Raw genomic sequence first — 57,671 nt, 5'->3', positions numbered from 1 at the left:
TCAGAAATGTTGTCACCGGCCATGATGCAGCCGTTTTGCGCGCCTTTCTCACGCAAAATACGGGTCAGACGGCGCGTGTCGATACCGGCGATTGCCACAACATTGTTGGCTTTCAGGTAGTCAGACAGCGACATTGTGTTACGCCAGTTGCTTGCAACCAGCGGCAGATCACGGATTACCAAACCTGCGGACCAAACACGATCAGACTCGGCATCTTCCGGTGTAGTGCCGGTATTGCCAACATGCGGGTAAGTCAGGGTCACGATTTGCTGAGCGTAGGAAGGATCCGTCAGGATCTCCTGGTAGCCAGTCATTGCGGTGTTAAACACCACCTCACCAACGGTCTGACCGTCGGCCCCAATGGCTTCGCCGCGAAAAATGCTGCCATCAGCGAGGGCGAGTATGGCTTGCTTAGTCAAGAAGACCTCCCGTAAATAAAGCCTGAAAGGGCGATCGCAGGTTGTAAAAAAGCGGAGTGACGTATGGACACGTCACCCCGCTTCTTCATCGAATTATCTGCGCGCTTTTAGTGGACACACTAAAGCTGTAGCTTACAGAAAAAGGCTTTTTTGGTCTACCGCTAAAAGAGCCCAAAAGGCAGAGGAATGCGACAGATCATCGCTTAGCGGTTAAAAATCGGGCTGTTGCGGCTGCAACAGCCCGATTTTACAAAGATGACTCAACGCAGGTCGAGTACATCCTGCATGTCGTACAGGCCGGGCTCGCGCCCGTCGAGCCACTGAGCAGCGCGAACGGCGCCCTTGGCGAAGGTCATACGGCTGGATGCCTTGTGGGTGATTTCCAAACGCTCACCTTCGGCCGCAAACAGCACCGTATGGTCACCCACCACATCACCGCCACGAACGGTCGCAAAACCGATCGTCTCGTGCTCACGCGCACCGGTATGGCCTTCTCGACCATAAACGGCAACCTTCTGCAGATCACGCCCCAACGCATCAGCGATCACTTCGCCCATGCGCATGGCCGTGCCCGACGGCGCATCAACTTTATGACGATGGTGCGCTTCGATGATTTCAATGTCTGCATCATCACCCATCACCCGCGCTGCAATATCCAGCAGCTTGAACGACAGGTTAACGCCGACACTGAAGTTCGAAGCAAAGACAATCGGGATATCTTTGGCAGCGTCAACCAACAACTGCTTTTGCGCAGCATTCAAGCCCGTGGTGCCAATGACCATGGCCTTGCCCGCCTGACGGCAGAACGCCAGATTGCCGAGCATCACCTCAGGCAGGGTGAAATCGATCAACACATCGAATTCATCCGCCACGTCTTCAAGGCTTGCAGACAACGGCACGCCAATCCGCCCGAGCGACACCAACTCACCTGCATCAGCACCCACCAGCGAACTGCCCGGACGAACAACCGCCGCCGTCAGCCCGCACACCGGCGAGCGCTGCTGGACCGCGTCAATCAGGGTTTTGCCCATGCGCCCGGCAGCGCCCATCACAGCTATACGTCGCATGCCCCGCTCCTTATAAGTCGCCGAAGAAGCGCTTCACGCCTTCGAACCAACCGGTCGCGTTTGGCGAATGGCAGCTGTCGCCTTCCAGTGTCGAGCGGAACTCTTCCATCAGCTCGCGCTGACGACGGCTCAACTTCACCGGGGTCTCAACCACAACACGGCACATCAAGTCGCCGACGCCACCGCCACGCACCGGGGATACACCCTTGCCACGCAGACGGAACTGCTTACCGGTTTGTGTCCCTTCAGGCACTTTGAGCTTGACCCGACCATCCAGCGTCGGCACTTCCAGCTCTGCACCCAGCGCCGCATCAGCAAAGCTGATAGGCACTTCGCAGAACAGATGCTTACCATCGCGCTGGAAAATCGCGTGCTCACGCACTTCGATCACCACATACAGGTCGCCCGCCGGACCACCCTGCACACCCGCCTCGCCTTCACCCGACAGACGGATACGGTCGCCCGTATCAACACCCGCAGGCACTTTCACGGACAGGGTTTTGTATTCTTCTACGCGACCGTCGCCATTGCAGCTTTCGCACGGATCGGAAATGATCTTGCCCTGACCATGGCAACGTGGGCAGGTCTGCTGCACAGAGAAGAAACCCTGCTGCATGCGTACCTGGCCAATACCGCCACAAGTGGTACAGGTCACAGGCGATGAACCCTTCTTCGCGCCCGAACCGTCACATGGCTTGCAGTTGACCAGCGTCGGTACACGAATATTGACCGTAGTCCCGCGCACCGCTTCTTCCAGGTTCAGCTCCAGCGTGTAGCGCAAATCGCTACCGCGCTGAGCGCCGCCCCGGGAGCCGCCACGGCCACCGCCAAAGAAATCACTGAACACATCGCCGAAAATATCGGAGAAGTTCTGGCCGCCGAACCCTGCACCGCCGCCGCCCATTTGCGGATCAACACCCGCATGACCGTATTGGTCATAAGCAGCACGCTTGCTGGCATCGGACAGCACTTCATACGCTTCGTTAGCCTCTTTAAACAGCTCTTCAGAGGCTTTGTCGCCCGGGTTACGGTCCGGGTGGTGTTTCATTGCGAGACGACGATAAGCTTTTTTCAGCTCGACCACAGTGGTGGTCCGTTCGACACCCAATACTTCGTAATAGTCGCGCTTTGCCATAATTCTTTGCACTCTCAAGGACGTTTGGAAGAACCCTCCCGAGCCTCACCAAACCCGCTGAGCCTGAACGTACAAGGCTCAACTCACGTCTTTTCAACGATATTGGTTTCTGATTAATAGCCAATGCATTGGCCGACAGGAGCGGTTACCTCGGGCAGAAACACAAAGAAGTCCCTACCTCAACCGCCAGCATCCGAGCTTGTCGCATGCTGTAAAAATTCCCTTGCTCCAGACACGCCAACGCGGGAGCAAGCTCCCGCGCGGCGACATCCTACCAGTCACCGCTTATGCACGGTTAACCGGCCGACCAACAAGCTGATTACTTGTTGTCTTTAACTTCTTCGAACTCAGCGTCGACAACGTCGTCCGCTTTTTCAGCCGAATCAGCTGGCTTGGCCGCTGCGTCTGCCGGGTTCGCTTGCTCAGCGTACATTTTCTGTGCGACTGGAGCAGACACCTTGGACAGCTCTTCAACCTTGGCTTCGATAGCGGCTTTGTCGTCGCCTTTAACAGCGGCTTCCAATGCGACTACTGCAGCTTCGATTGCAGTTTTCTCTTCCTCGGTCACTTTATCGCCAGCATCGACGATCATTTTACGAGTCGAGTGAACCAGTGCGTCGCCTTGGTTACGCGCAGCTGCCAGCTCTTCGAACTTACGGTCTTCTTCAGCGTTGACTTCAGCGTCACGAACCATCTGAGCAATTTCGTCCTCGGACAGACCCGAGTTCGCCTTGATCACGATGGACTGGGACTTGCCAGTCGCCTTGTCTTTCGCGCTGACGTTCAAGATACCGTTAGCGTCGATATCGAAGGTTACTTCGATCTGAGGCACGCCACGTGGAGCGGGTGGAATGTCCGCTAGGTCGAACTTGCCCAACGACTTGTTCTGAGCCGCTTGCTTACGCTCACCTTGCAGGACGTGAATAGTCACAGCGCCCTGATTGTCGTCAGCCGTCGAGAACACTTGCGATTTCTTGGTAGGAATCGTGGTGTTTTTCTCGATCAGAGCAGTCATCACGCCGCCCATGGTTTCGATACCCAGAGTCAGCGGGCTCACGTCCAGCAGCAGAACGTCTTTAACGTCACCGGCCAATACCGCGCCCTGGATAGCAGCACCCATGGCAACCGCTTCGTCCGGGTTCACGTCTTTACGTGCTTCTTTACCGAAGAACTCAGTCACCAGCTTCTGAACCAGTGGCATACGGGTCTGACCACCGACCAGAATCACGTCGTTGATCGAGCCAACGTCGATACCTGCGTCTTTCAGCGCAATACGGCAAGGTTCGATAGTGCGTTGAACCAGGTCTTCAACCAGCGATTCCAGCTTGGCCCGCGAGATTTTCACGTTCAAGTGTTTAGGACCGGTCGCGTCTGCAGTGATGTACGGCAGGTTCACGTCAGTCGACTGGCTCGAAGACAGCTCGATTTTTGCTTTTTCTGCAGCTTCTTTCAGACGCTGCATCGCCAGCGGGTCACCTTTAAGGTTCATGCCGGTTTCTTTCTTGAACTCGTCAACCAGGTAGTCGATCAGACGAATGTCAAAGTCTTCACCACCCAGGAACGTGTCACCGTTGGTCGCCAACACTTCAAACTGGTGTTCGCCATCAACTTCAGCAATTTCGATCACCGACACGTCGAAAGTACCGCCACCCAAGTCATAAACGATGACAGTGTGGTCGCCTTTCGCTTTGTCCATACCGTAAGCCAGAGCAGCTGCGGTTGGTTCGTTGATGATGCGTTTTACGTCCAGACCCGCGATACGGCCGGCGTCTTTGGTCGCCTGGCGCTGGCTGTCGTTGAAGTAAGCAGGCACGGTGATAACCGCTTCAGTCACTGCTTCGCCGAGGTAGTCTTCGGCGGTTTTCTTCATTTTCTTCAGAATTTCGGCCGAGATTTGTGGCGGAGCCATTTTCTGGCCGTTCACTTCAACCCACGCATCGCCATTGTCTGCCTTGACGATTTTGTAAGGGACCATCTGAATGTCTTTCTGTACAACTTCTTCGTCAAAACGACGACCGATCAGACGCTTCACCGCGTACAGGGTGTTATGCGGATTGGTCACTGCCTGACGCTTGGCCGACTGGCCAACCAGAATTTCGCCATCGTTGGCGTACGCAATGATCGACGGCGTGGTACGCGCGCCTTCAGCGTTTTCGATAACTTTTGCTTTACCGTTTTCAAGAACCGACACGCACGAGTTGGTGGTCCCGAGGTCGATACCAATAATTTTGCCCATCTTCACTCTCCCTAAATTTGAATTTTTTTGCCGTAGCAGTAATGACCAACTACGGCATTTCTAAACGCATGACATCTAAATGGGGGCCTTGCGGCCGATTTCAAGCCTGCTCGTCAATCGATGGCGAAACCGGCGCTGGCGCCTTGCTGACTACGACCATAGCCGGGCGCAGTAAGCGACCATTGAGCTGATACCCTTTTTGAAACACCTTGAGCACACTGTTTGGCTCCAGGTCAGCGCTTTCCTGCATGGCCATTGCCTGATGGTGCTCGGCATTGAAGGGTTCGCCGTGCGGATCGATCGCTTCCAGGTGATAACGCTTCAGGGTGTCCTGGAACATTTTCAGCGTCAGCTCGATCCCTTCACGCATTGGGCGAATGCTTTCGTCGTCCGGACTGGACAGCTCAAGGCCGCGTTCCAGACTGTCGATCACCGGCAACAGGTCGCCAGCAAATTTTTCCAATGCAAATTTGTGTGCTTTTTCAACGTCCTGTTCGGCACGACGGCGAACGTTCTGCACATCAGCAGCCACTCGCAAAGCTTGATCGTTAGCTGCCGCCAGTTGCTCTTCGAGCTCCTGCACACGTGCCACCAGATCTACGCCTGCAACATCAGCAGCCTGATTAGCGTCTTGGTTCTGCGTATCCATAGTCTGTTCGTCTGCCATAGATTTCTCCTTTCAAACTTCGTCCGCGAGCTCGACTCGCGCTTCTGTCTCGGTATATGGGGCCGCAATTTTCAGGTTCAAGAGTCAAAAAGCACTAACAATCGCCTTTTAATGCCCTGGTGCACCCCACACCTCCATTCAAAACAGCCTAAAAAAGCCTTGATGCCAAGCAAATAGAACTAAGCACAGCCATTGTCAGCACGAAACAAAACACTGTATAAATAACCAGACATTACGTTTTGGAGCCGCTCCCATGCTGGTGCACCTGTCCGTTCATAACTACGCCATCGTTGAACATCTCGATCTAGAGCTGGATCGCGGTATGAGTGTAATCACTGGTGAGACCGGCGCAGGCAAATCGATCATGCTCGATGCACTGGGCCTGACCTTAGGTGACCGCGCAGACAACGGGGTGGTTCGCCCCGGCGCTGAAAAAGCCGACATTCTGGCCACCTTCGATCTGCAGGACATTCCTGAAGCGCGGGCCTGGCTGGCCGAACGCGACCTTGAGTGCGATGGCCCGTGCATCTTGCGCCGCGTCATCACTGCCGAAGGCCGATCGCGCGGCTACATCAATGGCACGCCATGCCCCCAAGGCGACCTCAAGGCTTTGGGCGAGCTGCTGATCGACATTCACAGCCAGCATGAACACCAATCGCTGCTCAAGCCCGACACCCACCGCCGCCTGCTCGACGAATACGCAGGCGCCACCGACCTCGCTCGTCAGGTGCAACTGGCCGCACAACGCTGGCGCCAAACCCGCCAGGAGCTGGAACACCTGTCCAATTCGGGTGATGAACAGCGCGCACGCCATCAGCTACTGAGCTACCAGATCGAAGAACTCGAAACCTTGTCGCTCGGTGAACACGAGCTGGAAGAACTGGAGCAGGAACACAAAAACCTGACCAACGCCGAAAACTTGCTGACTATTTGCCGCCAGGTGGTTGAACAGTGCAGCGAAAACGACTCCGGCAACGTGCTCAATGCTCTGACCGTCAGCCTGAACCGTCTGGCGAGCATCCATAACAATACCGGCTCATTGAACGAAGCCACCGACCTGCTGGCCAGCGCACAAATTCAGGTCGAAGAAGCCGTGGGCGAACTCAATCGCTTCATTGATCACTTTGATGCCGACCCGGGTCGCCTGCAGTACCTCGAAGAACGGCTCGACACCATTTACTCGCTGGCGCGCAAACACCGCGTGCAGCCAACCGAAGTCGCCGCACTGCAACAGCGCCTGCTCGATGAGCTCGAAACCCTGAACGCCAACGATGAAAACATTGAACGCTTGACCCATGAACTGGCGTCTTACGCACGCCACTATCAAGAGTGCGCCCGCGAGTTGAGCGATCTGCGCAGCCATGCCGCCACCCGCCTGGGCAGCGCGGTAGAAGAAGAAATCCAGCGTTTGGGCATGCCGGGCGGTCGTTTTGTGATCGAACTGCGCCCAATGAGCAGCAGCGACCCCATGCCTCACGGCCTTGAACACGTAGAGCTGCTGGTCAGTGCAAACCCCGGCCAACCCCTCAAAGCGCTAGCCAAAGTGGCGTCGGGCGGTGAACTGTCGCGTATCAGCCTGGCCATCCAGGTCATCACCGCGCAGACCTCACGCGTCCCCACCTTGGTATTCGACGAAGTGGACGTGGGCATTGGTGGCCCAACCGCCGAGATCGTGGGCCAGCTTTTGCGCCGCCTTGGCGAGCGCGGTCAAGTGCTGACGGTTACTCACCTGCCGCAAGTGGCAGCGCAGTGCCATCAACATCTATTTGTGCACAAGGTGCGCGAAAGCGAGACAACCCGTACCGCCGTCTCAAAATTGAGCAAAAAAGAGCGCGTAGAAGAAGTGGCGCGCATGCTCGGCGGCATCGACCTGACCAAAGAATCGTTGGCTCACGCCAAGAAAATGGTCGTCACTGCGAAGAATTTGGCCGCTTAGCGACGAACGGTCATAAAAAATTACATTTCAGACAGCACGAAGGCGACTCAGAGGTCGCCTTCGATCGTTTCGCGAACCGAAATTCGCGCGACATGCTTATTTACCTGACTTGCGTACGTACAGCACCAGGTTGTGATCCACCAACTCAAAGCCATGTTTAGTGGCAATGGCGTGCTGCAGCTTTTCGATCTCTTCGTCGAAAAACTCAATCACTTCACCGCTGTCCACGTTGACCATATGGTCGTGGTGGCCACCGTCGGCATCAGCCAGTTCAAAGACCGCATGACCACCATCAAAATTGTGGCGGATCACCAGCCCTGCTGACTCAAACTGGGTCAACACACGGTAAACCGTGGCCAGACCGACGTCCTCGCCCGCGTTCATAAGTGCCTTGTAAACATCCTCGGCGCTCATGTGACGCTGATCAGCAGAGTCAAGCATTTGTAGAATTTTGACTCGTGGCAGAGTCACCTTAAGTCCGGCCTTACGTAGTTCGCTATTTTCAACCATGGTTAGCTTTCTCGCGGAAGCGGCTTCGCAGCTTCTCTTAATACGGGTATGATCGGCGTTTACGTTGTCCCAGCCAAGATAGTGGAAGTCGCCCACCGATGCAAAACACCAAGCTCTTGCTAACCAGTTTCACCTTTGTGGGACTGCTCGCACTCGCCGGTTGTTCATTCCCCGGGGTTTACAAAATCGACATCCAACAGGGCAATGTCGTCACGCAGGACATGATAAACCAGTTGCGCCCGGGAATGACCCGTCGGCAAGTGAAGTTTATTATGGGTAACGCCCTGCTGACCGATACATTCCACCCTGATCGCTGGGATTATTTGTATAGCCTGCAGCCAGGCGGCGGTGAACGCCAACAAGAACGCATCAGTGTGTTCTTCAACCAGAACGATCAGCTCGTCAGCCTGTCAGGCGATTTCAAGCCGGGCGTGAGCCGCGACGAGGCGATTCTGGGCAAAGAAGGGTCGACCGAGGTGATCTCACCGACGGATCCGGCACCAGAACCTGCCGAGAAGAGCGAAGTGCCGGCCAAGCCGGGCTCGTTGCTTGATCAAATCCAGAAAGACGTCGACGGCGTTAAAACTGTACCCGTCCCGACGCCTACACCGCTGGACACCCGCGACCAATAATCGCGCGTTGCAAAAAAGCCCGGCATGCCGGGCTTTTTGTTGTCTGCGCTAAAAAATCGACTTACAGCCCGCTCAATCGCTTGGCCTCGGCCGCTTTGGCAGCACGCTGGCGGCGGATCTCTTTGGGGTCAGCCAACAGCGGTCGGTATATTTCGATCCGCTCACCGGCCTGCACCACGCGCACCTGCGGGTCCATGACCTGCTTGCCAAAGATCCCCACAGGGCAATGCTCCAGGTCCAGCTCAGGAAACGCCCGGCCAATCCCTGACGCCAGCACCGCCGCGCGCAACGTTGTGCCCTCAGGAACCGTCAGCACCAGCAATTGCTGACGCTCAACCGCCGCGTAAACCACTTCAATCGCTATCACAGACTCAGCCATACAGCTGCTTGGCGCGCTGGCAAAACGCATCGACCAAGGTATTGGCTGCCTGATTAAACAGGGGCCCCAAGGTCGCCTTAACGATTGCACCGGCGTAATCAAAGGTCATGTCCAGGCTGATTTTGCAGGCTTTCTCGCCCAACGGCTTGAACACCCAGAGACCGTGCAGCTTGGTGAACGGGCCTTCTTCCAGGTTCATCTCAATCGACTGCCCCGGCGTCAACGTGTTGCGTGTAACAAAGTGCTGGCTCAAGCCGCCTTTGGCCACGCCCAGACTGGCGCGCATTAGCGACTCGGTGCTTTCGATAATCTCGGCCGATGAACACCACGGCAAAAACTCCGGATAACGCGCCACGTCGTTAACCAGGTCATACAAAGCCTGCGCCGGATACGGCAGCAAGGCGGAACGTTGGATATGGGTAGTCATGTCAGCGTTAATTCCACAGCTGGGCGGCAAACACCCTCAGGGTGCCAAGTGGCGCCGCATAAGCGCATCAAGAAAACAATCAGGACGAACAAGGGCAGCATGATACGCGAGGTAAGAAAATTACGCCCAAGCACTCAAAAATGAGGGCGTATTGTCCGGGAATCAAACTACGTGCTCAAGCACACAGGTTGACCGTAGCCGACTTGCTCGCAACTGCCTATAATGCCGCCCCTATGGCTAAACAGAAGAAGCACCCCACAGGGACCATCGCGCAGAATAAAAAAGCGCGACACGATTACTTCATCGAACATCGGTTCGAGGCTGGTCTGGTCCTGGCCGGCTGGGAAGTAAAAAGTCTGCGTGCAGGCAAGGCACAGCTGGTCGACAGCTACGTGCTCCTCAAAGACGGCGAAGCCTGGTTGCTCGGCAGCCACATCTCGCCGCTGACGACCGCCAGCACGCACGTTATCGCCGACCCGGTGCGCAGCCGCAAACTGCTGCTTAACAAGCGCGAGCTTGAAAAGCTGGCCGCCGCTGTGCAGCAAAAGGGTTACGCGTGCGTCTGCCTCTCGCTTTACTGGAGCAAGCACTTGATCAAGTGCGAAATTGCCCTGGGTAAAGGCAAGAAGGAATACGACAAGCGCCATACCGAGCGTGAGCGCGACTCTGATCGCGAGCTGCAACGCGCGGTGCGCAACAAGGGCAAGGACGACTAGTTCCAGGCCTTGTACCTGTAGGAGCGAGCTTGCCTCGCGATCGTTTGATGTTTAAAAGATCGCGAGGCAAGCTCGCTCCTACAGGTCATTCACAACCCATTACGTCGCTCTGCCCGCGCCACGCGCTGAACTTCCTGACGTACCTCCTCCAACACTTCCTGCACGTACATGAGATGGCGGCTCGCAACGCCCCGCGCATCCTCAGCCCGACCTTCCACAATCGCCAGATACAACTCGCGGTGCTGATCAATCAGCATGTCGCGCGTTTCGCTGCGCTGTTTGTACATGCCGCCAATGTTGGTCACCACGTTGCGCTTGAGCAAATCGAATAACCCGCGAATCGTGTGCAACAACACCGCGTTGTGGCTCGCCTCGGCAATCGCCAGGTGAAAGTTGGCATCGGCCTCCCCTTCCTCGGCCCGGCTCACCTCATCCACCCGCGTATAGCAATCTTGCAACCGCTCAAAGGCAAACCTCAGCCGCTCACGGTCCATCTCGGTCGCACGCAATGCTGCGTAATACGCGCAGGACGCCTCCAGGGTATGGCGAAACTCCAGCAAATCGCGCTGTGCCTCCGGGTTGCTTTCGAGCAATTGCAGCAACGGATCACTGAAGGTCGAGCCCAGCGACGTCGCCACATAGTTGCCACCGCCCTGGCGGCTGATCAGCAAACCTTTGGCCACCAACTTTTGAATCGCTTCACGCAACGACGGGCGCGACACCCCAAACTGCTCCGCCAGCGCACGCTCGGCCGGTAAGCGCTCACCGGCCTTCAACGTGCCCTCAAGGATCATGCCCTCAAGCTGCTCGACAATATCGTCCGACAAACGGCGCTGACGGATTTGACCAAACCCCATAACTGCTCTCCACGCACCCGACCACGCGCCGGGCCCACTATTCTCGCCGATTGGCGCTCGCCAAACACCTATCAGAAAAACCGCCTTTTACCCCATCAGTTGCCCAGGCAACGAACAACGCGACGAAAGATTAAGTAGCGGCAAATTGACACACGCCATACAAGGCTTTTAACCTAGCCCACAGCGATTGTAAATTGGTATTACCAATTACCCAAATGCAGTCAGCAGCATCGACCAATAACAATTAGGGGCCACCCCATATGCAAACCTGGCAACAGCTTTACAGCCCGCTCGGCAGCCTCGGCTTGTCCGCACTCGCGGCCGTTATCCCGATTGTGTTTTTCTTCCTGGCCTTGGCTGTGTTCCGTCTCAAAGGGCACGTGGCTGGCAGCATTACCCTTGCCCTGTCGATTCTGGTGGCGATCTTCGCCTTCCAGATGCCGGTCGACATGGCGATTGCCGCCGCAGGGTATGGATTTGCTTATGGCCTCTGGCCGATTGCCTGGATCATCGTTGCCGCGGTGTTCCTCTACAAACTGACCGTCAAAAGCGGCCAGTTCGAAATCATCCGCAGCTCCGTCCTGTCGATTACCGATGACCAGCGCCTGCAAGTGCTGCTGATCGGCTTCTGCTTCGGTGCGTTTCTGGAAGGCGCAGCCGGTTTCGGTGCTCCGGTAGCGATTACCGCGGCCCTGCTCGTAGGCCTCGGCTTCAACCCGCTGTACGCTGCTGGCCTGTGCCTGATCGCCAACACCGCCCCGGTTGCCTTCGGCGCCCTCGGCATCCCGATCATCGTGGCGGGCCAGGTCACAGGCATCGATGCGTTCAAGATCGGCGCCATGGCCGGTCGCCAACTGCCGCTGCTGTCGCTGTTCGTACCGTTCTGGCTGGTCTTCATGATGGACGGCCTGCGCGGCGTGCGTGAAACCTGGCCCGCAGCACTGGTGGCCGGCTTGAGCTTCGCCGTCACTCAGTACTTCACCTCCAACTACATTGGCCCAGAACTGCCGGACATCACCTCGGCACTGGCCAGCCTGATCAGCCTGACCCTGTTCCTGAAAGTGTGGCAGCCAAAACGCACCGCCGGCGCGCAGATTCCGGGCGTGAGCTCTGACGTTGTTGTTACCGCCAGCGCAGGCGGCTTTGGCAAACCAAGCAACTTGATGGTTTCGCCTTACAGCCTGATGCAAATCCTCAAGGCCTGGTCGCCGTTCCTGATCCTGACTGTGCTGGTCACCATCTGGACCCTCAAACCGTTCAAGGCCCTGTTCTCGCCAGGCGGTTCGATGTACGGCTGGGTGTTCAACTTCGCGATCCCGCACCTTGATCAACTGGTGATCAAAACCGCGCCGATCGTCAACGCGCCAACCGCCATTGCCGCCGTGTTCAAACTGGACCCGATTTCAGCCACCGGCACCGCGATTTTCTTCTCGGCGCTGATCTCGATGCTGATCCTGAAAATCGACATCAAAACCGGTCTGACCACTTTCAAAGAGACCCTCTACGAGCTGCGCTGGCCGATCCTGTCCATCGGCATGGTGCTGGCCTTTGCCTTCGTGACCAACTACTCGGGCATGTCCTCCACCATGGCCCTGGTACTGGCGGGTACGGGCGCTGCGTTCCCGTTCTTCTCGCCGTTCCTCGGCTGGCTGGGCGTGTTCCTGACCGGCTCCGACACCTCGTCGAACGCCCTGTTCAGCTCGTTGCAAGCCACCACCGCGCACCAGATCGGCGTCAGCGACACCCTTATGGTGGCCGCCAACACCAGCGGTGGCGTGACCGGCAAAATGATCTCGCCACAATCCATCGCCGTCGCCTGTGCGGCAACCGGCCTGGTGGGCAAAGAGTCCGACCTGTTCCGCTTCACCCTCAAACACAGCCTGTTTTTCGCCACCATCGTTGGCCTGATCACGCTCGCCCAGGCGTACTGGTTCACCGGCATGCTGGTGCATTAAGCAATAGGGCTATGGTGACACCACGTTAAAAGCGCCGGGGCACGTCCCCGGCGCCCACACTTTATTACCCGGTCTGCCTCGCGGCTGAAGAGGGTTTTCAGCCGCTACCGTGGATCTATAACCGGGACCACCCGGAGACGCCTGATGAGCGAGCTTTTTTACAACGCCGTGCCCAACGCGACCCGTGTCGCCCCACCCCTTCCGACCCCGCGCCATTACCCTGCGCACAAACCCCGCAAGGTCTACCTGTTCGGCACCTGCGTCGTCGACCTGTTCTTCCCCGAAGCCGGGATGGACGCGATCCACCTGATCGAACGCGAAGGCATCGACGTGGACTACCCGCAAGGCCAAAGCTGCTGCGGGCAACCGGCCTACACCTCGGGTTACACCGACCAGGCCCGCAAAGTTGCCCGCGCACAATTGGCGCTGTTTGCCGAAGATTACCCCGTGGTCGTGCCCTCCGGCTCCTGCGCCGGCATGCTGCGCGAACACTACGAAGACCTGTTCAAAGACGAGCCAGACACCTTGAAAAAGGTCCACGCCCTGGCCGAACGCACCTTTGAACTCACCGAATTTTTGCTGTTCGTGTGCAAAGTGCAGTTCAAGGACAGCGGCGCTCCGATCAAAGTCGCGCTGCACACCTCTTGCTCTGCCCGCCGAGAAATGAACACCCACCTGCACGGCCGCGAAATGCTCGCGCAACTGGGCAATGTTGAGCGCATCGACCACAGCCATGAAAGTGAATGCTGCGGCTTTGGTGGGACATTCAGCGTGCGCCTGCCTGATATTTCCGGGGCCATGGTCGCCGACAAGACCCGCGCCCTGATTGAAACCGGCGCACACCAAGTACTGGCCGCCGACTGCGGCTGCCTGATGAACATCAACGGCTCCCTCGAAAAGCAGCAAAAAGCCCTGCGCGGTCAGCATCTGGCCAGCTTCCTGTGGCAGCGCACCGGGGGTGCACAATGAGTGCGTTGATCCCTGCTGTTGTCATCGAAGACTTCCGCGAGCGCGCCCACGAGGCATTGGCCGACAAACAATTGCGAAATAACTTTCGCAACGCCATGGACTCGCTGATGACCAAACGCGCGGTGTCCTTCAGCGATGCCCACGAACGCGAGCATTTGCGTGCGCTGGGCAATGCCGTCCGGGCCCGTGCCCTGTCCAAACTGCCTGACCTGCTGGAACGCCTCGAAACCAACCTGACCCGCAACGGTGTGCACGTGCACTGGGCTGAAACCGTCGAGCAGGCCAATGACATCGTGCTCTCGATTGCCCGCCGCCGTGCCGCCAAGCAAGTCATCAAAGGCAAGTCGATGGTCAGCGAAGAGATGGAAATGAACCACGTGCTCGGCGCTCAAGGCATCGAATGCCTTGAGTCCGACATGGGCGAGTACATTGTTCAGCTCGACAACGAGAAACCGTCCCACATCATCATGCCCGCGATCCACAAGAACGCCGGGCAAGTGGCCGACCTGTTCCACAACAAGCTCGGCGTTGAATACACCAAAGACGTCGACCAACTGATCCAGATCGGTCGTCGCGTGCTGCGCCAAAAGTTTTTCGAAGCCGACATCGGCGTGTCCGGCGTCAACTTCGCCGTGGCCGAAACCGGCACCCTGCTGCTGGTCGAAAACGAAGGCAACGGGCGCATGTCGACCACCGTGCCGCCGGTACACATTGCCGTCACCGGCATCGAGAAAGTGGTCGAAAACCTGCGTGACGTTGTACCGCTGGTGTCATTGCTGACCCGCTCGGCACTCGGCCAACCGATCACCACCTACGTCAACATGATCTCCGGCCCACGCAAACCCGGCGAACTCGACGGCCCCGAAGAAGTCCACCTGGTGCTGCTCGACAACGGTCGCAGCCAGGCGTTTGCTGACAGCGAACTGCGCCAAACCCTCAACTGCATTCGCTGCGGTGCCTGCATGAACCACTGCCCGGTGTACACCCGCATCGGCGGTCATGCCTACGGCGAGGTGTACCCCGGCCCGATTGGCGCAATCATCACCCCGCACATGGTCGGCCTGGGCAAAGTCCCGGATCACCCCAGCGCTTCGTCGTTGTGCGGCGCCTGTGGCGAAGTGTGCCCGGTAAAAATTCCGATCCCGGCGTTGTTGCGTCGCCTACGCGAAGAGAACGTTAAATCGCCCGATGCCGTACCACGCATCATGCGCGGCCAAGGCAGCAAGTACTCTCGCAAAGAGCGCCTCATGTGGAACCTGTGGGCCAAGCTCAACAGCTCGCCCGCGCTCTACCGCGTGTTCGTCAAAGCCGCCACCCGCCTGCGCGGGCTAACACCCAACAACGTAGGCCCGTGGACCCAGAACCACAGCGCCCCTAAACCCGCCGCCCGCTCGCTGCACGACATGGCCCGCGAACACATGGCGAAAAAGTCGGGAGCCTCGCGATGAGCGCCAAGCAAAACATCCTCAACAAACTGCGTAAAAGCCTCACAGGCACCACACCCGTGCCTGACAACTTCGACGAAGTATTAGTGACAGAACCGTGGACCTACACCCCGGAGCAGCGCATCCCGCAACTGCGTAAGTTGATGGAAGCCGTGCACACCGAAATCCACCTCACCACCGAAGCCGACTGGCCCGCCCTGCTGGCGCAATTGGTCTGTGACCGTCAATTGCCAAGCCTGCTGATCGCCCCAACCACCGCGCACGGGCAGAAAGTGACGGCACATTGGGCACAAAACCCTGCGCTGCCGCCACTCAAAGCCTACGACCGCCCCGTGGAAGAATGGAAAGCCGAGCTGTTCAATGACACCCCGGCCAGCTTCACCACCACCTTGGGCGCGATTGCCGCCACCGGCAGCTTGATCCTCTGGCCAACGCCAGAAGAACCGCGCCTGATGAGCCTGGTACCGCCGGTGCATTTTGCGTTGCTCAAGGCCAGCCAAATCCGCGACAACTTTTATTCAGTGCAGCGTGAAATGAACTGGACCGCCGGCATGCCGACTAACGCATTGCTGGTGTCTGGCCCGTCAAAAACCGCTGACATCGAACAAGTACTGGCCTACGGCGCCCACGGCCCGAAAGACCTGGTGGTATTAATTCTGGAGGACGCATGAGCCTGCCTGCGACGTTTACCCGTGATGCCGAGCGGCTGATCCCCGACGACCGCCGCTTCACCGACCCGCTTTCCACCCTGGCTTTCGGCACCGACGCGAGCTTTTACCGGCTGATCCCGCAACTGGTGATCCGCGTCGAATCTGAAGACGAAGTGGTTGAACTGCTCAACCTCGCCCGTCGCGACCAGGTACCCGTCACCTTCCGCGCCGCAGGCACCAGCCTGTCAGGCCAGGCCATCAGCGATTCAGTGCTGATCGTACTCGGCGACAACTGGAACGGCAAAGTCATTCGCGAGCAAGGCGCGCAAATCCGCCTGCAACCGGGGGTCATCGGCGCGCAAGCCAACGCCTGGCTAGCCCCGTTCGGCCGCAAAATCGGCCCCGACCCGGCCTCGATCAACGCCTGCAAAATCGGCGGCATCGTCGCCAACAACGCCAGCGGCATGTGCTGCGGCACTGCGCAAAACACCTACCACACCCTGGCCGGTATCCGCGTGGTACTGGCAGACGGCACCCGGGTAGACACCGAAGACGCGGCCAACATCGCCGCCTTTCGTCAAAGCCACAGCGCCCTGCTCGACCAATTGGCGACATTGGCCCGCGAGACCCGCGCCAATGCTGAATTGGCTGCAAAAATCCGCCACAAATACCGTCTGAAAAACACCACGGGCCTGTCACTCAACGCCCTGGTCGACTTCGATGACCCGCTGGATATCCTCAGCCACTTGCTGGTCGGCAGCGAAGGCACCCTAGGCTTTATCAGCTCGGTGACCTACGACACCGTCATCGACCACCCGAACAAAGCCTCGGCGCTGATCGTCTTCCCCGACGTCGAGACCTGCTGCAACGCGGTCACCGTGCTGAAAAGCCAGCCCGTGTCAGCCGTCGAACTGCTCGACCGCCGCAGCCTGCGCTCGGTGCAAGACAAACCCGGCATGCCCGCGTTCGTTAAAGAACTGTCGGCCAATGCCTGCGCCCTGCTGATTGAGTCCCGCGCGGCCAGCCAAACCTTACTGCACGAACAACTGGCGCAGATCATGGCGTCGCTGGCCGACTTTGCGGTCGAGAAACAAGTCGACTTCACCGAAAACCCCGGCGAAAACGCCAAGCTCTGGGCGATTCGCAAAGACACCTTCCCGGCTGTCGGCGCGGTGCGCAAAACCGGCACCACGGTGATCATCGAAGACGTGACCTTCCCGGTCGAGCAACTGGCCATCGGCGTCAACCGCCTCATCGAGCTGTTCGACAAACACCACTACGACGAAGCGATCCTGTTCGGCCACGCCCTGGAAGGCAACCTGCACTTTGTATTCACACAGGGCTTTAACAACCCCGAAGAAGTCGCCCGTTACCAAGCATTTATGGACGACGTGGCGCAGCTCATCGCCGTGGAGTTTGGCGGCTCGCTCAAGGCCGAACACGGCACCGGGCGCAACATGGCGCCGTTTGTTGAGCTGGAATGGGGCAGCGACGCCTATCAATTGATGTGGGCACTCAAGCGTTTGCTCGACCCGCAAGGCATCCTCAACCCCGACGTGGTGCTCAGCGAAGACCCGCACATCCATCTTAAAAACCTCAAGCCGATGCCGGCCGCCGACGAGATTGTGGATAAGTGCATCGAGTGCGGTTTTTGTGAGCCGGTGTGTCCTTCTAAAGGCCTGACCCTCAGCCCACGGCAACGGATTGTGATCTGGCGTGACATTCAGGCCAAAAAGCGCGCCGGGGTCGACACCCGCGAGCTGGAAAAAGCCTACGCCTACCAAGGCATCGACACCTGCGCCGCCACCGGTTTGTGCGCCCAGCGTTGCCCGGTGGGCATCAACACCGGCGAACTGGTGAAAAAACTGCGCGCGCGCAGCGCCAACCACCTCAAAGCCGCCGACCTGCTGGGCAACCACTTTGCAACCACGCTGCAAGGCGCGCGCTTCACCCTGCACGTGGCCAATGGCGCACGCATCCTGCTGGGCGCGCCGCGCCTGGGCAAAATCTCGGCAGCCCTGACCAAAGCCAGCAAAGGCCGCGTGCCGCTCTGGACCAACGCCATGCCGCAACCCGAGCGGGCGATACGCTTCAGCCCGCCGGTTAAAGATGCCCGCCCGCGGGTGGTGTATTTGGCGGCCTGCGTGTCCCGCGTCATGGGCCCGGCGGCGGGCGACAAAGAGCAAACCTCGTTGCTCGACAAAACCCGCAGCCTGCTGGAAAAAGCCGGTTACCAAGTGGTCTTTCCCGAGAACATGGACAGCCTGTGCTGCGGCCAGCCGTTTGCCTCCAAGGGCTACAACGAACAGGCCGAACACAAACGCCAGGAACTCATCGGCGCCTTGCTGCACGCCAGCCGTGGCGGGGTCGACCCCATTTACTGCGACACCAGCCCCTGCACCCTGCGCCTGGTCCAGGACCTGGGCGAAACCCGCCTCGACCTCTACGACCCGGTGCGCTTCATCCGCACCCACCTTGTGGATAAGTTGAACTTCACCCCACAAACCGCCCCCATCGCCGTGCATGTCACCTGCAGCACCCAGCACCTGGGCGAAAGCCAGGCGCTGATCGACATCGCACGGCTGTGCAGCACCGACGTGGTGATACCGGAGGGGATACATTGCTGCGGCTTTGCGGGCGACAAAGGCTTTACCACCCCCGAGCTGAACGCCCACTCACTGCGCACCTTAAAAGACGCCGTGCAGCATTGCAGCGAAGGGATATCGACCAGCCGCACGTGTGAAATAGGCCTGAGCCAACATGGCGGCATCGACTACCACGGCCTGGTCTACCTGGTAGACCGCGTCAGCACCGCTCGTAATCTTTGACCTACAAAAACCGCGATTAATCTTTACACCTGAAAACGCGCCTGCTTGCACTCAGGCGCGTGCTGCTCTAGTGCGTCGTCAACCCATCCAGCGACTTATCCACATACGCTTTGGCCAACTCCACCAAATGCATGCTCGACAACACCAAGCTGTGCGCATGCCCGCTCAAACCATTCCCCGCCTCACACGCCGAAGCACCCGCGCAGCGCAACAAGTCTGACGCTTGGGCCAAAGCCGCTTCTACATTGACGTTGTCGGGTATGGCATACGTGGCCTGATCCACGTGCCGTGGAGGCTTATGGTCGTGCAGGTAGTAATTGAGGGCGCGCTCGGTGGCCGCGCGGTCTAACGACAGTGCATCGCACTGAACAGCCTCTTGCGAGGGTAAGGCAGGTGGATCGGGGACAATCTTTTTCATAGTGCTCTCCAAGTTTAGGGAGCTGCCTTAAATCGCGACTAACGATGGGGAGGCAGCCGTACGCAGGTTAGTCGACCGGCAAACTTGGAAACCGGCGCACTCGAAAGTGCCCTGCGCACGGCCACCATAAAACGCAGGCCCTAGAAAAGGGCCTCGTAGAGGTAGCGCCTTGCGCCAAGTTTACAAGCCGGGCGACTAAACCCGACCGCTGATGTGCAGCGATGGGCCGAGACTATCCCCCGAACTGGACAGGCGCAAGCGAACGAGAGTGTCTAGGAAGTTTCATAAGAAGGAAAGGGATCGGGCCTACGAACCGCCTGAAAACGCCCCCTTTTTGGGCACAAAAAAATTCATCAAATACTGGCCAAACGCAGGCAGAACTCCAGAGCGTGGCTATAGTCAATTAGCTTGAACCCTAATGATTGGGGCCTATAACCGAGCCCGGAGCCACCGGGCCTTACTGTGCAAAAGGAGCTTGACCCTATGAAACGTACCGCATTGGCTGGTCTGTTTGTATCCGCTGCAATGTTGGCCTCTCCGGTGTTTGCGGCAGATGACCTCTGCCAGATCAACCTGATAAAAATCGCCGATGCCCAAGCCACCCTTCTTGCCACCAGCGAAAACACCAAAGGCGACATCGACGCCATGGTCGAAAAAGCCAAAGGTGAACAAGCGGCGGGTAAAACAGAAGATTGCATCGCGACCACCACCCAAGCCCTGCAGAAACTGCAAAACCTCACCAAAGGCGGCGACGATAAGTAAGCCCTTGAGGTTGGCCTTCTGCGCCGAATTGGCGTAGACTGCGCAGCTTGCTGGTTACGGCCAGCAAGCATCGGGGCCGTTTAGGATTCGACGCCGGTTGCGAAACTCTAGGTGCATGCCGAGTTGGTAACAGAACTCGTAAATCCACTGTTGCAACTTCTTATAGTTGCCAATGACGAAACCTACGAGGGTCAAGCTCTCGCAGCGTAAGCTGCCTTAGCCATCCTCCTGGTACCTTCGGGTCCAGCAATCACTAGGGGATGCCTGTAAACCTGAAGTGATTGTCATATAGAACAGGATCGCCGTGCAGTACGTTGTGGACGAAGCGGCTAAAACTTACACAACTCGCCCAAAGCACCCTGCCCTTCGGGTCGCTGAGGGTTAACTTAATAGAAACGGCTAAGCATGTAGTACCGACAGCGGAGTACTGGCGGACGGGGGTTCAAATCCCCCCGGCTCCACCACTTGATCATCTAAAGACGTCCACGGACGTCTTTTTTTGTGCCTGAAACCCAGTAAATACAGGACTTTAGCGGCTATTGATGTCTCTCTAGCTTTTGGGAGTTCCAGAAGTTCTGGTATTCCAAACGGTATTCCAGCCCATCCGGTGGTAACCTCTGGAATACCAAATCAGTGTCTGAGGTAAATCTCATGCCTGCTCAAACCCTACGTCTCTCCGATCGACAGCTTAAGGGAGTCAAACCCGCGTCCAAGGACTACGTCCTCACCGACGGGGACGGTTTGCAACTCCGAGTACGCAGCAACGGCTCTCTGCTGTGGAATTTCAACTACCGTGAACCGGTGACTAAAAACCGAATTAACATGGGCTTGGGTACCTACCCAGAGCTTTCGCTGGCGAACGCCCGAAAGATGGCAGTGCAAGCCCGCGAGCTGCTCGCCCAAGGCATCGATCCGAAAGTGCAGCGCGATACGCTAAATGAGGCCAAGCGCGCAGAAACGGAACACACTTTCGAGAACGTAGCCACTGCCTGGTTCGAGCTTAAGAAAGACTCGGTCACGCCGGCCTACGCCGAGGATATTTGGCGGTCGCTCACGCTGCATGTGTTCCCCGATTTGAGGACGACGCCACTCACGAAAATCACCGCGCCGATGGTGATCGAGCTGCTTCGTCCAATCGAAGCGAAAGGCAGCCTAGAGACGGTTAAGCGCCTTAGTCAGCGGCTTAACGAGATCATGACCTACGGCGTAAACTCCGGCCTGATCTTCGCCAACCCACTCAGTGGCATCCGGGCGGTATTCAAGAAACCCAAGAAAGAGAACATGGCTGCGCTCTCGCCCGAAGAGCTACCCGAGCTCATGCTGGAACTCGCAAACGCCAGTATCAAACGCACGACCCGCTGCCTGATCGAATGGCAGTTGCATACCATGACTCGCCCTGCAGAAGCAGCGACCACTCGCTGGGCAGACATAGATTTTGAAAGACGTGTCTGGACCATCCCTCCGGAGCGGATGAAAAAGCGCCGCCCGCACAGCATCCCGTTAAGCGATCAAGCCATGGCATTGCTGGAGATACTCAAGTCCCATAGCGGTCATCGAGAGTATGTCTTCCCGGCAGACCGAAACCCACGCACTCACGCCAATAGCCAGACCGCCAACATGGCGTTGAAGCGCATGGGCTTTCAGGACCGCTTGGTCAGCCACGGCATGCGCTCAATGGCCAGCACCATCCTAAACGAGCATGGGTGGGATCCGGAACTGATCGAAGTCGCGCTGGCGCATGTCGATAAAGACGAGGTTCGAAGTGCCTACAACCGGGCAGATTACATCGAACGCCGGCGTCCGATGATGGCCTGGTGGAGTGAACATATCCAGAAGGCGGCCACCGGCAGCCTGTCGGCAGCCGCGATCAATCACACCAGAGACCTCAACGTCGTGCCGATACGCTGAGCATCCAGGGACTGGTGGTGCTGGCGAAAAACCCTGTAACCGAGTCGTGCAGCATGGCGACAGACTTCACGACTATCACCAGATTTCTCGCAAGCCTGCGCTCCTAAGTCAAAGTCCCTGAGTATGGGAAGGCTCTGCATTCCCATACTCAGGGACTCACGCTTAAATGATCTATCAGCCAGCCACGATTTGCGCCTTTCTGCGACGGATCAATTCTGCCGTTAACTCGTAGTAGTAGACGGTCGCAGGCGCTGAACAACGCAGAGAGTGTTCCAAAAACCATCTCACGTGCTTTTCCTTCCAGGACCAAGGAGTCGCGCAACCCCAGCGCTCACGAATCGCCTCTTGCATCTTTTCCGCTTGCCTGATGTGCCGCTGCCGAGTGGAATGCGCGCCTTTGAGCACCGGAGTCAGAAACAACGCCATATCGAACTCGGACCTCATCGCCGACCACCGATGTAGGCATTCACCACATCGATGCGACTATGTCCCAACTCATGGCTGATTTGCTGGCGGGCTCGTCGATCAAGCTCTCGATCTTCTCGATGGCCACGACCACCATTGACGGGGGCAGGGAAACCGGTCAGTTGCTCATAGCGCTCACAGGCGTACGCAGCCCGCAGTTCATGAAAGCCTTTCAATCCATGCTCATGCAGAATGTCCCGCGCAGGACGCACAACTGTCTGTAAGAAAACCTTGTAGCTTTCGTCGAGCGCTAATAGATTGCGGCTGCCCTTGGGTGAGGCCTCGTTCGCTCTATAGAGAGCATCGCGAACTTGATCCGTGATCTCGATCCAACGCGGCGCGGATGCGCCTGCTCGGCCGCCCTTGGTGCCGTCCTGGATGTTGATTTTGCCCAGTTTACGGGCCTCGCGTTGCAGTCGAGGCAGGTCCGCCAGGATCGCCTCACGCAGGCGCATACCGGTCTCCCGGGCCAGATGCACAATTGCGCTTACTCGCTGCTGGCCGTGCTCTGACAGCTTCTGTGCGATCTGCTCGACCTGTACACGGTCTTGGCCTTGCGGTGCCTCATTACACGCGCTTGAACGCTGCAGGCCCAGCACCTTACTCGGGCTTGGGATTTTGACGTAGTGATCACCGCGCAGCGCGGCCATCGTTCGGTTGACGCTGGACAGGCGGTTCTGCGCGGTGGCAACACCGACGTAGCCCTGATCCACCTGCTCACGCACGTGGGCGGCGTACCGCATGAGGATCTCGCGATCAATCTGTCGCGCATCATTGAGAATCGGACCTTCCTCCGATCGACACCAACGCACGAATGCCTGCCAGCGATCGCTATGGGCTTTGACGGTCGCAAAATGGCCGTCACCAAATAGATCTTTCAGGGCTTGCGGGCCGGCATAGCTGAGCTGGCGACCGAAGCCGAAATTACGCCCAGCTCGCTTACCGACCCGAGCCATTTTTCTGCTTCTGATCGACTGCAGCAAGCTCATACAAAAGGGCTCTCCAGTTCGCACTCACAACGTCTAGCTGGCCCCAATCAGTTGGGCGAAAGCACAGCGTGTTGTCGGTGACGTAGAGATACGCGCCCTCCTCTTTCAACCATTGGATAATGGCCGTGGTCGTGGTGATGGTTTTACGGAGGGTGGCGACTTCGGCGACAGCGGCGACAACCCTTGTTCTGCCAGGCTTTGAGCCTGGCGACAAAGTGGCGACACTGGCGGCGACAAACCGCGCTTTGGGCTCTTTTTGGCGTTGAGCCAGGTGATTGCGCAGTGCTTCATCAAGGTTGAACATGGCGCACCTCGAAGGTCTGGCCGTCAGTGATCAGCCATTGATGATCAATCAACTCGACCAACAGCTTGGTGGCATGACGGCTGCTCTTACGGGCAAAGCGGGGGCCGTTGCGATTTAGCTCTCGAACACTGAAACGCTTCCAACCCTTGAACTGTAGCCAGCGCAGCAACCGATCCGCCTCTTCCCTTACCCGGCACACTGGCTCCTGTTCGGTCAGCCGCTGAATCTCGGTGAGGTAGTACCCGATCAAGGTCGAGGCCCGCTGGATATGGTCGACCTCCACGGCACTGCTCTCCTCCACCACGGCCAAAATGCCAGCGACACGCAGCAGGTTATCGGCGGCCTTTGATCCGCTCGGCCGCACATTGGCCAGCTCCCCAAACTCACCCAACTGAGCCTCGATGGCATCATGCAAATCAATCCACCGACGGCGAGCCAGCGGACTGAGGCTCAGCGTTGAAAGCAACAAAGCGCCGTCAGGGGACAACGACCACGGCTGATGAAACAGGGCTGAAAGTCGGTGGTGATAGCGCTTCAGGGCAGCGTCTTTGGACAAGTCCACAGCCTGGTAGCTGCGTTGCCCGGCAAGGCTGGTGGGCCAGGTCATCAGGCAGCGACCAAGGATGCCTTGTCCCTGCAGCAAAGGATCGCTGAGCAACTGCATCGCCAAGTACGGTTGCAGCATCAAGTGCAGACTCAAGCGCCGGTCGTAAGCCCGCAAGCTTTCACCGGCCATAGAGCGAGCGCGATCTATCGGGCTGCCATCCCAGAGTGACGACAGGGTCGTGACCGCTTTCAAACGGTTATCCCGACTCATGGTGCTGCTGCCGAGGAATTGCCCACCTTCATCGCAGAACAGGCCCATGCTGGGCAGGTCATTGCAGAGACCCTTGATCAGAGCCTCGATAGTCGGATCCGTGGTAATCAACCTAGGGACCGAGGGCTCCTCCTCTACGAAGGCGCGGTTTGCGGAGTCAGGATCGCCAGGATTAATACGCTGAGCCTGTTTTTGTACGGCACGGTATCGAGCAAGTTGTTCGCGATAGCGTTGCCACTGCTCACGCTCCCATTGCCGTGCGGGCAGCAATGCACATCGATCTGCTGCCGTTTTACGATCACCGGACGCAGCCACCGTGATCAGGTACAGCGACAGAGGGTAATTTCTCCCGTCGAGCTGTAGACCCACATGACCTTGGGTGGCCAGCGCCGAAGCAGCCAAGACTGATTGTGCAGCCAGTGCCTGGGGTACGCCGATCACCTCGGCCATGCGCTCGACCGCAGGCCCAAGAATCCCACCCAGTGCTTGCACCGGATAAGGCTGGGCCACGGGATTCGACTCGATCAGCGGTCGAGGTGGTCGTGGTAGTTCAAGCTTCGGATCTAACTGCTGCATGGGCCCTCTCCTCGTTCATTGCTGGTTGTCCTCACGTAGTCCCGCCACGTCTGTTGAGTGTTATCAGGGATCAAGGCCCCTGCGGCCTGTGAGGTGTTCACTGACGCGGAACGAACGGCTCCTTAAGACCGGAAGCCAGGGCATAGGCCCATGAATCTGGCCTCCTTAGACGCATTCAAAGATGCGGGCGGGTGGAGGCTGCGCCGACTGACGAGTTCGGCACCTGGAGATTCTGGGTGGGAGAAGGCAACAACATCGACACCTGGGGCATGCCTGACTGTCAGTCAGGTGCAGCCTTTCCATAGGCTGCGGCACCGGGGCCTGTGTCGTTGCGGATGGCGACGAATCGGATTTGTCAGGCCGATTGTCACGAGGAGAGTTGCGGCAATGCCCTGTACGACGTGGCTTGCAGCAGTGGTACGAGCGCCCGTCTCTTTCCGGTAGAAAGAGACGGGCGCGGTCTGGCGCAGCGACGTGTGCCGAGAGGTGAGATTGCTCCAGTGCAGCGAGGAAGGTCCATCGTCTGCCGCAACGGGCAGATAAGTCGAGTAGGCATCCATCACCCTTGGAGAGTGACCGTGCGAGCCGCCGGACGCTTTATCGCACTTCGGGAGAACCACCACGCAAGTGGCGTAGCCTTGAAGGTTCTGGCTACCTGGGCAGGTGCTGTCAACGACAGCGATCCGTGCGCCAATTGTTATACCCGCTCGAAAAGGCGGTCAAGCGTCACAGCCAATGCGCTGAGAAAGTGGCGACTGTCGCCACTTCTGTCGCCATGCTCCAGACCACGTTATACGTGGGTTGTCGCCGGCGTCGCCGCTGTCGCCACACCTACATCCATGCCCAACGAAAAGACTCGGACACACACTGAATAACGTTGCGCTCGATGGAAATCGCGGAGAATTACTGATGGTGAAAGCAGGCGTGGTGGGAATTAAATTTGAGCATGGAGAGTGGAACGCGGCGGCTTCGAGAAAAGCGAGTTAACCCTCCGATCGGCGCGATCAAAGATCGCTTGATCGGAGGGTTTGGCCGGAAAAGCAAATCTCAAACGTCAATTACAGACTCAGGCATCAAAGCGGGTTGATTGGGAAGTGACCGCCTCACGTCGCATGATCAGCGTCTGCTGCAACCGCAGCAGAAAACCTGCTTCAAATGCCTCTTGTGGATCACCTTGACGATGACGTTTTCGGTTCTGAGACAGCGCCCACCATAACGGTAATGATGAGCCTTCAAGCCAAGCCTCTGCGCAACGAACACCCGCCTTTATTACCGGAGCGAACTCATCGCCCCACGGAGTTTGGATCGCGGGAGCCCCTTCAGCGGATGGGACAGAGACATACTCGTGGATCTGTTGATGAACGCTTTGAGCTGGAATACCAGTCAAATTTCGGAATGCCTTGTCGTACAAAACGGCGGCGTCATCCAACAGCTCTACTGCCAGCTCAACGTCTTGCGGAAAATGAAGCAGAATACTCTGGGCTCCATTCAGCCGAAGCGTGGCAGCCTGCCGCAGTTTAATCGCTGCATCTTCAGGGGTAAGCGATGACGTGTCGATGCTGTTGGGTTTGGGGAGGCCGATTAGAAGCGAAAGATCAAACATCACGGAATCCTCCGAGATAGTTTGCAGCTTGAACCATTGGGCCAGGGTGGCGCACGAGCTTAAAAGGTGGGCATGCCATTTTCCTTATCTCCTTGGTTTGATTAAGGATTGCCATCCACCGTTCTGACGCGGCATAGGGTGGCAAACCGTACGGGGGTCAGAAACCGGAAACCAAGGAACCGGCCAGGCCGAAGCCTGCCCCGCACGGTCCGCCATAGAAAAGCAGCAGCTAGCGCACGAAGCACTGGCTGTGCGGAATGGAAGAAACCGCGCCTTGGTTTTGATTCAGGTTCTGACGCCCGGTCGCGGGATTGACCGCGACGGAGCAAAGCGTAAATGTGAAGCGGCGACAACACAAGCGTGAGTGTCAATAAGCGCCACATTCAAACGAGAACTCAGGACAGAAACTAACGTTCGCCGCCATTTAGTGGCTATGGTAGGTCAGATACTAAGCAGGGCTTATCATTTTCGAAGCCGGCTACAGTGATACAATCGGAAACGCTATACACGACTCCCTCTCGAGAAATGGTATGACTACAGATCTGACGGAAGAAGAAATGCGTCGGGCGCTATTCGGTGAGCCTGGAGCATCTGCATTAGTAATCGACACCCACGAGCAAGACACCGTGCCGGAAATCGTGATCACGGAGCCGACAGCGGTAGTGAAGAAAAAGAAACTATCAAAAACCCTTGCTTCCAGATTGAGAGTCACACTGAGGGTGGGGAATGAATTCGAAGGCAAGATGCACGAGATCGTACATGAAGCCAATACGCTCAGTTCTCTAGTTGCAGAGCAAGAAGCTACAAAGATAGCCAAGAAAAAATTCAGGTTTGTGGAAGTTGTATCGGTCAAGTAGGTATGAGCGGGCCCATTAGCTTTCCATTAGGCCGCACTCCATTATAGAGGCATCCTACCTACCAGGTCGTATTGATTGAGGCGTCAGACCTCAATCACGGTAGTTGTTCGCAGGTTTTAAACTAACGCTCCGTCCAAAATCTCAAAGCCTAACGGAACGCCAACTCTCCCCGCGACGCACGGTAGCGACGGCCAGAAGCAGGCGTTCATCAACGATTTCTCATCAATAGTGACCATAAACCAATGGGGATAATGTCGCATTTCCGTAACATAGGGGAGGCCCCCAAAAATAGTCAGAAAGGCCTCGCCGAGGGAAAATGGCGGGAACCCAGCATTAATTATCAGGATTTCCCATAAAAAGAGCGAGAATTCGATTTGTTAACCAGTCCTCCATAGCTTTATTCATTTTTTTTACGTCTAGGCCGAAAATCCAACTTGATACCCCCCAGACAGCAGTGGTTATAAATGTAATGGTTATTGTAGTAGCCGAAAGTTTAAAAAACTCAATAAGCTTTGGATATTCCAGAAGTTGGGGAAGGACTCCTGCTGGCAGTGATTGAATACTCGCAACTATTAGAAGAACTATAAGCGTGACGCACGTCGGGATTGATATGCAACGCGCAACGAATCGAGAAAACTTTCGAATCCTACTCTCAAGAGCTTTGTGCTGTAAAACTATGTTGTCTTTTTCGGCGCGTGCAACATCTCCGGCTTCTCGCTCGGAAGCTATCTCTGCCAGTGCAAGAGTTCGCAGTCTTTGGATTTCTTCGGCCTGTAGTCGCTCCAGCTCGGCAATGGTTTGTGTAGAGTCAACAAGGTATTTTTGTTTTATTCCGTCTACAATATCAAATACATCTTCTTCGGAAAAGTCATCTCCAACATCCACGGATACATCTTGCACCATCCGGAGAAGGTCAGAGTCCCAGCGAACCAACACGAAGTCCTCTTCAGAAATACCTCCACGTTTTTTGATGGAATCGAGACGACCTAAGAATGCTTCCCAAAACCTGTCATCCGTGTAGAGAAGACTATAAGCAGTCGCCACAACTTGGTCAGTAGCCAGCTTGCTTGTAATGTCTGGATTCTTAAGCCAGAACATTATTGTCATCCATTGCTCAGATACAACAACTGGAATAGGACTGGAATAGTTATTCTTGCTGAAAAAGCCGTTTGCGAATTTGGCTAGCCCCGTATTCCTTGTGACAAACACCGAAAAAGTATCACTAAGCTCCCTAATGAAACGTCCTTCTCGCATATTATGAATGCGGGAGATGCAGACGGTGTCATGCTCAAGATTTTTATCTTTCTTAAAGTTTTCGGCAATAGCTTGCTCTAGAGCACCTTCGTCGCACTGGAATCGCTCTTTAGCAGCAAAGCCGATTACCACACTTATTCCTTTACTCTCAATCGTCCGATGAAGGGTTTTTATTTCCGTGTCTAGACGAGCCTCATCGTAACCTTGCGACCTTAGAAGCTCCAATGTTTTAGTATTAAAACGGCCAAAAACCTTTCTAGATATATCATTTTTCCAAGCTGAAAGAAGACGCTCAATTTCATCTAAGGTCTTATCAAAAATGCATACTTTAATTTTTAGCGAAATCAAAAGATCTACGAATTCATCATTAGCCTGCTTATTAAGCACCCCGTTAAATCCTAACAAGCCAATCACTAGCGGGGAGTCTAGATATACCGATATTTTTTCAAAAGTCTTTTTTGTGGTTCGCTTGTCCGCAAAGTAAAGATAGTTTGCAAGCAGCATACCTTTAACGCATCTGCCGAAGTGCTCCAGCAACGAAGGCTCTTTTTTGTGTATATGACTGATGAATGACGCAGTGATATGATTGGTGTTCTTGATACTATTTTCCAGTTCCGCCTTATTATAAGCTCTATGACTAACAGTCGCCGAAACATTTTCCTCTATGAACTGAAAAATCAGGCTCTCAGCTTTAGGCAGAGTCAGATCCTTCTGAAATCTTTCATCTGTAAATTCGACAAAAGCCTTTTTCAAACTACCAAGTGAGACTTCAAGGTCTTCTTTTTTCTTGGCATATCCATTAGACCATTCATGAATTTTTTCAGCACAAGGTATATAAGCGTGATTCTCCCTGATCAGAATATTTTTATTTTTTGCTCGAGTCATCAATACTCTAACTGCGGATATTGGCGGGCGAAAGCCAAATAACTCCGCCAACTTCGATTGTATATCTGAGGCTTGAACCGTAGGCATCCCAAGCTCTAATATTGTTACAGCGACGAATGGTAAAAAAAGATCAATTTCGTCAGTAAACTTTTCAGACTTGAGAGCCTCAAGCAGGGCGAGGTTAATTAGTGGACTTTCCATATTCTCTTATCTTATTATTAAGACCGTATTTGGCCGATACTGAAAGCTTTGATTATGGCAACTACTAATAAAAACTTTGAAATATTGATAAGATCAGCATTATACACCAAAATGCCATCATGAGGTAAAGGTACTCGACTTCATCTAACACTCGTTGAGATGCATCAGTACGGCTGTTTATTTCTCAAATAAGCGCCGGGCTTGCTCGACAGGTAAGCTAATATTTTCAGGCCGACAGCGCCTTAATTACACTGGATAGTGCCAAACATATTCATCAGCGGTTTCTTTTCCAGGAAGAATGCCGTCCCAGCAGTGCTGGTGCATCCGTTGGCCGCCGCGACTCGCACCTATCGGCCAAAAGCGATCACTTAGTTTTTTCGCCCAACAGGTGCAGTTCAGACACCGGTAGAGTTGAAAAAACTGTACGCAGCGAACCTTGAGGGTATCTAGAAAACCCTGGGTAATTCAACTTTCAAGTTATGCCGCAATGATGATATCGAATGTCGTTATAGCGCTCATAGAACGGGCAATGATCGATAGATTAAGCGAAATTACAGGCTACGCATTCATCCCCTGCAAGCTACAATGACAAAAGCTACATTAAAGTAGCTTCTGCCAGCGACTACCTATTTTTTTGAGGACTTGCTAGGTTTCAAGTCCGGATTATTTCCTTGCGTGTCTTTATTGTCACGACGACGCTTATCAACTTCGCCGGTTGATTTAGCAATAGGCTTTGGGCCTGGTTTAAGCGCCATAAGATTTCTCCTTGATATTAATATTGATTTTGGTTGTTGCAGAATCATCTTATTGGTACTGGCGGATACTTTCAATAGACAGGAGATGCTTGATTTTAGCCATGTGAAAAATTGAATTAGCTTTGGCAGCATCTACTGGTTACCTACCTACCGACAGGCCAGGTTGTTGGGTTACGTCCATTGGTGCGACGGTCGGCGCGGTGGTCACCATGTCATCGGTGATACTCTGAACACGATCTTGAGAGAACCAGACCGAGGCCTTCTGACAAGGGGATCAGCAGGCCCTACCTGATGTTCACGGAAACATTGATGAGGACAATCAGGGTTGCTCAGGGGCTATACCGTCTTCAAAGAATCGTTCTGCTTGCTCCACGAGGGCAACATCGTTAACTAACTCGTCGCAACGTCCAAACCTCCTGAAAAACCGATTTAGGTTGCAGATATAAATTGTATATCCACCCTTATCAGAACACTCAACATAAAGTCGATTGAATTTCGCGATGTGATTACTATACGAGTCAAAATGGGGATGAACGATCCTGTACAGAGCAGAATTTTTTGGGTAATTAACTCTGTTTGCCGTCAGCACTGGATTTACTAAAGACTCTCTATTCGACTTGAATTCATTGCAGTCGGGGCAAATTACACATAAATTTTCAGGTTCAAACATGAAGTGCAGATGCTGAGATTTTGGGACAATGTGTTCGACTGGTGCTCCAACCGCTGAATGGGCCGAAACCGATCCCAAGCAATAAACACAGACGAGTCTTTGAACATTTCGATAATGCTCACGAATTTCACGGCGTACAGGCTGAAGATCCTCATCTCCCCAGTTGGTGTGCGAGAAATTAGCGGTGGCCTTTTTCTGCTCGATGAGTGCTAGCGAAGCGTCGCTCAGGACTATAGGGTTTTCAATTGTCGGCATAGCTTTCACACAGCATAGAAACAGATCGAATTAGCTCTTTTACAGGGTCATTTTCATCAAGTTGCTGATCAAATTTTTGTAATCGGATTAGCTCTTCTAATGAATCCGAATCCAGCCTTTTGCTATGTTTAACCTTTGCAAGGAGATTAAAAGCCAACCTAGAAATGTACTCATTCATAATGCCTGGGGCATCGAATAGTTCTGCAAGTTGGAAGTCAGCTGATTTTTCGTGAAACTCCTCAGCATCGTACAACTCTCTTCTCGACAGGGAGGCGATGTAGCAGCCTTTACCACTTAGCCGGGCTATTACTTGCGGGGAGTGTGTAGCGATAATGAATTGACATTTACGATAACCCGAAAAGGATGACATAAGCAAAGTCATAAACTCTTCTTGCCAGCGTGGGTGTAGGCTAATCTCAGGCTCATCAATTAAAACTACAGCCCCATTTGTGATATGGCCTGCAATCCCCAGAATGAGTACGAGTAAGCATTGTTCGCCCGAGCTCGCTTTCTTCAGAGAAAGTTTTCCAAAACCCTTTTTATTAAGTATTAAGTCCATCAGCCGCATTAAGCCGACATCCATTAAAACAATAATTGCACGAATTATCGAGCTGTCGGCCGTGTAATCACCAATTGATAATCGAGATTCTGAAAAATTTGCTCTTAACTCGATTGCTCGCCGCTGGGTGAGAATCTCATTAATTTTAACCATTGAACTGAGTACTTCTAAGCGTCTTCCTAGCGGCAATCCTTCCAATAGGTCAAAGTACCTTTCATCTACCTGAATACCGTGTTCACGGTCCAGACTTCTTAATTCGATTGCTAGACTGCTGCCTTCTATTCTTGAAACTTGATATTCATCACGGCCGACTCTCAGGTATCCGGGCTTTAATACAAAATCTGCTGCGGGCAAGAAATCTAATGCTTCGAAAACTGCGTTTAGGTCTCTAGTACCGTTATTGTCAGATAGCTTTTCGAGAAGACCTTTAGCAGCCGATGAAATTAGTGAAACAGAGGATGAGGATTGATAAATTCCTTCGCTTCGCATCCCAACATATCGATAGCTTGCTGGAGCATTACCGGAGCGCTTGCGTTGACTGGGAAATTTATCGAAAGGGCTTGTAGAAGCAGCAATTATTTTAGCCAGGCTGTTTACACTAATTTTAGCTAGTTCGGCGAGAAGCCTACTTTTACCGATGCCGTTCTTACCAACAATGACCGTGAAACAATTATTCACGCCTTCAGGTAAAATCTCAGGCGTAAGCTGCACATGTGCTCCATCAAAATCCAAACTTATCAATCTTGTTGTCATTTTTAGTCAATACCTTCCGTAAATTTTTTCGCCCTGGCACGACAGATTAGAAATCACCGCTAATAAGCTGAACCTCTTCGTCTATCTGTCGTCTCTATAGCGGAGAGGTTTTTCTAAAAGCGCCATGCTCGGCTTAGAGGGTTGTACATCATCCTTTCGGCAAAAGATTAAACCCCTCGGCCGGAACGCCGAGACATCGCTAAATAAGTTTATTCTGTAGCTTTAGCGAAGCCGAACATCTTTGTTCCTTGATTAACAAAGTAGTCGTGAGTGAAAGAAATTATTTCAAGTGCGTCTTCGTAGATTATATGCAATTGATTGCTGTAATGTTCAGAGCGTGGAAAAACTCGCCAGTGAATTGGTGTTCCTACAAACATGTCAAGTTCTCCATCGCTTCGTAGAACAATAATTCGGTCTTCCATCTCCAAAACAGTGCCGAAGGAGGCTGTTCCCGTAGCAATGATCTCAGACCCGGGTGTGAAGTTGAAATGACCTATCTGCTCAAATCTTTCATCAGGCTGACTTGCGCTGCCTGCCGCTTCGTAATTAGCAACAGTAATATGGCCTGCTGAGAACCGATACATTTTTTCTCGGCTGCCCCAAACAACATCATTCGCGCTTAACTGAGCGGCGCCAAATATTTCTGAAGAGTCAATGATCTTATTGAATACGCGTAGTTTTTTCTTAGACTCTGCGTCCTTGAATTCCCTGAAGCTTGCAAGGAAAGCCAACTGTGAACTCCATCCCATGATGCTTTGGAATGCCCAATCGCAGGCGTTGCAAGCCCTAGTGGCAACTTGTCGAGGGTCTCCAATTTTTTTCCGATCATTGGTATTGCGCGCTAATAAGAAATCGAACAAGCCGTCTTTACCCGCGGCGGCAGCTATGGCGCTGAATCGATCAGATGCTTTCACTTGAAAGACTGAGGCGTCGTGGTGCTTTTCAAGCCTAGTTTTTACTTTATTAAGGCTCGCACCTCTGGGAAAGGAGAAAAGCCCGTCTTCGTTGCCAGCATAAATTTCATTATGATAAATTTCAGTGTCAATTGGTAAAAAATCAAACGGGCTGTCGTGATGCTGTGATTGCCCCGCAAGTTCGGTAGCCTCTGTTTCTAAACGAAGATCTGCCAGTTTATTCAACTGGCTTTTTATAGGGTGTTCAATTTGTGGATCTCGTAAAACTTTCCTAACTTTGGGGTTGTAGAAGAGATCACTATCTGAAAATGCTACGCGGATCGCTGTTTGCACCTCTGGATGCTTGTTTGCGATTCGATCAACGAATGCTGACCAATCGACGCGCTGAACGGAGCCATCATCCCCGAAGATAATTAGTTCACCAGAATAAATTTGTGAGTCCCAGTAACTTCCGGGGATCCGAAGCTTCACAGAGCGCATTTTTTGCCTCGCAGGATCCTAGCGAATTGGGGCTTAGTGATAATTCCATTGCTGGCCCACCCCTTAAGTATGCCTTGAGGTGGTTTGTCCCAAGGGGCTACCCAATGAGCGACAGGGTAGCCATGCCAGTTTTGCAGGGTGTCTCCTACGAATTTAGCGAAATGAACGGGGCAGCTATAGGGAGGTGGAGCGATACCGACCGGTCGAAGGGAGGATTGATCGAGGCAAAAGCCCCAATAGCAATCATTACCAAACCAGGATGCACCAATGGCCGTCCTAAAACAGTCGATCTCCTCGGGAACAGTGATCGTCCACTGCGACTTTTGTGCAGAGAATGAGCTGTTGCGGTGCTGTGGATTCGGTGTGTAATTCACTCTTCCTCCTGAAGACTGTACTCCGAGGTATAGCAAAATGCCTCCCTACTGGAAATGCGTCAAGAGCCAATTGAATCGCCCTCGCATGTGTAGATTCTTGTTACCACTTTTAGCAACAGCAATCCTTGAGTGAGCGTCCGCGAGGCCGGTTTCTGTCTGTCACCACCTTCAGCCCATTACCGAGCGCAGCCTGTACGTCGCCAGTTGCAATAAAATCATCGCTGATCAAAGTTTAGAAGCTAGGTTGTCAGATCAACTGCAAGTGACATGGCATCGCATTACTACCCCCTGGGGTATTCCAATTTAAATATAAACAAAATATTACTTATATTAATCAATAGCATAAGGTACCGATTCAGATTACCCCGGTAAAAGACGTCCGTGGACATCTTTTTTGTGCCTGGCATTTAGTGAAATCAAGAGTTCTAGTGTTTCTGAGGTTTTTTGGCATCCGACGAGCTCTGGCCACTCGGGTATCCCAGCGCTGCGGGTCAAATCTCTGAAGACCAAAACGCGCCTGCAGTAGATTTCATCCCCCTGCTCCAGCCCTTTGCCTCTCCGACCGGCACTGAAGAGAGTCAAATCGGCGTCCTTGGATTATGTCCTTACCGACGGCGACGGTTTGCAACTTCGCGTAAAAGCGTAACATTTAGCCCTCGGTCAATGGCTGGTCACGCTGGAGCGAGGGCATATGGTCATACACGCACCACGCTTCGTCTGGCATTATGCCTTTATAGCGCCACCACTCGCGGGATGGCTGGTGACGAACTCAAGGGATGGAGCATGGCAGAGAACAGCAACTTCGCGTTTTTCAAAGAACACGATCCAGTTTTTTTCCAACTAGCCAATGCGGCCGAGCGAGTATTTTCCAGCGACCCCAACACGACGCTGATCAAACTGCGCCAGTTGGGCGAAGCGCTCGCCCAGGATCTGGCGGTAAGAGCAGGCATTGAGTTCGACGCCACCACTTCCCAAGCTGATCTGCTGTTCCGCCTGAGTCGTGAAATCCAGCTCGACGGTAACATCCGTAACCTATTCCATACGCTGCGCATCGAAGGCAATAAGGCTACCCACGAATTCCGCACCCAGCATCGTGAGGCACTGGACGGGCTGAGGGTCGCACGCGCGTTGGCGATCTGGTATCACCAGTCATTTGGCACGGGCGGCAATACCTTCAAGCCTGGGCCTTTCATGGTTCCGGCCGATCCGAGTGAGCCTCTACGTGAGCTGCAGGGGCAGATCGAAAAACTTCGCGCAGAGCTGGGCGACAGTCGCCAGCAATTGGAGAACAACCACCAATTAGCCGAGCTACTGGCGCAAGAAAAGCATGAGCAAGCCAGTCTTGTTGGGCAGATGAACGAGGAAGCCCGCGTCTACGAGCAGATTGCCCTTGAACGCGAGGCAGAACTATCGAAGGCCCGAGTCGATTTCGAGGCGCGGCTGAAAGTGCTGCAACAACAGCTTGAAGATCAGCCGCAAGCTGCCCAGCAGGTCACGCGTAAAACTCAGCAGGCAAGCAGCCAGTTCGACCTCAATGAAGACCTCACCCGTATTCTCATCGATCAACAGTTGAACGATGCCGGCTGGGAAGCCGATTCGCTCGATCTTACCTACAGCAAGGGCGCTAGGCCCGAAAAGGGCAAGAATAAGGCCATCGCCGAATGGCCAACCAGCAAGCCGAAAGAAAACGCTGATTACGTGCTGTTCGCTGGCCTAGTCCCTGTCGCCATCGTCGAAGCCAAGCGCAAGCGTGTCAACATAGCGGACCGCATTCCCCAAGCCGAGCGCTATTCACGCCAACTGATCGTTACCGACAATCTGCAACCGGCCGGGCAGAACACGGGCTGGGCGGATGGCCAGGGCGGCCACTTCAAAGTCCCGTTTGCCTTTGCCTGCAATGGCCGGCCCTTCATTAAGCAGCTCGCTGAGCTGTCTGGCATCTGGTTTCGTGACTTGCGCAGTCCGGCCAACCTGCGCCGGCCGCTGCAGGACTTCCACACGCCGGGCGGCCTACTCGACCTACTCAAACGCAGCCGTGAGGACGCCGAAGCGAAACTACAGCAGGAAGGCTTCGCCTATCTCAAGCTGCGTGACTATCAGGAAAACGCCATCCGCGCCGTCGAACAGGCCCTAGCCGCCAATCGCCGCAACTGTCTGCTGGCCATGGCGACCGGAACCGGCAAAACGCGCACTATCATTGGCTTGATGTACCGCCTGCTGAAGGCCGAGCGCTTTCGCCGTATTCTTTTCCTGGTCGATCGCAGCGCCTTGGGGGAACAGGCCATCGAAGCCTTCAACGAGGCGACGCTGGAACAGAACCACACGCTGGCGCAGATCTACGACGTCAAAGAACTAGGCGACATGGCTGCCGAAGCTGAAACACGGGTACAGGTCGCCACTGTGCAGGCCATGGTCAAGCGCATCTTCCAGTCGGACACTCCGCCGCCCATCGATGCCTTCGACTGCATCATCGTTGACGAAGCCCACCGCGGTTACACCCTCGATCAGGAAATGACTGAAGGCGAACTGGCGTTGCGCGACTTCAACCAGTACCTGTCACAGTATCGTCGCGTGCTCGACTACTTCGACGCCTGCCGCATCGGGCTAACCGCCACGCCAGCCAAACATACCAGCGAAGTCTTCGGTGCTCCGATATTCACCTATAGCTACCGTGAGGCCGTGGCTGACGACTGGCTGATCGATCACGAACCCCCGGTCCGCTACCAGACCCTGCTGAGCCAAAACGGCATCCACTTTGCCAAGGGCGAGAGCGTTAGCGTCATCGATACAAGCACCGGCGAGGTGGATGTCGCCGAGCTCGAGGACGAACTCGACTTCGAAATCGAGTCCTTCAATCGCCGTGTCATTACGCCCGGCTTTGACAAGGTCATCTGCGAGCAACTGGCGCAAGAACTCGACCCGTCGGGCGACGAAAAAACGATGATCTTCTGCGTTAACCAGGCCCATGCCGAGCGGGTCAAAAACATCCTCGACGAAGCCTTCAAGCACGTTCACGGCGAGGATTACAATCAGGCGGCTGTACAGATCATTACCGGGCAGAGTGACAAGGTCAAACAACTGATCCGCCAGTACAAGAACGAGCGCTACCCGAGCATCGCCATCACGGTCGACCTGTTGACCACTGGTATCGACGTGCCGCGCATTTGCCACTTGGTGTTCATGCGCAGGGTGCGTTCGCGCATCCTCTACGAACAGATGAAAGGCCGCGCGACTCGCCGCTGCGATGAAATCGGCAAGACGGTATTCAAAATCTACGATCCGGTAGACCTCTACGCTGCCCTCGAGCCAGTAGATACGATGAAGCCGCTGGTGAAAGACCCGAGCATCAGCCTCGAACAACTGGTCAGCGAACTGACCAATCCCGCTAGCCTCGATGCCCCAGGTAACCAGCCAAATACCAGCCATGCTCATGACGTTCTGGACCAGCTTAGCCAGCGGGTTATGCGCATCCTGCGCAAGGCCACCCATAAGGCCGAACAAAAACCAACCCTAGAGGCCAAGCTTGCCGAACTAGAGAACACTTGGGGCGTAGCCCCGGACAAACTGCATCAGCACCTGCACCAGCTCGGCCCACAGCAAGCTGCCCAGTTCATCCAGCAGCATGCCCAGCTACTCGATCAGCTCGCAACGGTTAATGTCCTGCTGGGATCGCTGAACTACCCGGTGATCTCCACCCATGCGGACGAACTGATGGTCCGTGAACAAAGCTACGGCGATTACCAAAAGCCCGCCGACTACCTGGAAAGCTTCAACGACTTCATTCAGAACCAGTTGAACCAGTCAGTGGCCCTCGGCGTAGTGGTCAACCGCCCGCAAGACCTGACCCGTGAACAATTGCGCGAAGTGCGATTGCTACTCGACGGGCATGGCTACAGTGAAGTGAACCTGCAAAGCGCCTGGCGCAACCAAACCAACCAGGAAATCGCTGCCAGTATCGTCGGCTTCATCCGCCGCGCCGCCCTCGGAGAGGCTTTGCTACCATTCGAGCAGCGCGTAACCAAGGCCATGGAGACGATTTATACCCTGCAGTCTTGGACTCAAATTCAGCGTAAGTGGCTTGATCGCCTGGCCAAGCAGCTGGTGCACGAGGTCGTTATTGATAAGAAGCAGATTGGTGAGGCGTTCAAGAGCGATGGCGGCAGCACGCGGCTGGACAAGATGCTCGGCGGCAATTTGGGCGTGGTACTGGACGCCCTGAATGACAACCTGTGGGCACAGACGGGATGAGGCCGATCCTGAAGGCTGGGTTGGCCACCGTACTCGTTCATGAGGGATAATGCCCTCCTATTGCACGAGTTATCGACTGCAACACCTAGAGACGCTTAATGACCCTTGCCGAGCTTCATCAAATCCTTGACCGTGGTGAGGACAGCCGCCATCAGTTCAAGCGCGATTTCAGCAATATCGATGCCTTGGCAGCCGAGTTGGTGGCGTTCGCAAATACGTCCGGTGGCTACTTGCTGATTGGCGTAGACGACTCCGGCACGGTGAGCGGGTTGAGTAGCGCCGACATTTCGCGACTCAATCAACTGCTCTCCAACGCGGCCTCACAGAATGTCCGCCCGGCGATCAATCCATTGTCCAGCAACCTTCAGACCGAGCACGGGCTGGTCATGGTGGTGACAGTCGAACAAGGGCTGAATAAACCCTATGTCGACAACCAGGGTCGCATCTGGGTAAAGAACGGCGCCGACAAACGTCGGGTCACGGCCCGTGAAGAACTGCAGCGTTTGTTCCAGCAGGCCGGGCTGGTGTGTGCCGATGCAGTACCGGTCGCGGGCAGCAGCGTAGCGGATATCGATGCCAAGGCGCTCGGCGAGTACTTTCAAAGACGCTTTCGGCAAAGCCCCGAACAGACAGGTTTGGAAACCACCCGCATCCTGGAAAATCTTGGCCTCGCCAGTGGCGACACACCCAATTTGGCCGGTTTGCTGCTCTTCGGCCAAGCGCCACAACGCCTGTGCCCGGCGTTCGATATCAAGGCCGTTGCGTTTCCAGGCACGGTTCTGCATGACCGCCACTATCTAGACAGCGAAGATATCGACGGCAATCTGCAGGAACAGTACCGACGCAGCCTTGCCTTCATAAAGCGCAACCTACACCACGTGCAGCGCCAGCAGGGCTTCAATACCCTCGGCCAGCTGGAAGTGCCGGAAGAGGTGTTTGAAGAACTGCTGGTCAATGCCCTGATCCACCGCGACTACTTTGTCAGCGCCTCCATCCGGATCATGATCTTCGCCGATCGCATCGAACTGATCAGCCCCGGGCACCTGCCTGACGTGCTCGATACCGAGAAAATTCGATTCGGCCTGTCCAACCGTCGCAACCCGACGCTCACCTCCCATGCTGTGCACATTCTTCCCTATCGCGGTTTGGGCACCGGCATCCCGCGCGCTATCGATGCTTGGCCAATGATCCGGCTGGAGGACGACCGGCAGAGTAATCAGTTCAAGGTGGTGATTCAGCGCGCCGTTGAAAAAGGGCCTCTTTCGGGCCCAAGTGGGGACCAAGTAGGGACTAAGTCGGGACCAAGTAGGGACCAAGTAGGGACTGAGTCCGCTGCCGAAGAAGAACAAGCCGAAACTCGCCTGTCTTTGCAGCAAGAGCAGGTAACGCTGCTGTGCAAGATGACAGGCGATCACACTGCGCCAGAGCTGATGACCTTCGTCGGGCGCAGCAACCGCAGCAAATTCCGCGAGCAGGTTTTGACCCCACTACTGGCGTTTGGCGTGGTCGAGATGACCATCCCAGACAAGCCCAACAGCAGCAAGCAACGCTATCGCCTGACTGCGGCCGGCCGGGCACTAAAGGCCGAACAACGCTCCTCGGACGACTGAGCCCAGATAACCATTTTTTTGCGCCAGCGCAATCTGGTGCTTCATACACTTCACCACAGGTACCCCATGACCAACTCCGATATCGTCCAGAAGCTCTGGAACCTCTGCGACGTCCTGCGCGACGATGGCATCAACTACAGCGACTACGTCACCGAACTCGTGCTTCTGCTGTTCATCAAGATGGAATACGAACAGGTGCAGAACAACGACAGCTTCGGCCACAAGCTGCCCGAAGGCGCGCGCTGGCCAGACCTGGCTGGCAAGTCCGGCGTTAACCTGCTCGATCACTACCGGCAGATGCTGCTGGACCTTGGTAAAAACCCGGACCCGCTGATCGCCGCCATCTACGCAGATGCTCAGACTCGTCTCAAGGAACCGCGCCATCTCGAGCAACTGATCAAGAGCCTCGACGGTATCGACTGGTTCAGCGCCCGCCAAGACGGCCTCGGTGATCTTTATGAAGGCCTGTTGGAAAAAAACGCCAGCGAGACCAAGTCCGGCGCCGGCCAGTACTTCACCCCGCGCCCGCTGATCGACAGCATCATCCGCTGCATCAAGCCGCAGCCGGGCGAGACCATACAAGACCCGGCCGCCGGTACTGCGGGCTTTTTGATCGCTGCTGACGCCTATATCAAAAGTCAAACCGACGATTACTACGACCTCGACGCCAAAGCCCAGGCATTCCAGCGCAATCGCGCCTTTGTTGGCGTAGAACTGGTGCCCGGCACTCGCCGTCTGGCGCTAATGAACACACTGCTGCATGGCATGGAAGGCGACGAAGAAGGCGTGGTGCACCTGGGCAACGCCCTAGGTCAGACCGGGGCCAACTTACCCAAGGTCGACGTCATCCTCTCCAACCCACCGTTCGGCACTGCCAAGGGTGGCGGTGGCCCGACTCGTGATGACCTCACCTACCGAACCAGTAACAAGCAGTTGGCCTTTCTCCAACACATCTACCGTGGCCTCAAGCCGGGCGGCCGAGCCGCCGTGGTGCTGCCAGACAACGTGCTGTTCGAGGCCGGGGTCGGCACTGACGTCCGCCGCGACCTGATGGACAAGTGCAACCTGCACACCATCCTGCGTCTGCCTACTGGCATCTTCTACGCGCAGGGAGTGAAAACCAACGTGCTGTTTTTTCAGAAGGGCACAGTGGAAAACCCGCGCCAGGAGGAAGGTTGCACTAAGCGCGTTTGGATCTATGACCTGCGCAACAACATGCCCAGCTTCGGCAAGCGCACCCCCTTCGGCCCTACCCACCTCAAGCCGTTTGAAGATGCCTATGGCGATGATCTCAACGGCGGAAGCCGTCGCGCGGAGAACGTCGAGGGTATTGGTGAAGCCAGCCGCTTCCGCAGTTTTACCCGCGATTACATCCGCAACGAACGTGGCGACTCGCTAGACATCAGTTGGCTGAAAAACGAAAGCACCCTAGATGCCGCCGACCTGCCCGCTCCGGAAGTATTAGCGGGTGAGGCCATGGCTGAACTGACCGAGGCGCTGCATGAGTTGGAAGAGCTGATGAAGGCACTGGGGGCGGGGGATGAGGTGGTGGCACAGAAGCAGTTAATCGCGGAGGTTATGGGGTTGACGGTGGCTCAGGAGAATGGGGATGAGTGAGTTGCCAAACGGGTGGGCCAAAGCGTGCATTGGTGACTTGGCCGACCTGAACCCAAAGCAAGCACTCGATGATGAAACCGTCGCTGGTTTTGTACCTATGTCCCACGCACCCACTAACTTTCGCGACAAACTGCGTTTCGATGAGCGTCCGTGGGGCGAGATTAAAAAGGCTTACACAAACTTTAAAGACGGAGACGTAATTTTCGCCAAGGTCACTCCCTGCTTTGAGAACGGCAAGGCGGCCTTTGTTGAAGGTTTGCCTAACGGCGTGGGTGCTGGAAGCAGCGAATTTTTCGTGCTCCGCCCCAGCTGCGATGGGGTATCGGCTAAGTATCTGCTGGCCTTGGTCAAGAGCTATGATTTCCTACTTGGGGGGGCGGAAAACATGACAGGCGCTGTTGGTCTGCGTCGGGTGCCCAAGCAATTTGTAGAGCGTTATTTAGTGCCGGTAGCGCCGGCTGCTGAGCAAACCCGCATCGCCGCCAAGCTCGACGAACTACTGACCCAGGTCGATACCCTGAAAGCCCGTATCGATGGCATCCCCGCGCTGCTAAAACGCTTTCGTCAATCCGTGCTCGCTGCCGCAGTTTCCGGGCGGTTAACGGAAGAATGGCGCGCGAAGAACGGCGCCAAAATAGAAGTAGAAGGCTCGGCGGCGGAGACTTCAGAAGAGTTTGCATGGCCTATGGTTCGCCTCGGGGATGTAGCGTTAAGCTTTTCATATGGCAGCTCTGCCAAATCTCAACCTGCCGGAGATATTCCTGTCCTTCGAATGGGGAATATCCAAGGCGGCCGCTTGGTTTGGGATGACCTGGTCTTTTCTTCCAACCCGGAGGAACTCAAGAAGTACTCTCTGCAGGTGGGAGACGTGCTATTCAACAGAACAAATAGCCCTGAGCTAGTCGGCAAAACTGCGACATACAAGGGAGAACAACCTGCCATTTATGCGGGGTATCTGATTCGAGTCAGGTGCACTGAGCGCCTTATCTCTGACTTCCTAAACTACTGCCTCAACAGCCCTCAAGGGAAAGATTACTGTTGGCAAGTCAAAACCGATGGGGTCAGCCAGTCAAATATCAACGCAAAAAAACTGGCTGATTTCCGGTTTGGTTTGCCCTCCACTGAGGAGCAAACTGAAATAGTCCGTTGCGTCGACCAATTGTTCTCTTTCGCTGAACGGTTGGAAGCCAGAATCAGCGACGCCAGAATACGTATTGACCGCCTGACCCAAAGCATTCTCGCCAAAGCACTCAGAGGCGATCTCGTGCCGCAAGACCCGAACGACGAACCAGCCGACCTGCTGCTGGATCGCATCAAGGCCCAACGCGCCGCAGTCCCTAAAAACAAGCGCGGTCACCGATCCACCACGGAAGGCTAAGCCTGACATCAGGAAGAAAACAAACCATGTCCGTTCCGACCTACGATCAGTTCATCGAGCCCGTCTTGCGTTTTCTCGCCGCCCATCCGGAGGGTGCCACTGCAGGCGAGGCTCACGAAGCAGCCGCCCTGACGCTTGGCCTGAGCGAAGCGCAGCGGCAGGAGACCATCGCCAGTGGCCAGGCCACCTATAAAAACCGCTCAGGCTGGGCGCATGACCGACTCAAACGCGCAAACTACTCCAGCAGCGCAAAGCGTGGCTACTGGCAGTTGACCGACACCGGCCGCGCATTCGCTCAGGCCAACCCTGCCCCGTTGAGCGCAGAACAGGTCGAGCATCTAGCTGTGAACTTCATGAGCGTGAAGCTGAAGACAGCGCCGGACGCCGCCTCGCTGGATGAAAGTAACGACACTTCAACACCGATTGCCCAGACCGACCTCGCCACTAGCAGCCCGCAGGAGCGCTTGAACCAAGCCATCCTCGAGCTGCGTACCAGCGTTGCGGGCGACCTGCTAGACAATCTGTTGCAAGCGAGCCCGACGCGCTTCGAGCACATCGTTCTTGATGTGCTGCACAGCCTGGGCTACGGCGCGAACCGTCAGGCGCTGCAGCAAGTCGGCGGCAGTGGTGACGGCGGCATTGATGGCGTGATCTCGCTCGACGCACTGGGGCTGGAAAAGGTCTACGTGCAGGCCAAACGCTGGCAGAGCACCGTCGGCCGCCCCGACCTGCAAGCGTTTTATGGCGCCCTGGCCGGGCAGAAAGCCAAACGCGGTGTATTCATTACTACTTCCGGCTTCACTGCCCAGGCGGTTGAGTTCGCGCTGTCGGTCGAAGGGCTTGTGCTGGTCGACGGTAAACGCTTGGTCAATCTGATGTTGGATCACGAGGTAGGTGTCAGCTCGCAGCTTTACAAGGTGCCTAGGCTCGACAGCGATTACTTTGACGAGTCGCTCGGCTGAGTTCAAAAAGCACCATTCCATCGAAAGCCAGATCAACCAGCATTCCATCTGGTATTCCAAGCTATTTATTAGATTGATTATTCGCCAATAAAAACAGATAGATACCGACTTGTTTCAGATTACCCCGGCTCCACCAAATCCGAAAAAAGACGCCTTAGGGCGTCTTTTTTTGTGCCTGAATTTTGATGAGAAGCAAAAGCTCACTCCCCCGCAAAGTAATCACTGTCCAACTGCTTAACCTCGTACACCTGTTTAACGCTCACACCCAGATTGTGTTCCACCATCAACCGCGCCAGTTCAACGCCGTCAATCAATACCACTTTGATATCAAGCCCCCGCGCAGCCGTGCGGGCACCGTCAGAGAAATCGGAAGTGGTGATAAACACACCCTTGCGCGCGCGTTGGCGAGTCAGTGCGCCGATAAACTTGTCGATCTCCGGACGATGCACCGTGTTAGCCCAGCGCTTGGCCTGCAGGTAGATCACGTCGAGGCCAAGCTTGTCTTCTTTGATGATGCCGTCGATACCACCATCATTGGTCGCTTGGGTCGCCTGACCCGCTTCTTTGCGCGAGCCGCCGTAACCCATGGCGATCATGAGGTCGACCACTAACTGTTCAAAAAAACTGGGGGTGGCTAGCCGGACTTGCGTGAGTAGCTCATCCGCCAAAGATTGCATCAGCTCCTGATGCGCCTCGGCCAACTGCTCATCTGGCGTGGTTTGAGCGATATCAACGCTTAGCACGGCCGGGGCGTCAACGGCTTGCGGCTTGGCCGTATGGAAGTCCGCGAACTCGGGAAACTGCTTCAACCAGCTCACGGTGATGCGTTGCGGGCCGTTGGCCAGAGCGTCAAGGCCACGCGGGGTGATTTGCACCATGCCCTTGGCTGGAATGCACAGCAGCCCGGCCTTATTCAAATAGGTCCGCGCCCAGCCCACTCGGTTATTGATGACTGTCTGATGCCCAGAGGGTAAGCGCTCCTTACGTTCGTCGTCAGTCAGTTGGAACTGATCAGCCACCCGCTCGCGCAACTCATTGAGCGGCAGCGGTGCACCGTTTTGCACGGTGCTCAGCACCGGGCGCATCACGCTTTGAAAATCCGGAATTGCCACAGTGACTCCCTAGGTACCGCTCACGCTGCTTTCATCGTGAGCCGCAACGGTTTTAAGCATTTTCAAAATCACCAGCGCAAATGCACGGCTTTTTGTCTCGTTATCCAGCACTTCGAGTGACATCTTCTCGTTGTCGGTCATGGCATCCAGCACGGTGTCCAACACACGCTTGGGGAACAGACCGTGCATCACTTGGTCAACCGAGTGGTTATTCACTTGGGCCATGACATCTTCCTGGCGGCTGATGCGCTGGGCGATGCCGGTGAGGAACTGTAGCTGGTCTTCATCCCCTACTTCAGCACCGAAAATGTCGTTTAAGGCTTCGATGATTTCTGACAGGCGCTTCTTCTCAGGGTCATGGGGTTTGCCACTGCCCACGTCGCTACCTGGCTTAAGACCGTACTCGCCCTTTTCCTCGCTCAAGCGCAAGGTGTGTTCGGCACGTTTGCTCAGGCGGTAGTGGCTAAGTTGCAGCTCGCCCACATCGACGTCGTCTTGTAGCAGACGATCGACGCGCAGCAACGGGTGCAGGTGCTTGGCATACACGCACAATTGCTCCAGTTCGCGATCCTCGTAAGGCACGATTTGCGACAGAAATTCGTACAGGCGCACAAAGCTTTGCAGGTTTTTGCGGAACAGGTCGAGTTGATCCACCTGCTCGCCCGCCTCTTTTAATGCATGCTCGGCTTTTTTCAAACCAGCACTGTCGCCATTGGTTTGGGCAGTGCGTTTGTAATCCAACGCTTGCTGGCGAGATTCCAGCGAGAAAGCGTAGCGCTTGGCAAAACGCTCTTTGGCCGGGGCACAGTAATAACTGAGTTTGCTGGCTTGCGCCTTGGGGTCGAAAAAGGCCAGTGCAAACGCTTCGACCTCTTGCCAGTGATAGATACCCTCGGCATCCAGCTTCTTGTGCAGGTCATAGATGATCTGCGGGTCGGTCACGTCGGTCAGCTCAGCCTTGGTGTAGTACGGCAAGAAGGCGTCGAGAATGTCCTGCGGCTCGTTGAAGAAATCGAGGATAAAGGTTTCTTTGCTGTCACCAAAGGTGCGGTTTAGTCGTGACAGGGTTTGTACGCAGTCCACGCCTTGCAGCTTCTTGTCCACGTACATGGCGCACAACTTGGGCTGATCGAAGCCGGTCTGGTACTTGTTGGCGGCGATCATCACGTTGAAGTCTTGGGTGTCGAAAGCGTCTGCGAGGTCGCGACCATTCAGGCCCGTATTGAGCAGGCTGCTGTTTTCTGTCACCTCTTCAGGGATGACCTCATCGGGCAACACGCTGCCGGAGAAGGCCACCAGCGGATGCACATCGCGGTAACCCATTTGCTGAACATAATCTTTCAATGCCAGTTGATAACGCACCGCTTCCTGTCGGCTGCTGGTCACAACCATGGCCTTGGCCTGACCGTTGAGCAAGCCACGGATATTGGCGCGGAAGTGTTCAACGATCACTTCAACCTTCTGGCGGATGTTGTACGGGTGTAATCGCACCCAGCGCGCCAGTTTGATACGGGCTTTTTTGCTGTCCACCTCATCATCTTCGCCGTTTGGATGGGCGATCTTCCAGGCAGTGCTGTAGGTGGTGTAATTACGCAGCACATCGAGGATAAAACCCTCTTCGATGGCCTGGCGCATGGAATACAGGTGAAACGGTTCGGGTTTGTTGCTCGCGCTGGCGGGCATTGTCGGGTCAGCCGGGCGACCGAACAACTCCAACGTCTTGGCTTTAGGCGTGGCGGTAAAGGCGTAGTAGCTGATGCGCTCATTGGGTTGGCGCGCTTGTACGGCAGCGTCCAGCAACTCTTCGGCGCTCACCTCTTCGGCATCCAAAACATCGCTGCCCAGGATCTGTTTTAGCTTGCTGGCTGACGAGCCTGTTTGCGATGAATGCGCCTCGTCGGCGATCACGGCATAGCGCCCGCTGGCCAGCTTGGGGTACTTGTCCAGCGCATCGAACAGCGCCGGAAAGGTCTGAATGGTGACGATGATAATGCGCGTCTGCTCTGCCAGCGCCTCGGCCAGTTGCTCGGACTTGCTCAGGTTGCCAATGTCCCGGCTGATGGGCTTGACCACGCCTTGGGCGTGCTCGAACTGGTAGATGGTGTTTTGCAGTTGGCTGTCGAGTACCGTTCGGTCGGTGATCACGATCACTGAGTTGAACAGCCGCTGACCCGCATCGTCGTACAGCGAGGCCAGTTGATGGGCCGTCCAGGCAATGGAGTTGGATTTACCTGAACCTGCGCTGTGCTGGATCAGATAACGCTTGCCCGGCCCTTCGTCGCGGGTGGTGTTGATCAGCTCATTGACCACTTCCCATTGGTGGTAACGCGGGAAGATCATGGTTTCTTTGGTGACCGGTGTGCCGTCGAAGCCCTCGCTGGTTTTTTTGTCCAAATGCAGGAAGCGCCCCAGCACTTTAAGCCAGGCATCGGGCTGCAACAGACGTTGCCACAGGTAGCTGGTGGCGTATTGGCTATCGTCTTCCGGCATCGGGTTGCCCGCGCCGCCCTCTTCGCTGCCGAGGTTAAATGGCAGAAAGAAGGTGTCTTTACCCGCCAACTTGGTGGTCATCGCCACCTCGTTCTGGCCCACGGCAAAGTGCACCAACGCGCCACGTTTGAAGGTCAGCAGCGGTTCTGGTTTGCGCGTCAGCGGGTCTTTAACCGGGCGGTCATTGCGGTACTGGCGCTTGGCATTCTCTACCGACTGCTTGAACTCGCTTTTAAGCTCAAGGGTAGCAGTGGGGATGCCGTTGACGAACAGCACCAGATCCAGCCGTGGGTCGTAACTCTCGCGCGCATGGGGTGAATAAGACACCTCCGGCACCACGCGCAGGCGATTGCAGTGGTAGCGTTTGAGGGTGTTCGGATTCATTCCGTGGTCAGGCTTGAAGCTACACAGCTCGACTTTTACCGCGGGCAATTTGAAGCCATGACGCAGCACATCCAGAGTGCCGCTCTGCTCCAGTTCGCGTACCAGCTTTTGCACCAGCACATCATCCGGGTTGTTCGGGTTGGCCTTGGCAAACTTGTCCCAACGCTCGGGCCAGGCGTCCTTGAAATAGCCCAACACATCTTCGGTATAGAGCCCCGTGCGGCGGTCGTAGCCTTTAGCGGTGCCGACTAACCAGCCTTGGGCAGCCAGGGCGGTGATGATGTCCTGTTGGAATTGCGCTTCCTTGCTGCTCGCCATTACACGGCCTCTTGGGCTGATTCAGGGGATGATGCGCTGGCTGGGGGCTGCCAGCCGCGTACGTCGATTTTGCCGGTGACGGCGGCAGAGATTAGGGCGGAGCGGCGTTCTTGGAGAAGACTAATAAGTGTCTCTGCTTCGACAGACGCGCTCAAAACGTTCGAATACTCATTACCAAGAAAATCAGCAATTTTTTTCTGCTCGCCTAAAGGAGGGAAAGCAAATCTGTACTGTCTAAACTTTTCAGCCGGCAAATGAGAGATCGTTGCCTTTGTATCGGACTCCTCAAAGACTCCTAATGTTTTGGCCGCCATCAAAGCATAAAAAAAGAACTCAGCAGTATCACTATCCGGCGATTGCGAGCGAAGGCGGTGTAATGCTTTTTGGTAGCCAATTCTAATGTTTGAATGCCGCCACATCGCGGCTCGCCCCACATCGCCGCCCTCACATACTAGAAGATCGCCATACCTAACTGTGTACCTCTCGTACTCGTCAGGGCCAATATCCATTAAGGGCAATGCCTCAATATTTACCACACCCCACTGGACATCCTGATTTCTTAAATATTGAAGCGGGGAGATACCGACATTCCTTTTTTCGTCAAGCATCTTTCCAAGCTCGACGGTGTAACGAAAATTCAGTTTACAAACAGTCCAATGCCCCGGCACCTCGCCTAACCACTCCACATCGGAGTTTTTCAAGGGCACGTTTGGGTCGAGGCCTTTGGTGACGGCATGGGAGATTACGGCCTGGCGCTTTTCCTTGAGGAGTTCGATCAGGCGCTGCTGCTCTGCGATCAGCGCGTCGATACGGGCGGTTTCGTGGTCGAGGAATGCGAGTGTCAGACTCAACTCAGCCGCAGGAGGAACAGCGATACAAATCCCACCAACGGTATCAGTGTTTAAATTGAGTTGAGTACCCATTTTTCCAAGACCGCCAAAGCAGAGGCCAGACTCAAAGACTCTGTACAAAAGGCGTTGATCTATAGACAACCATGGGAAATAAACAAATCCATCGTGAATGCACGCCTTAACAGCAGTAATACATGGTTTACCGACAGAGCCCGCGATACTCAAGAACAGTTCGCCCGGCTCAAGCTTTACACTCAAAGAAGATCCAAGAGCGGAAAGTCTCTGAGTTGTTTCGTATAAATAGCCATCAGGCGACGCCGTTACATCCGCGATTCTGACCCAACCAAATTCACCATCATCATCAAAATAAATTGGGTCATCAATAGGTCTCGGAGACGCTCCCCTGAACACTGGAGAAAGCCACTTCAAGGCAACTACAGCCCAATGCTCCGGCACTTCCCCCAACCATTCCACGCCAGAGCTTTTGTACGCCGGATACGCAGGGAAGCTCATGCCGACAGCTCCTCAATCATCTGCTTGATCCTATCAGTGCACGCTTTCAGATCGCGATCAATCTCAGCCAGCGGGCGCGGCGGCTGGAACACATAAAAGTGGCGGTTAAAGGGAATCTCAAACCCAACAACGCCGACCTCACCATCCAGCGCGTCGGTTTTACTTTCGTCAATCCAGGCATCCGGCACATGGGGGATGACTTCGCGCTGGAAGTACTCGTGCACCGACTCGCCCAGCGGCACGTTCTCGTTATCACGCAGGCCCGTGTCCGCTTCCGCTTGGCCCTTGGTCATGCATATATCGGCCTCAGGGTCGCGCTCGCTCAGGGCATTCAGTACGGCTTTGAACTCCGGTGCGCTCAGGCTGACGCTGTGCGCGGTCAGGGCTTTTTTCAGGAATTTGGTGAATGCCTCGCGGTTACGGTGCAGTACGCTCGCATCCAGCGTTTGCAGCGCTTCCATCAGATGCTGCTGGGCTTCACTGTCGAGCTTCTGAATGGCCTTTTCTTCCTGCACTTTAGCGATGCGCTCAACGCTAGTCTGGAAGTTCAGGCGCAGCGGGCGCTCGACGGTGATACGCCGGTAGCCAAAGGCGTCGATAGGGAAGATTTTGCTCTGTGCGGTGTGCTCGAAGCTGCCGTACAGGCGCACCAGCTCGTTGATTTGATCGTCGGTGATGTACTGGCGCTTGCTGCCCAGCGACTTGCGCATTTTGGCGTAGTGCTGGCTGCCATCAATCAGCTGCACCTTGCCCTGACGCGCAGCAACCTTGTGGTTGCTGAGTATCCACACATAGGTGGCAATACCAGTGTTGTAAAACATGTCGGTGGGCAGCGCGACGATGGCTTCAACCAGGTCGTTTTGCAGCAGGTAGCGGCGAATCTCCGACTCACCCGAACCTGCGCCGCCGGTGAATAGTGGCGAGCCGTTGAGGATGATGCCGATCCGCGAGCCACCCTCACGCGGGTCACGCATCTTGCTGACCAAGTGCAAAAGAAACAGCAGCGAACCATCAGACACCCGTGGCAAGCCCGGACCAAAGCGGCCATCGAAGCCCTTGTGGCTGTGCTCATCGGTGATTTGCTTTTGTACTTTCTTCCACTCCACGCCAAACGGCGGGTTGCTGAGCATAAAGTCGAAGCGTTTGTCGGCCAGTTGGTCGTTGGACAGGGTATTGCCGAGCTTGATGCTGGCCACGTCCTGGCCCTTGATGAGCATATCCGCCTTGCAGATAGCGTAAGACTCAGGGTTCAGCTCTTGGCCATGCAGCGATACGCTGACCTTTTCGCTGATGGACTGGATGTACTCATCGCCCTCAGATAAAAAGCCACCGGTGCCCGCGGTCGGGTCATAAATGGTGACGATGCTATTGGGTGCGAGCTTGTGGTCTTGATCAGTGATCACCAACGAGGTGGTGAGGTGCACGATATCGCGCGGGGTGAAGTGCTCCCCGGCAGTTTCGTTAGAGCTTTCGGCAAACTTGCGAATCAGTTCTTCAAAGATGATGCCCATGCCGAAGTTGCTGATGCGCTCAGGCTCCAACGGTGCGACGGCAAAGCGCTGTACCACTTGATACAGCAGGTTGGCGCTCTCCAGTTGCTGAACGAAATCCTCGAAGTGAAAGTGCTCAAAGATTTCGCGGGCGTCCTTGCTGAACGCCTGCACGTAGCTCATCAAGTCGGCCGCCGTCTGGGTATCAGACAACGTGCCGAGGGTCAGTGGTGAGGCGTTGAAGAACTGCTGGCCAGCCGCGCGCAGTAAAATCATCTCGCGAACGGTATCGGGGCGACCTTCCTGGGCGAAGGTTTGTTTGATCACTTCATCCTTGGTTGGCGCGAGTACGCACTCCATCCGCCGTAACAGGGTAAACGGCAGGATGATGCGGCCGTATTGCGATTGCTTGAAGTCACCGCGCAGCAGATCGGCAATGGACCAAAGAAACGCAGCCGTCTGGGAATGATTTTCCGTGTTCACGCAATAACTCCTTGGAGTGCGGGCAAAAACGCAAGTTTACCCCACGCCGACCACCACATGCCTATAGAAAGGCGCTCTCACAATCGGTACTGAACACCCTGCTCTGTGGTTATACGCCAGAGGCTCGATCAGCTAACCATTGTGTTTAGGTTGAGGGCCACCTCAAACAACTTACCTTCGTCACCTAATGTTTACTCAGTACAGGCACGCTTTCACCCACTCGTTAAAAGCCATAGTTACCCCATAGCCAACAGCCACTAGCCCATCCGCCCTAATTGCCCTCCCCTCACCCACCCCCAATACTCCCAACCTCTACTCCAACTCAAACCCAAAAAAACACCCACGGCGGGCGCGGCCTTTAAACCTTGAACGGTTAGCCAGTAGCTATAACAGGGCCTGCCCCTGCGATGTTCAGTGCGCCTCATAAAGCCCCGCCAATCCAATACCCCATCAAAAAATAATCAGCACTCCCCAGAGGTTGCCATGAAGCTTTTTCACTCAATGACGGTTCTTACTGTATTCGGCACGTTGGCTATCGGCATGTCCGGGTGCCAGGTGGTCAAGCCTGCGGAGGGTGATCTTAAGAGTCGCGCTCAAACCAGTATTGGTAAGCCGGTTACGGATATTTCGAACATCCGCAATGATTTCAATACGACGTACTTCAGCGTTAAAACCGCCGGCGGGGAATATACGTGTGAGTTGCCCAGCGGCCCGATGGTGGCTCTCGCGTCCATGGGCATGGGGGCGGGCGCGCAGTGCAATAAGCAGTAAGCTCGCACTCGCGCTAACGGCTGGTTAACCCGCTTGTTTGCGCGCGAGTTCTCGCAATGTTGTGCGTAATTCTGTCGGGCGCACGGGTTTGGAGAGGATGGCGATATTGTTTTCTCGAAGCTGTGTCTGGATTTTATCGGTGTCGTGCCCGCTGAGTATCAACGCGGGCACCGCCCAGCCGCGTTGTTGGCGCAGGCTGTTGATGCACTCGATGCCGGTTGCGTGGTTGCCCAGGTCATAGTCGGCGATGATGACGTCGCAGTCGCTGCTCAGGTTTTGCCCGGTCAATTCGGCCTGCACTGTGCAGCCCCAGCGCTCCAGCAGTGCGCGGGTGGCCATTAATACGTTGTGATCATCTTCGATCAGGCAGACTTTCAAGCCTGTGAGCAGCCAGGCTTTGTGCTCGCCTTCTTGAGGGGCAACGGTTGGCGGCGGCACTGTCGGCGCTAAACCATTCAAGCAGACTGACGTGCCGTGCCCCACCCGCGAGCGGATAGCAACTTCAAGGTTCATCAAGTAGCCCAGACGCTTGACGATGGAAAGGCCCAGGCCCACGCCTTCAACGTCTTTGTCGCGCTGATGGCGCACGCGGTAAAACTCTTCAAACACTTTTAGCAGGTGCTCTTTATCAATCCCCCGCCCCTGATCATGAACCTCGATCGCAAGCCCACTACCGCGCTTGCGCACGCCGATCAATACCGGGCGCTGGGCACCGTACTTGAAGCAATTGGACAGTACGTTTTGCACCATGGTTGTGAGCAGCACAGGGTCAGCCCGGACCCAATGCGGGCAAGGCCTCAGGCGCAATTCAACACCGGCCCAACGCGCAGCCTCGGCATTTTGCCGCACCACGTCGGCCAAAAAGTCCCCCAGGTGCAGGGGCTGAAAGGTGGGCAGTACGCGGCCGTTGTCCAGGGTGTAGAGGTCGAGTATCGAGCGAAAGAGTTGCGAAACGTTGAGGAGCGAGCGGTCGATGCTGTCCACCAGGCGTTGCTCGTCATCCCCCAGGCGGGCTTCGCGCAAGCACGCGGTAAAAAGGCCGATGGAATGGATGGGCTGGCGCAGGTCATGGCTGGCCTGGGCCAGAAAGCGCGATTTTTCCAGGTTGGCGGCCACGGCTTCTTCAGAAGCTTTGCGCGTACGCTCCAGCAAGAGGTGGGCATACAGCGGAATCACCGTGCTGGTGATCATCAGCATCAGCACCATAAAAGGTTGCGTCCGCCACCAGGGTGTCAGCCAGTAGACGATCATTAACGCCAGCAGCGCCAGCGCTGTGGCAATGGCCAGGTAGCGCGAGCCATAGCGCATGCCGTTACCCAAGTTGATCCAGACCATCACCGCGTAGAGAGGCAGCGCCGCTTCTGCGCCGACGATCAACCCGAACGAGGTCCCGGTGTAGTCGTGAACCATCCCCAATATTCGGCGCACAGGGTAATGCCCGGGCCACTGAGAAATGGCGTAACGAAAGCCAATGGACGCCAGCAGGAACAGCACGTAATAAAGGATGACAGGGAGATAACGCTCTACCTGGTGCCCAGGCAGAAAGCCCAGCACGCTGATGTAGCCAATGGCGCAGAGGGTCACAATGATGCGCAAGTTGGCCTGGTCGAGTTCGGTGTTCTTCTGAAACGTCATACAGAGCATCCTGAACTGAGCATCTGGCAGGCCGTGATGGGCCCTACGGGTTATCAACAGGCTCGATGCTAAAGCCATCCTTATAAAAAGCCTGACTCAAGGTAAAACACGATATGTCATGCAGAATCATTATTGCCGACGACCACCCGATGTTTCGCGAGGGGATGTTGCGCACCGTGCAACGCCTGTTACCTGAGGCGACGGTAGAGCAGGCGGGCGACTTTCAGACGGTCAAGGCGTTGATACAAACGGGCGAAGAAGTCGACACACTGATTCTTGACCTGCGCTTTCCCGGTTTGACCTGCATGAGCCTTTTGCATGAACTGAGACAAACATTGCGGCGCACCACGCTGATCGTCGTGTCGATGGTCGATGACCCGGCGCTGATCGAGCAGGTGATGGCTTTGGGCATCGACGGCTTTATTGGCAAAAATATCGCCCCAGACGACATCGGGCAGGTGCTGCTGGCCATTCGGGAAGGCAATGTGCTGGTTAAATGTACGCCCTCGGGCTTGCTGCCACTGCACACCCATGTGCTCACCACTCGCCAGCAGGAAGTACTGCGCCTGATTGCGGACGGCAAGACCAACAAGGAAATTGCCAAGGTGCTCTCTATTTCGCCCTTTACCGTGCGTATTCATGTGTCGGCACTCTTGCGCGCCTTGAATGTGCCCTCTCGGGCAGCAGCGGCGGTGAAGTATTCAGGTATCCATTGAGGCCTGACTGTATCAGTGCGCGAGTACGGGGTAAGTCATACAGATGGGCTAATAGCGGATTGATAGGCCACAAACAGGCAAAAAAAAAGGCACTGGCGATTGCTCACCAGTGCCTTTTTTTACTTGAGGGCAAACCTGCCCAGCCCGCTTACACCTGAGCGTTCGGCACCACCTGGATCGCCGATTGGGTACCTCGCGTCAACTCGCGGTACTCGTAGGTCACTTTGTCAGGCGTGACCTTGCCGCTGTAGCCCTTCTTGATGTTGGCGACGATGTAGTTGAAGTCGCTCTTGCTGCGGGTGGTGACGACGATGTTGGCGTTGCTGCTGGCGCTGGACACGTAGTTGCCCACTTGCGACAGCGGCTGCTGGAGGTGTTTGTCGCGTTTTTTCACCAAGGCCTGCGGGACGTTGACCTGCATCGAGTCCATGCTTTCGACACTGGCCGCGCCAACGTCATTGCGCTTGTCTACCGGTACCGCCTCCTGACGGGTCGTCAGTTGCACCACCGCGACATCGCCCGACTGGCGCTCGATGGCCGCCTTGGCTTGACGGGCGTTTTCCAGGTCTTTTTGGCGACCCACGTAGTAACCGGTCGGCGCGCCCAAGGCCGCACCAATGGCGCAACCGACGCGAGGATTGCCACCCGTACCGGCCGCAATCGCCGCGCCACCAATGCAACCGAGCACACCACCGACCGCCGTACTGCCCACGGGCGAGTTCTGGCAACCACTCAACAACAAGCCGCTACAGGCGAGCAACACGGTCGATACAACAAGTGCACGTGACAAGGGCGATTCCTTTCGAGAGTGAAAATGAGCATTCATTGAGGCTGATACCCGTAGGACAGGCCCCCGAGCAGGTGCAGGCGCACCCGTTCGTTAAGCGGGTAAAACACCGGCTGGACCTGCGCCGTCCACTGCACACTGTGGGCAATGAGCCAGCCCATTACCCCAAGCGTGGAGCCGTTCTGGCGCTTGAGGTCGAGAAACAGCGGTTGTTCGGTCACCTTATTGGTCCAGAGCATCGGCACCGCCAGCACCACCAGCGCATAGCCTGCGAAGGCGGCCATGTAGAGCCTCGGCGGCACATAACACAGCGCCCGCCCGAAGAACCCCAGGCACTTGAAGATGTGGGTAAAGGCGCCGAGCAGGGAAAACAACAGGGCGATCATCGGCACAATCAGAGCCCGGTAACTGTCACGACCGATTTGCGCCTTTTCGCCTCTGTCGCGGTAGCTCTGCGGGTCCACCAGGCGATCTTCGATTAACTGTTTGGCATCATGGCTAATGGTCGGCCGGTACACGGTCTGCTCAAAGCCGCCAAGTGACAGGTCGGGTTGCAAGGTGATCATGTAGGGCAAATGCAAAGCATCGCGCCATTTGTTCTGTATCGGCAACTGCGCAAAAAACTGCCCGCGCGGCAAGCCCGGATCGATCCATCGGTCGACCGACTTCAGCCCGGAGGCATAGGCGCTGCGGGCATCCAGTTGCACGCGCTTGGCCACGGCCCGATTGAAACCCGCACGGTCATTGGGGCGCCAATCGTCGGCCACCGCAATGCCCTTCTCGCGCAGCGACTGGCGGACTGTGTTGGCATGGCGCCTGGGTACATTGTTGGGGGTCAGGCGGCGATTACGTTGTTTGAGGCTCTGCTCGTAATCGCTCCAGGCCTGCTGTTGGCGCCGGGCGATAGAGGCCGCGCTGATCGCCTCCAGGTAACGGCTACTGCCCAATTGGTACTGGCGATAGCTCTCGTTCAGTTCGGCGAGGGAGTCTTGGTAGTGACGATAATTGACCGCAACGTTGCCGCGCACGGTTTCGGCAAACAGCTCGAAAAACAGCTGAGCCTGGGGTTTGATTTTTTCGATCAGGTGATCTGCCGACAGCAGCATATTGGGCAACGTCGCCAGCAGGGTCTTGCCCTCGGGGCTCTGCAACTCTTCGCCGGTGAGGTTGAGACCGGCCAGTTGGAAATCGTCGTGCCTCACCAAGTACGTAGCCGGCACACCCAAGGCCGCACGCGCGCGCTCATCGGGCGTCGAGCGATCCACCAGGTGATTGACCAATGCCAATTGCGCATAGTACGTGGTGCCGATGCAGGCGACGATCACCAGAAGCGCACAGATCGTTGTGCGAAGACGGCTCCAGCCTTGGCGCAAACTCCTTTTCAGCACCGCCCCCAACCCCAGCAGGGCCACCGCCGTGCCGGCGATCAAGCGTCCGTAAACCTCGATGGACTCCACTTGATGCTGGCTGGCCAGACCACCGACGACATCCAGCAAACGGGCGTTGAAACCCATTTCGACAATCAGGTACAGCAGCGTCAGGGTCAGCATCACCACAACCAGTACACGCTCTTGATGCCGGGGCAGCGGGTTCTTGTCTTTGCGTAGCCAGTGCAACAACCCACTCGGTGTGAGGCCGGTCAAAACCCGGGCTCCGCGCTGGAGATCAAGTTGATCACC

The 57,671-nt window shown here is 55.6% G+C and carries 46 protein-coding genes and 1 other RNA gene (2 of these 47 cut by a window edge); 19 read left to right on the top strand and 28 right to left on the bottom strand.

Annotation, left to right across the window (positions count from 1 at the left end):
• From carA to grpE, 5 genes are all read right to left on the bottom strand, one after another.
• On the bottom strand, positions 1–419 hold the start of the coding sequence (carA, locus tag GHO32_RS08250) for a glutamine-hydrolyzing carbamoyl-phosphate synthase small subunit (protein ID WP_048373250.1). Its footprint begins 718 nt before the window's first position; only the first 419 of its 1,137 coding nucleotides appear in the window; its start codon is at positions 417–419; the stop codon falls past the left edge of the window.
• A gap of 260 nt (positions 420–679) precedes the next feature.
• On the bottom strand, positions 680–1,486 hold the full coding sequence (dapB, locus tag GHO32_RS08245; protein ID WP_153334018.1) for a 4-hydroxy-tetrahydrodipicolinate reductase: 807 nt from the start codon (positions 1,484–1,486) through the stop codon (positions 680–682).
• A gap of 10 nt (positions 1,487–1,496) precedes the next feature.
• A complete protein-coding gene (gene dnaJ, locus GHO32_RS08240; protein ID WP_153334020.1) occupies positions 1,497–2,621 on the bottom strand; it encodes a molecular chaperone DnaJ in 1,125 nt (374 codons plus the stop codon).
• 319 nt (positions 2,622–2,940) lie between these two features.
• Positions 2,941–4,857, bottom strand: a complete 1,917-nt coding sequence (gene dnaK / locus GHO32_RS08235; RefSeq protein ID WP_153334022.1) for a molecular chaperone DnaK — start codon at positions 4,855–4,857, stop codon at positions 2,941–2,943.
• A gap of 100 nt (positions 4,858–4,957) precedes the next feature.
• The gene (grpE, locus tag GHO32_RS08230) at positions 4,958–5,524 is read right to left on the bottom strand and encodes a nucleotide exchange factor GrpE (RefSeq protein WP_048373243.1); all 567 of its coding nucleotides are present in this window, start codon (positions 5,522–5,524) and stop codon (positions 4,958–4,960) included.
• Positions 5,525–5,777: 253 nt separating this feature from the next.
• Here grpE and recN point away from each other — a divergent pair, with 253 nt between their 5' ends.
• Positions 5,778–7,460, top strand: coding sequence for a DNA repair protein RecN (gene recN / locus GHO32_RS08225; RefSeq protein ID WP_153334024.1), 1,683 nt, complete (start codon positions 5,778–5,780; stop codon positions 7,458–7,460).
• A gap of 96 nt (positions 7,461–7,556) precedes the next feature.
• Here the strand turns inward: recN and fur are convergent, their stop codons facing one another.
• A complete protein-coding gene (gene fur / locus GHO32_RS08220; RefSeq protein ID WP_153334081.1) occupies positions 7,557–7,970 on the bottom strand; it encodes a ferric iron uptake transcriptional regulator in 414 nt (137 codons plus the stop codon).
• A gap of 98 nt (positions 7,971–8,068) precedes the next feature.
• Here fur and GHO32_RS08215 point away from each other — a divergent pair, with 98 nt between their 5' ends.
• Positions 8,069–8,602 (top strand): outer membrane protein assembly factor BamE, encoded by a 534-nt coding sequence (locus GHO32_RS08215; protein WP_048373239.1) that lies wholly within the window; start codon positions 8,069–8,071, stop codon positions 8,600–8,602.
• Between the two features lie 61 nt (positions 8,603–8,663).
• On the opposite strand, the gene GHO32_RS08210 is transcribed toward GHO32_RS08215, so the two are convergent.
• Together GHO32_RS08210 and GHO32_RS08205 are read right to left on the bottom strand one after the other, a co-directional pair.
• On the bottom strand, positions 8,664–8,981 hold the full coding sequence (locus GHO32_RS08210) for an RnfH family protein (protein ID WP_153334026.1): 318 nt from the start codon (positions 8,979–8,981) through the stop codon (positions 8,664–8,666).
• On the bottom strand, positions 8,974–9,408 hold the full coding sequence (locus GHO32_RS08205) for a type II toxin-antitoxin system RatA family toxin (protein WP_048373235.1): 435 nt from the start codon (positions 9,406–9,408) through the stop codon (positions 8,974–8,976). The genes GHO32_RS08210 and GHO32_RS08205 overlap by 8 nt, the downstream gene beginning before the upstream one ends.
• A 233-nt stretch (positions 9,409–9,641) precedes the next feature.
• Between GHO32_RS08205 and smpB the strand changes: the two genes are divergently transcribed.
• Positions 9,642–10,124 (top strand): SsrA-binding protein SmpB, encoded by a 483-nt coding sequence (smpB, locus tag GHO32_RS08200; RefSeq protein ID WP_048373233.1) that lies wholly within the window; start codon positions 9,642–9,644, stop codon positions 10,122–10,124.
• Positions 10,125–10,213: 89 nt separating this feature from the next.
• Here smpB and GHO32_RS08195 read toward each other — a convergent pair whose 3' ends face one another.
• Positions 10,214–10,981 carry a GntR family transcriptional regulator gene (locus GHO32_RS08195; RefSeq protein WP_048373231.1) on the bottom strand — a complete coding sequence of 256 codons (768 nt, stop codon included), beginning with the start codon at positions 10,979–10,981 and terminating at the stop codon, positions 10,214–10,216.
• Positions 10,982–11,241: 260 nt separating this feature from the next.
• Here GHO32_RS08195 and GHO32_RS08190 point away from each other — a divergent pair, with 260 nt between their 5' ends.
• From GHO32_RS08190 to GHO32_RS08170, 5 genes are all read left to right on the top strand, one after another.
• Positions 11,242–12,936 (top strand): lactate permease LctP family transporter, encoded by a 1,695-nt coding sequence (locus tag GHO32_RS08190; protein WP_153327475.1) that lies wholly within the window; start codon positions 11,242–11,244, stop codon positions 12,934–12,936.
• 144 nt (positions 12,937–13,080) lie between these two features.
• Positions 13,081–13,905, top strand: coding sequence for a (Fe-S)-binding protein (locus GHO32_RS08185; protein WP_153334028.1), 825 nt, complete (start codon positions 13,081–13,083; stop codon positions 13,903–13,905).
• Positions 13,902–15,353, top strand: a complete 1,452-nt coding sequence (locus GHO32_RS08180) for a LutB/LldF family L-lactate oxidation iron-sulfur protein (RefSeq protein WP_153334030.1) — start codon at positions 13,902–13,904, stop codon at positions 15,351–15,353. The genes GHO32_RS08185 and GHO32_RS08180 overlap by 4 nt, the downstream gene beginning before the upstream one ends.
• Positions 15,350–16,021, top strand: coding sequence for a lactate utilization protein C (locus GHO32_RS08175; protein WP_153334032.1), 672 nt, complete (start codon positions 15,350–15,352; stop codon positions 16,019–16,021). Before GHO32_RS08180 ends, GHO32_RS08175 begins: the two co-directional genes overlap by 4 nt.
• Positions 16,018–18,828 carry an FAD-binding and (Fe-S)-binding domain-containing protein gene (locus GHO32_RS08170; RefSeq protein ID WP_153334034.1) on the top strand — a complete coding sequence of 937 codons (2,811 nt, stop codon included), beginning with the start codon at positions 16,018–16,020 and terminating at the stop codon, positions 18,826–18,828. Before GHO32_RS08175 ends, GHO32_RS08170 begins: the two co-directional genes overlap by 4 nt.
• A 67-nt stretch (positions 18,829–18,895) precedes the next feature.
• Here GHO32_RS08170 and GHO32_RS08165 read toward each other — a convergent pair whose 3' ends face one another.
• On the bottom strand, positions 18,896–19,246 hold the full coding sequence (locus GHO32_RS08165; RefSeq protein WP_153334036.1) for a DUF6124 family protein: 351 nt from the start codon (positions 19,244–19,246) through the stop codon (positions 18,896–18,898).
• Positions 19,247–19,729: 483 nt separating this feature from the next.
• Here GHO32_RS08165 and GHO32_RS08160 point away from each other — a divergent pair, with 483 nt between their 5' ends.
• From GHO32_RS08160 to GHO32_RS08150, 3 genes are all read left to right on the top strand, one after another.
• A complete protein-coding gene (locus GHO32_RS08160) occupies positions 19,730–20,008 on the top strand; it encodes a hypothetical protein (protein ID WP_048373218.1) in 279 nt (92 codons plus the stop codon).
• 72 nt (positions 20,009–20,080) lie between these two features.
• Positions 20,081–20,472: a transfer-messenger RNA gene (gene ssrA, locus GHO32_RS08155) on the top strand.
• Between the two features lie 187 nt (positions 20,473–20,659).
• A complete protein-coding gene (locus GHO32_RS08150) occupies positions 20,660–21,916 on the top strand; it encodes an integrase domain-containing protein (protein WP_054896119.1) in 1,257 nt (418 codons plus the stop codon).
• A 174-nt stretch (positions 21,917–22,090) separates the two neighbouring features.
• Here the strand turns inward: GHO32_RS08150 and GHO32_RS26810 are convergent, their stop codons facing one another.
• From GHO32_RS26810 to GHO32_RS08130, 5 genes are all read right to left on the bottom strand, one after another.
• Complete coding sequence (locus GHO32_RS26810; protein WP_054896120.1) at positions 22,091–22,360, bottom strand: hypothetical protein; 270 nt, start codon at positions 22,358–22,360, stop codon at positions 22,091–22,093.
• Positions 22,357–23,337: an integrase domain-containing protein gene (locus GHO32_RS08145; RefSeq protein ID WP_054896121.1), complete on the bottom strand. Its 981-nt coding sequence runs from the start codon at positions 23,335–23,337 to the stop codon at positions 22,357–22,359. The genes GHO32_RS26810 and GHO32_RS08145 overlap by 4 nt, the downstream gene beginning before the upstream one ends.
• A complete protein-coding gene (locus tag GHO32_RS08140; RefSeq protein WP_054896122.1) occupies positions 23,321–23,674 on the bottom strand; it encodes a hypothetical protein in 354 nt (117 codons plus the stop codon). The genes GHO32_RS08145 and GHO32_RS08140 overlap by 17 nt, the downstream gene beginning before the upstream one ends.
• Complete coding sequence (locus tag GHO32_RS08135; RefSeq protein WP_054896123.1) at positions 23,661–25,067, bottom strand: YfjI family protein; 1,407 nt, start codon at positions 25,065–25,067, stop codon at positions 23,661–23,663. The genes GHO32_RS08140 and GHO32_RS08135 overlap by 14 nt, the downstream gene beginning before the upstream one ends.
• Positions 25,068–26,133: 1,066 nt before the next feature.
• Positions 26,134–26,670 carry a LasR-specific antiactivator QslA gene (locus tag GHO32_RS08130; protein ID WP_054896124.1) on the bottom strand — a complete coding sequence of 179 codons (537 nt, stop codon included), beginning with the start codon at positions 26,668–26,670 and terminating at the stop codon, positions 26,134–26,136.
• 530 nt (positions 26,671–27,200) lie between these two features.
• Between GHO32_RS08130 and GHO32_RS08125 the strand changes: the two genes are divergently transcribed.
• Entirely contained in the window at positions 27,201–27,527 is a 327-nt protein-coding gene (locus tag GHO32_RS08125; RefSeq protein WP_153442816.1) for a hypothetical protein, read from the top strand.
• Positions 27,528–27,860: 333 nt separating this feature from the next.
• On the opposite strand, the gene GHO32_RS08120 is transcribed toward GHO32_RS08125, so the two are convergent.
• The 5 genes from GHO32_RS08120 to GHO32_RS08105 form a co-directional block, all read right to left on the bottom strand.
• A complete protein-coding gene (locus GHO32_RS08120) occupies positions 27,861–29,867 on the bottom strand; it encodes a hypothetical protein (protein WP_078826118.1) in 2,007 nt (668 codons plus the stop codon).
• 626 nt (positions 29,868–30,493) lie between these two features.
• Positions 30,494–30,622, bottom strand: coding sequence for a hypothetical protein (locus GHO32_RS26805; RefSeq protein ID WP_256214295.1), 129 nt, complete (start codon positions 30,620–30,622; stop codon positions 30,494–30,496).
• A 319-nt stretch (positions 30,623–30,941) separates the two neighbouring features.
• Positions 30,942–31,547 carry an HNH endonuclease gene (locus tag GHO32_RS08115; RefSeq protein WP_082423354.1) on the bottom strand — a complete coding sequence of 202 codons (606 nt, stop codon included), beginning with the start codon at positions 31,545–31,547 and terminating at the stop codon, positions 30,942–30,944.
• Positions 31,534–32,859 (bottom strand): AAA family ATPase, encoded by a 1,326-nt coding sequence (locus GHO32_RS26800; RefSeq protein WP_200600900.1) that lies wholly within the window; start codon positions 32,857–32,859, stop codon positions 31,534–31,536. The genes GHO32_RS08115 and GHO32_RS26800 overlap by 14 nt, the downstream gene beginning before the upstream one ends.
• Before the next feature lie 209 nt (positions 32,860–33,068).
• Complete coding sequence (locus tag GHO32_RS08105; RefSeq protein ID WP_054896130.1) at positions 33,069–34,253, bottom strand: hypothetical protein; 1,185 nt, start codon at positions 34,251–34,253, stop codon at positions 33,069–33,071.
• 1,157 nt (positions 34,254–35,410) lie between these two features.
• On the opposite strand from GHO32_RS08105, the gene hsdR reads away from it, so the two are divergent.
• The 5 genes from hsdR to GHO32_RS08080 all read left to right on the top strand — a co-directional run bounded on the left by hsdR (position 35,411) and on the right by GHO32_RS08080 (position 44,442).
• Positions 35,411–38,875, top strand: a complete 3,465-nt coding sequence (hsdR, locus tag GHO32_RS08100) for a type I restriction-modification system endonuclease (protein WP_153442814.1) — start codon at positions 35,411–35,413, stop codon at positions 38,873–38,875.
• A gap of 98 nt (positions 38,876–38,973) precedes the next feature.
• Positions 38,974–40,485 (top strand): RNA-binding domain-containing protein, encoded by a 1,512-nt coding sequence (locus tag GHO32_RS08095; RefSeq protein WP_054896132.1) that lies wholly within the window; start codon positions 38,974–38,976, stop codon positions 40,483–40,485.
• Positions 40,486–40,551: 66 nt separating this feature from the next.
• Positions 40,552–42,102 carry an N-6 DNA methylase gene (locus GHO32_RS08090; protein WP_054896133.1) on the top strand — a complete coding sequence of 517 codons (1,551 nt, stop codon included), beginning with the start codon at positions 40,552–40,554 and terminating at the stop codon, positions 42,100–42,102.
• On the top strand, positions 42,095–43,480 hold the full coding sequence (locus GHO32_RS08085) for a restriction endonuclease subunit S (protein ID WP_054896134.1): 1,386 nt from the start codon (positions 42,095–42,097) through the stop codon (positions 43,478–43,480). Before GHO32_RS08090 ends, GHO32_RS08085 begins: the two co-directional genes overlap by 8 nt.
• Positions 43,481–43,506: 26 nt before the next feature.
• Positions 43,507–44,442 (top strand): restriction endonuclease, encoded by a 936-nt coding sequence (locus tag GHO32_RS08080; protein WP_054896135.1) that lies wholly within the window; start codon positions 43,507–43,509, stop codon positions 44,440–44,442.
• Between the two features lie 200 nt (positions 44,443–44,642).
• Here GHO32_RS08080 and GHO32_RS08075 read toward each other — a convergent pair whose 3' ends face one another.
• Genes GHO32_RS08075 through GHO32_RS08060 form a run of 4 tightly spaced genes read right to left on the bottom strand, consistent with a single transcriptional unit; the run spans position 44,643 to position 52,083 of the window.
• Positions 44,643–45,554, bottom strand: a complete 912-nt coding sequence (locus tag GHO32_RS08075) for a restriction endonuclease (RefSeq protein ID WP_368668414.1) — start codon at positions 45,552–45,554, stop codon at positions 44,643–44,645.
• A 9-nt stretch (positions 45,555–45,563) separates the two neighbouring features.
• Entirely contained in the window at positions 45,564–48,746 is a 3,183-nt protein-coding gene (locus tag GHO32_RS08070; protein WP_153338180.1) for a type I restriction endonuclease subunit R, read from the bottom strand.
• Positions 48,746–50,110, bottom strand: coding sequence for a restriction endonuclease subunit S (locus tag GHO32_RS08065; RefSeq protein WP_153334040.1), 1,365 nt, complete (start codon positions 50,108–50,110; stop codon positions 48,746–48,748). The genes GHO32_RS08070 and GHO32_RS08065 overlap by 1 nt, the downstream gene beginning before the upstream one ends.
• Positions 50,107–52,083 (bottom strand): N-6 DNA methylase, encoded by a 1,977-nt coding sequence (locus GHO32_RS08060; RefSeq protein WP_368668413.1) that lies wholly within the window; start codon positions 52,081–52,083, stop codon positions 50,107–50,109. The genes GHO32_RS08065 and GHO32_RS08060 overlap by 4 nt, the downstream gene beginning before the upstream one ends.
• A gap of 483 nt (positions 52,084–52,566) precedes the next feature.
• Here GHO32_RS08060 and GHO32_RS08055 point away from each other — a divergent pair, with 483 nt between their 5' ends.
• Positions 52,567–52,854 (top strand): hypothetical protein, encoded by a 288-nt coding sequence (locus tag GHO32_RS08055; protein ID WP_153334042.1) that lies wholly within the window; start codon positions 52,567–52,569, stop codon positions 52,852–52,854.
• Positions 52,855–52,878: 24 nt separating this feature from the next.
• Here GHO32_RS08055 and GHO32_RS08050 read toward each other — a convergent pair whose 3' ends face one another.
• Positions 52,879–54,489, bottom strand: coding sequence for a hybrid sensor histidine kinase/response regulator (locus GHO32_RS08050; RefSeq protein WP_153334043.1), 1,611 nt, complete (start codon positions 54,487–54,489; stop codon positions 52,879–52,881).
• Between the two features lie 113 nt (positions 54,490–54,602).
• On the opposite strand from GHO32_RS08050, the gene GHO32_RS08045 reads away from it, so the two are divergent.
• A complete protein-coding gene (locus GHO32_RS08045) occupies positions 54,603–55,205 on the top strand; it encodes a response regulator transcription factor (RefSeq protein ID WP_153334045.1) in 603 nt (200 codons plus the stop codon).
• A 148-nt stretch (positions 55,206–55,353) separates the two neighbouring features.
• On the opposite strand, the gene GHO32_RS08040 is transcribed toward GHO32_RS08045, so the two are convergent.
• The 3 genes in view from GHO32_RS08040 to GHO32_RS26445 are tightly spaced (at most 32 nt apart) and all read right to left on the bottom strand, a layout consistent with a single transcriptional unit that may run on beyond the window.
• The gene (locus GHO32_RS08040) at positions 55,354–55,995 is read right to left on the bottom strand and encodes a glycine zipper domain-containing protein (protein ID WP_178113859.1); all 642 of its coding nucleotides are present in this window, start codon (positions 55,993–55,995) and stop codon (positions 55,354–55,356) included.
• Between the two features lie 32 nt (positions 55,996–56,027).
• A complete protein-coding gene (locus tag GHO32_RS08035; protein WP_153334050.1) occupies positions 56,028–57,635 on the bottom strand; it encodes a hypothetical protein in 1,608 nt (535 codons plus the stop codon).
• Positions 57,632–57,671, bottom strand: the end of a protein-coding gene (locus GHO32_RS26445; RefSeq protein ID WP_178113858.1) for a hypothetical protein. The gene runs 731 nt beyond the window's last position; the window shows 40 of its 771 coding nt (coding positions 732–771); the start codon falls outside the window, past its right edge; it ends in the stop codon at positions 57,632–57,634. The genes GHO32_RS08035 and GHO32_RS26445 overlap by 4 nt, the downstream gene beginning before the upstream one ends.

It is taken from the genome of Pseudomonas sp. FSL R10-2189, from assembly GCF_009600325.1.
GTDB classification, from domain to species: domain Bacteria; phylum Pseudomonadota; class Gammaproteobacteria; order Pseudomonadales; family Pseudomonadaceae; genus Aquipseudomonas; species Aquipseudomonas helleri.
Note: the sequence above shows the minus strand (reverse complement) of the source record. Positions and strands in the feature narration are given on the sequence as shown.

Excerpts from the sequence above, each read along its gene's own strand:
- dapB (WP_153334018.1), bottom strand. The coding sequence starts at position 1,486 with ATGCGACGTATAGCTGTGATGGGCGCTGCCGGGCGCATGGGCAAAACC.
- dnaJ (WP_153334020.1), bottom strand. The coding sequence starts at position 2,621 with ATGGCAAAGCGCGACTATTACGAAGTATTGGGTGTCGAACGGACCACC.
- dnaK (WP_153334022.1), bottom strand. The coding sequence starts at position 4,857 with ATGGGCAAAATTATTGGTATCGACCTCGGGACCACCAACTCGTGCGTG.
- grpE (WP_048373243.1), bottom strand. The coding sequence starts at position 5,524 with ATGGCAGACGAACAGACTATGGATACGCAGAACCAAGACGCTAATCAG.
- recN (WP_153334024.1), top strand. The coding sequence starts at position 5,778 with ATGCTGGTGCACCTGTCCGTTCATAACTACGCCATCGTTGAACATCTC.
- fur (WP_153334081.1), bottom strand. The coding sequence starts at position 7,970 with ATGGTTGAAAATAGCGAACTACGTAAGGCCGGACTTAAGGTGACTCTG.
- GHO32_RS08215 (WP_048373239.1), top strand. The coding sequence starts at position 8,069 with ATGCAAAACACCAAGCTCTTGCTAACCAGTTTCACCTTTGTGGGACTG.
- GHO32_RS08210 (WP_153334026.1), bottom strand. The coding sequence starts at position 8,981 with ATGGCTGAGTCTGTGATAGCGATTGAAGTGGTTTACGCGGCGGTTGAG.
- GHO32_RS08205 (WP_048373235.1), bottom strand. The coding sequence starts at position 9,408 with ATGACTACCCATATCCAACGTTCCGCCTTGCTGCCGTATCCGGCGCAG.
- smpB (WP_048373233.1), top strand. The coding sequence starts at position 9,642 with ATGGCTAAACAGAAGAAGCACCCCACAGGGACCATCGCGCAGAATAAA.
- GHO32_RS08195 (WP_048373231.1), bottom strand. The coding sequence starts at position 10,981 with ATGGGGTTTGGTCAAATCCGTCAGCGCCGTTTGTCGGACGATATTGTC.
- GHO32_RS08190 (WP_153327475.1), top strand. The coding sequence starts at position 11,242 with ATGCAAACCTGGCAACAGCTTTACAGCCCGCTCGGCAGCCTCGGCTTG.
- GHO32_RS08185 (WP_153334028.1), top strand. The coding sequence starts at position 13,081 with ATGAGCGAGCTTTTTTACAACGCCGTGCCCAACGCGACCCGTGTCGCC.
- GHO32_RS08180 (WP_153334030.1), top strand. The coding sequence starts at position 13,902 with ATGAGTGCGTTGATCCCTGCTGTTGTCATCGAAGACTTCCGCGAGCGC.
- GHO32_RS08175 (WP_153334032.1), top strand. The coding sequence starts at position 15,350 with ATGAGCGCCAAGCAAAACATCCTCAACAAACTGCGTAAAAGCCTCACA.
- GHO32_RS08170 (WP_153334034.1), top strand. The coding sequence starts at position 16,018 with ATGAGCCTGCCTGCGACGTTTACCCGTGATGCCGAGCGGCTGATCCCC.
- GHO32_RS08165 (WP_153334036.1), bottom strand. The coding sequence starts at position 19,246 with ATGAAAAAGATTGTCCCCGATCCACCTGCCTTACCCTCGCAAGAGGCT.
- GHO32_RS08160 (WP_048373218.1), top strand. The coding sequence starts at position 19,730 with ATGAAACGTACCGCATTGGCTGGTCTGTTTGTATCCGCTGCAATGTTG.
- GHO32_RS08150 (WP_054896119.1), top strand. The coding sequence starts at position 20,660 with ATGCCTGCTCAAACCCTACGTCTCTCCGATCGACAGCTTAAGGGAGTC.
- GHO32_RS26810 (WP_054896120.1), bottom strand. The coding sequence starts at position 22,360 with ATGAGGTCCGAGTTCGATATGGCGTTGTTTCTGACTCCGGTGCTCAAA.
- GHO32_RS08145 (WP_054896121.1), bottom strand. The coding sequence starts at position 23,337 with ATGGCTCGGGTCGGTAAGCGAGCTGGGCGTAATTTCGGCTTCGGTCGC.
- GHO32_RS08140 (WP_054896122.1), bottom strand. The coding sequence starts at position 23,674 with ATGTTCAACCTTGATGAAGCACTGCGCAATCACCTGGCTCAACGCCAA.
- GHO32_RS08135 (WP_054896123.1), bottom strand. The coding sequence starts at position 25,067 with ATGCAGCAGTTAGATCCGAAGCTTGAACTACCACGACCACCTCGACCG.
- GHO32_RS08130 (WP_054896124.1), bottom strand. The coding sequence starts at position 26,670 with ATGTTTGATCTTTCGCTTCTAATCGGCCTCCCCAAACCCAACAGCATC.
- GHO32_RS08125 (WP_153442816.1), top strand. The coding sequence starts at position 27,201 with ATGACTACAGATCTGACGGAAGAAGAAATGCGTCGGGCGCTATTCGGT.
- GHO32_RS08120 (WP_078826118.1), bottom strand. The coding sequence starts at position 29,867 with ATGGAAAGTCCACTAATTAACCTCGCCCTGCTTGAGGCTCTCAAGTCT.
- GHO32_RS26805 (WP_256214295.1), bottom strand. The coding sequence starts at position 30,622 with ATGGCGCTTAAACCAGGCCCAAAGCCTATTGCTAAATCAACCGGCGAA.
- GHO32_RS08115 (WP_082423354.1), bottom strand. The coding sequence starts at position 31,547 with ATGCCGACAATTGAAAACCCTATAGTCCTGAGCGACGCTTCGCTAGCA.
- GHO32_RS26800 (WP_200600900.1), bottom strand. The coding sequence starts at position 32,859 with ATGACAACAAGATTGATAAGTTTGGATTTTGATGGAGCACATGTGCAG.
- GHO32_RS08105 (WP_054896130.1), bottom strand. The coding sequence starts at position 34,253 with ATGCGCTCTGTGAAGCTTCGGATCCCCGGAAGTTACTGGGACTCACAA.
- hsdR (WP_153442814.1), top strand. The coding sequence starts at position 35,411 with ATGGCAGAGAACAGCAACTTCGCGTTTTTCAAAGAACACGATCCAGTT.
- GHO32_RS08095 (WP_054896132.1), top strand. The coding sequence starts at position 38,974 with ATGACCCTTGCCGAGCTTCATCAAATCCTTGACCGTGGTGAGGACAGC.
- GHO32_RS08090 (WP_054896133.1), top strand. The coding sequence starts at position 40,552 with ATGACCAACTCCGATATCGTCCAGAAGCTCTGGAACCTCTGCGACGTC.
- GHO32_RS08085 (WP_054896134.1), top strand. The coding sequence starts at position 42,095 with ATGAGTGAGTTGCCAAACGGGTGGGCCAAAGCGTGCATTGGTGACTTG.
- GHO32_RS08080 (WP_054896135.1), top strand. The coding sequence starts at position 43,507 with ATGTCCGTTCCGACCTACGATCAGTTCATCGAGCCCGTCTTGCGTTTT.
- GHO32_RS08070 (WP_153338180.1), bottom strand. The coding sequence starts at position 48,746 with ATGGCGAGCAGCAAGGAAGCGCAATTCCAACAGGACATCATCACCGCC.
- GHO32_RS08065 (WP_153334040.1), bottom strand. The coding sequence starts at position 50,110 with ATGAGCTTCCCTGCGTATCCGGCGTACAAAAGCTCTGGCGTGGAATGG.
- GHO32_RS08055 (WP_153334042.1), top strand. The coding sequence starts at position 52,567 with ATGAAGCTTTTTCACTCAATGACGGTTCTTACTGTATTCGGCACGTTG.
- GHO32_RS08050 (WP_153334043.1), bottom strand. The coding sequence starts at position 54,489 with ATGACGTTTCAGAAGAACACCGAACTCGACCAGGCCAACTTGCGCATC.
- GHO32_RS08045 (WP_153334045.1), top strand. The coding sequence starts at position 54,603 with ATGTCATGCAGAATCATTATTGCCGACGACCACCCGATGTTTCGCGAG.